Here is a 57,671-nt window from a genome sequence, read left to right as displayed (position 1 = left end):
GGCGTAGGGCAGCTTGAAGCGGTCCATGCGGTGCAGCAGCGGGCCGAGGAACATGATGATCGAGCGGGTGCGGCGGGCCGCCTCCGCGTCGATGGACTCCAGGTCGAGGTCGGCCGGCGGCACGATCTCCAGGTCGACGCCGTTGTTGATCCAGCGGGTGCGCACGCCGATGGAGTTCAGCACCTCCAGCAGGCGGTACACCTCCTCGATCCGGGCCACCCGGCGCAGCACCGTGCGCCCCTGGTTGAGCAGCGAGGCGCACAGCAGGGCGACGCACGCGTTCTTGCTGGTCTTCACATCGATGGCGCCGGACAGCCGGCGGCCGCCCACCACCCTCAGATGCATCGGGCCCGCGTAGCCCAGCGAGACGATTTCGCTGTCCAGGGCCTCGCCGATGCGGGCGATCATCTCAAGGCTGATGTTCTGGTTGCCCCGCTCGATGCGATTCACGGCGCTCTGCGAGGTGCCGAGCGCCTCGGCAAGCTGCGATTGCGTCCAGCCACGGTGCTGCCGGGCGTCACGGATGAGCTTGCCGATGCGTACGAGGTAGTCGTCTGCCATGGGGTTGAGGCTATCTCAGATATGAGATGGCACATCCCCGGGGGGTCCGTTCGGGTGATGGACCGTCAACGACGCTTGGCGGTACGGGTGCGACGCCACCCGAAAGGTCCGGGCAAATCCACCGATGTCGTACGACGTCCGGTGCTGCTGTGCGTATGGCGCGGGCCGTGGGCGCCGCCGGTCGTGATGGACCAGGAGCGCCGGTTGATGTTCAGCCGTACGCCGGGCAGGATCCGAAAACTCTTGCGAAACGTCAGGGGCATGGGTTCCTCCCGTGCGAGCGCGGATGTCTGCCTTTCGGTTACCCCGGTTGGGCCGGTCGATGGCCGCGCGTCGCGGTGTCGGGGCTTACGGCGGCGGGGCAACGGTGAGGGATCGGGCCGCGCGGGTCCGGTGCCGTCGCCGGGTGGCGGGCGAGCGATTCAGGCCGCGGGTGCCTTTCCGGCGGCTCGAAGCTGCGCCTGCCGCGCGTCCTGGTGGGCTTGCGCCCAGCGGACGGCGAGTGGTGCCGCCAGGCCCGTCAGTGCGAACATGGCGCCCACGACATACCACCCGGGGCGGCCCCAGCTGATACAGAGCCAGATGAGCAGTCCTGGTCCGAGGGCCTCGGCCAGTCCGGCGCCGAGGCCGAACACGCCCAGGTACTGCCCCGTTGCGTGTCGTGGAGCGAGGGCGAAGGACACCTCGAAGCCGGCGGCGGAGTGCCACAGCTCGCCGACCGTGTGGATCACCACCGCGGTGATGAGCAGCGTCGCGGCGGCCCAGGCCGGCACCCCCGCGGACAGGGAGATCAGCGCGCACGCGATGAGGAACGCGACGCCTGCCCGGCGGTAGGCGTCTCCGCCGGCTGCGGGGGAATCGACGTGGCGACTGGCGCGTACCTGGAACGCGACGACGATGACGGTGCCGGTGAGCATGGTGCCGGAGATGAGCCAGTGCGGAGCCGCGGTGGCACCGACGATCCAGAGCGGGATGGCGACGGTGAGCACCTTGAACTGGATGGCCATGATGCCGTCGAGAGTGGTGAGCAGCAGGTAGGGCCGGTCTCGCAGGGCGATCCAGCGAGGGCCGCCGGTGGCGGGGAGGGGCGTGACCGGCGGGAGGAGGACCAGGAGCGCCGAGGAGACCGCGAAGGCGATCGCGTTGCCGATGATCATGAGCTGGTAGGCGGTGAGGGTGCCCACCTGAACGACCCATCCCGCTCCCAGGGCGCCGAGGGATATGCCGACGTTGGTCACCGCGCGGAGATAGGCCCGGAACTCCTGTGGCCGGTCCCCTCCGTAGTGCCTGATGAGCGGGGAGCGGGCGGCTGTTCCGGCTGCCTTCGCCCCGGCGGCCGCGCTGACCATGAGGACGAACGGCCAGAAGCTGTCCACCAGCAGGAAGCCGGCCGTGGCCAGGGCCTGGACGACAAGGGTGGCCGCATGGACGCCACGGGCTCCGTACCTGTCCGCGAGGTGGCCGACGGCGATCCCCAGGGCCAGCGAGAAGAATCCGGCGATGCCGAGTCCGAGGCCCACCTGGCCGGCGGGCAGGTGGGCCGCCTGGGTGAAGTAGAGGACGCCTGCGGTCAGGTAGAGGCCGCTGCCGATGGTGTAGACGAAGTTCGACGCGGCCAGGACGCGTTGCGGTCCGGTATCCGGCAGCAATTGGGGCACGGCTGGGCTCCGCATCCAGGGCAGGCGGTAAGGACCCGTCCAGCTTGTTGCTTATTACTTGCAAGAGCAAGAGGTTTGCAGACTTCTGATGGATCTGTCTGTCTGCCGCACCCGGTGGCCAGCTGTATCCAGCCACCGATGTCCCGGAAAGACCGAGACCGCCCCGGTTCGCAGGCAGGGCAAGCGGGGCGGGGCATGACCATCCCGCGCCCATGTACTAGAGTTATCTCGACATCGAGATATCTGCCGAGGCGCACCGCAGCCACCACAGCAGTAAGGTTGACCTAACTTAGCCTTACCTTAGCGGATCGGCCAAGCTCGCGTGGCGGCAGGATGCGGTGGTACGCGCACATCAATGAAGGAGACTGTCGTGTCGGCGAACAGCTTCGACGCCCGCAGCACGCTGCAGGTGGGCGACGAGTCGTACGAGATCTTCCGGCTTGACAAGGTCGAGGGCTCCGCCCGGCTGCCTTACAGCCTGAAGGTCCTGCTGGAGAACCTGCTCCGCACCGAGGACGGCGCGAACATCACCGCCGACCACATCCGCGCCCTCGGCAACTGGGACTCCCAGGCCCAGCCGTCGCAGGAGATCCAGTTCACGCCGGCCCGCGTGATCATGCAGGACTTCACCGGCGTGCCCTGTGTCGTCGACCTCGCCACCATGCGTGAGGCCGTCAAGGAGCTCGGCGGCGACCCGGCGAAGATCAACCCGCTGGCCCCGGCCGAGCTGGTCATCGACCACTCCGTCATCGCCGACAAGTTCGGCACCAACGAGGCGTTCAAGCAGAACGTCGACCTGGAGTACGGCCGCAACAAGGAGCGCTACCAGTTCCTGCGCTGGGGCCAGACCGCCTTCGACGAGTTCAAGGTCGTCCCGCCGGGCACCGGCATCGTCCACCAGGTGAACATCGAGCACCTGGCCCGCGTCGTCATGGTCCGCGACGGCAAGGCGTACCCCGACACCCTGGTCGGCACCGACTCGCACACCACCATGGTCAACGGCCTCGGCGTCCTCGGCTGGGGCGTCGGCGGCATCGAGGCCGAGGCCGCCATGCTCGGCCAGCCGGTCTCCATGCTCATCCCGCGCGTCGTCGGCTTCAAGCTGACCGGCGAGCTGCCCACCGGAACCACCGCCACCGACCTGGTGCTCACCATCACCGAGATGCTGCGCCAGCACGGCGTCGTCGGGAAGTTCGTCGAGTTCTACGGCGAGGGCGTCGCCGCCACCTCCCTGGCCAACCGCGCCACCATCGGCAACATGTCGCCGGAGTTCGGCTCCACCGCCGCGATCTTCCCGATCGACGACGAGACCCTGAACTACCTGCGCCTGACCGGCCGCTCCGAGCAGCAGGTCGCGCTCGTCGAGGCGTACGCCAAGCAGCAGGGCCTGTGGCTTGACCCGGCCGCCGAGCCGGACTTCTCCGAGAAGCTGGAGCTGGACCTCTCCACGGTCGTCCCCTCCATCGCCGGCCCGAAGCGTCCGCAGGACCGCATCGAGCTGTCCAAGGCCGCCGAGCAGTTCGCCAAGGACGTCCTCAACTACGTCGAGGCGCCCGTCGCGCAGCAGCCCGGTGCCGCGGCCTCCCCGGTCGACGAGGCCAGCGCCGAGTCCTTCCCGGCCTCCGACGCCCCGGCCTACGGCAGCCAGGAGAACGGCGCCGGCGCGCCGCAGCACGCCGAGGGCACCGGTGCCGCCGTCCCGTCGAACCCGGTCACCGTCACCGCCCCCGACGGCTCGACCTACACCCTGGACCACGGCGCGGTGACGGTCGCGGCCATCACCTCCTGCACCAACACCTCCAACCCGTACGTCATGGTCGCCGCCGCGTTGGTGGCCAAGAAGGCGGTCGAGAAGGGCCTGACCCGCAAGCCGTGGGTCAAGACCACCCTCGCCCCGGGTTCGAAGGTCGTCACCGACTACTTCGACAAGGCCGGGCTCACCCCGTACCTCGACAAGGTCGGCTTCAACCTGGTCGGTTACGGCTGCACCACCTGCATCGGCAACTCCGGCCCGCTGCCGGAGGAGGTCTCCAAGGCCGTCAACGACCACGACCTCGCGGTCACCTCGGTCCTCTCCGGCAACCGGAACTTCGAGGGCCGCATCAACCCCGACGTCAAGATGAACTACCTGGCGTCCCCGCCGCTGGTCGTCGCCTACGCCATCGCCGGCTCCATGAAGGTCGACATCACCAAGGACGCCCTGGGCACCGACCAGGACGGCAACCCGGTCTACCTGAAGGACATCTGGCCCTCCGAGGCCGAGGTGAACGACGTCGTCGCCAACGCCATCGGCGAGGACATGTTCACCAAGTCCTACCAGGACGTCTTCGCCGGCGACGCCCAGTGGCAGTCGCTCCCGGTCCCGACCGGCGACACCTTCGAGTGGGACCCGGAGTCGACCTACGTCCGCAAGCCCCCGTACTTCGAGGGCATGACGATGGAGACGACCCCGGTCACCGACATCACGGGCGCCCGCGTCCTGGCCAAGCTGGGCGACTCGGTCACCACCGACCACATCTCCCCGGCCGGCGCCATCAAGGCCGACACCCCGGCCGGCAAGTACCTCACGGAGCACGGCGTCGAGCGCCGCGACTTCAACAGCTACGGCTCGCGCCGCGGCAACCACGAGGTCATGATCCGCGGCACGTTCGCCAACATCCGCCTGCGCAACCAGATCGCGCCGGGCACCGAGGGCGGCTACACCCGCGACTTCACGCAGGAGGGCGGCCCGGTCTCCTTCATCTACGACGCCTCGCAGAACTACCAGGCCGCCGGCATCCCGCTGGTCGTCCTGGCCGGCAAGGAGTACGGCTCCGGCTCGTCCCGCGACTGGGCGGCCAAGGGCACCGCGCTCCTCGGCGTCAGGGCCGTCATCGCCGAGTCGTACGAGCGCATCCACCGCTCGAACCTCATCGGCATGGGCGTCCTGCCGCTGCAGTTCCCCGAGGGCCAGTCCGCCGAGTCGCTCGGCCTGACCGGCGAGGAGACCTTCTCCATCACCGGCGTCACCGAGCTGAACGAGGGCCGCACGCCGCGCACGGTGAAGGTCACCACCGACACCGGCGTCGAGTTCGACGCGCTCGTCCGCATCGACACCCCCGGTGAGGCGGACTACTACCGCAACGGCGGCATCATGCAGTACGTGCTGCGCAGCCTGATCCGCAAGTGATCCGCGGGTAATCCGCGAGCAAGCGGAACGACAGGACCGCACAAGGGCCGCACCCCGGCGACGGGGTGCGGCCCTTCGTCATGCCGCACCGGTGGCCAAAAGGGCCGAATCCGTAAGGTCCGGCCCGGATTCGCGGTGCGGGGACCCGCCCCCGCCGGTCAGGACGCCACGGCCTGGGCCGCCCGCCGGTCGTACTCGGCGCGCGCGGCGGCGATCTCGTTCTGGTGCTCCTCGGTCCAGGTCACCAGGTTGCGGATGGTCTCGTGCAGCGTCGCGCCCAGCGGGGTCAACTCGTAGTCCACGCGCGGCGGTACGACCGGGTACACGGTGCGCTTGACCAGGCCGTCCCGCTCCAGCTGGCGCAGGGTGACGGTGAGCATGCGCTGGCTCACCCCGTCGATCTGACGGCGCAGTTCGGAGAAGCGGAGGCTGCGGCGCTCCAGCAGTGCGATCACCAGCAGGGACCACTTGTCCGCCACGCGGTCGAGGATCTGCCGTACCTCACACCCCTGCCGGACGTCCCACTGCAGGACCTCGTACTCATCTTCGGTACCCGCGCAGTGAGTCGGTGACTTCGAAGTGCCTTCTTCCATAGCCGCCGAGCCTGCCCGAGGATTCCTGTGGTTACAAGAGGGAACCGCCCCGGCTCCGGTCCACGCGATGCTTTCGAGCCAGGTCACGGCGGTCGCCCCGATCTGCTCCCGTTCCGTTCCCGCGTCACTTCCGACAAGGAGTCATTTCCGTGACCGCACTGCATTCCCCTCCGGGCGGCGGCACCGACCGCATGAGTGGGCGCGCTTGGGGCGTGCTGTTCGTGCTCTGTGGCGCGATCTTCCTGGAGGGCGTCGACGTGGCTATGCTCAACGTGGCCCTGCCGTCCATCCGGGCCGACCTCGGGCTGTCCACCGGCATGCTCCAGTGGGTCATGAGCGCCTACGTCCTCGGATACGGCGGATTCATGCTGCTCGGCGGGCGCGCCGCCGACCTGTTCGGACGGCGCCGGATGTTCCTGTTCTGGCTGACCGTCTTCCTGCTCTTCTCCGGTCTGGGCGGTCTGGCCACCGAGGGGTGGATGCTGATCGTCGCCCGGTTCGTCACCGGTGTGGCGGCGGCCTTCATGACCCCGGCCGGTCTGTCGATCATCACCACCGGCTTCGCGGAGGGCCCGCAGCGCAACAAGGCCCTGCTGGTCTACTCGGGCACCGCGGCCGGCGGTTTCTCCATCGGCCTGGTGGTCGGTGGTCTGCTCGCCTCGGCCGACTGGCGCTGGGTGTTCTTCGCCCCGGTGATCCTGTCGTTCGTCATCCTGGTCGCCGGTGCGGCCCTCATCCCCGAGCCGGCCCGGCCCGAGCGCGCCGGCCGGAGCGTGGACGCGGCCGGCGCCGTCAGTGTCACGGCGGCCATCCTGCTCCTGGTCTTCGCCATCGAGCGGGCCGGCCACGAGCCGGCGGTCACCACCGCGCTCACCGTGGCCGCCGCCCTGGCGCTGTTCGTGACGTTCGTGCTGATCGAGCGGAAGGCGGCCGCGCCGCTGGTCCGGCTCTCCATCTTCCGCAACGGCGGCCTGGTGCGCTCCAACATCGCCGGACTGCTGTTCGCCGCCGGGTTCTTCGGCTTCCAGTTCATCGTCGTGCTCTACCTGCAGGAGCTGCGCGGCTGGTCCACGCTGGAGACCAGCTTCGCGATGATCGTGATCGGCGTCGACGCGATCCTGTCGCCGACGCTCACTCCGAAGCTGGTGCACCGGTTCGGCAACGCCCGGGTCATCTTCGGCGGTCTGCTGCTGGCGACGCTGTCCTACGCGCTGATGCTGCCGCTTGGCCCGGACTGGACCTACCTGATGATGTTCCCGAGCCTGATCATCCTGGGCCTCGCCTTCTCGCTGGCCTACGGTCCGCTGACCATCGTCGCCACCGAGGGCATCGAGGAGGACGAGCAGGGCGTCGCCGGCGGTCTGCTGTACACCTCCTTCCAGTTCGGCGCGGCGCTCGGTCTCTCGTCCGCCACCACCGTGCTCACCGCGGCGACCGACGGCACCGGCGACGCGGCCGTGCTCGACGGTCACCGCGCGGCGCTGCTCGTCCCGCTGGTGGCCGCCGCGCTCGCCGCCCTGATCAGCGCCTCCGGCCTGCGCGCCAAGCCCGCCGCGGCCCCCGCCGAAGCGGCCCCCGCCACCGCCCCGGTCCCCGAACCGCTCGACACGGTCCGCTGACCCCGAGGCGGCGAAGCCGTCCACGCCGGGTCACCCACCCGGGCCCCGGGCTCCTGCCCGGGTCCCGGGTGGGTGCGCGCCTCAGCCCAGCAGCTCCACCTCCGCCAGCACCGCCTCCTCGCCCAGCACCAGCCGGTAGTGCGCGTACCGCCCCGGTGACGCCACGGAGAACGCGCGGGTCTGGCGGTCCCAGCGGAAGGACTCGTCCGTGCGTTCGTCCAGCGTCCGCCAGGTCGTGCCGTCGGCCGACCCCTGGAGGGTCCAGGAGGAAGGGGCGCGGGTGTGGTCGGCGGGGGAGGTCAGGGTGTACTGCACGGCCTTGGTGCGGCCCGCGACGGGGAGGCCGGCCGTCGTGACGGCCGCCTCGGTCGCCGAGGTGTCGTCGAAGAGCGGCCCGTCACCCTGCAGAGCGTCCGCGCGCGGCACCGGCACCTCGTCGTCCGTCGTGATCGACACGGGCGCCGCGTGCCTGCCCGTGCCCCAGTCCGACGGCCTCGGCCCCATGTCGAACTCGATGACGCCGCCCCGGGCGAGCATCCGGTGGGGCAGTGCGGTGGAGTGCCAGGGACGGCCGTCGACCCGCACCCCCTGCACATAGACGTTCCGCGCGCTGTTGCGCGGCGCCCTGACCACCAGGTCCGCGCCGTTCTCCAGGTGCACCGTGGCCTTGGTGAACAGCGGTGAGCCGATGGCGTACTCGCCGCTGCCCATCACCAGCGGGTAGAAGCCGAGGGCGGAGAACAGGTACCAGGCCGACTGCTCGCCGTTGTCCTCGTCGCCGTGGTAGCCCTGCCCGATCTCGCTGCCGACGTAGAGCCGGGACAGCACCTCCCGCACCTTCTCCTGCGTCTTCCACGGCTGCCCCGCCGCGTCGTACATGTAGATCGCGTGATGGGCCACCTGGTTGGAGTGGCCGTACATGCCCATCCGGACGTCCCGGGCCTCCGTCATCTCGTGGATGACCCCGCCGTACGAGCCCGCGAACTGAGGGGACGCGGTCTCCTGGGTGGCGAAGTACTCGTCCAGCTTCTCGGCCAGGCCCGCCCGGCCGCCGTACAGATTGGCCAGGCCCCGGCTGTCCTGCGGGGCGGTGAAGGCGTAACCCCAGCCGTTGGTCTCGGTGTAGTCGTGGCCCCACACGCGGGGGTCGTACGACTCCGAGGGCACCCGCCAGCCGCCCTTCGCGTCCCGGCCCTGGAAGAAGCCGGCCTTCGCGTCGAAGAGGTTGACGTAGTCGCGGGCGCGGTCGAGGAAGTAGGCGGCCTCCTCCCGGTAGCGGCGCTCGCCGGTCTCCCGGTACAGCGCCCGGCCCATCCTCGCGATGCCGTAGTCGTTGAGGAAGCCCTCCAGCGCCCACGACAGGCCCTCGTGGGTGTCGGTGGACGTGTAGCCGAGGAACGGCGAGGTGGCCATGCCCTTGCGGCCGACGCCCGAGGACGGCGGCACCACCGTCGCGTTCTTCACGGCCGCCTCGTACGCCGCCTCCGCGTCGAAGTCCACGCCCTTGACGTACGCGTCGGCGAAGGCCACGTCCGAGGAGGTGCCGGTCATCAGGTCGGCGTAGCCGGGGGAGGACCAGCGGGAGGTCCAGCCGCCGTCCTTGTAGTGCTGCACGAACCCGTCGGCCAGCTCGCCCGCCCGGGACGGGGTCAGCAGGGAGTACGCCGGCCAGGTCGTCCGGTAGGTGTCCCAGAAGCCGTTGTTGACGTACACCTTCCCCTCGACGATCTTCGCGCCGGTGTGGGTGGGCGTGTCGGGTCCCGGCATGGGGGAGAAGGGCGAGGCGTACTTGTACGTCGAACCCACCTTCTCGTGACCGGAGTTGGGGTACAGGTACAGGCGGTACAGGCTGGAGTACAGCGTGGTCAGCTGGTCCGGGGTCGCGCCCTCCACCTCGACCTTCCCGAGCAGCCGGTCCCACTGGCGCTGGGCGCGCGCCTTCACCGTCTCGAAGGACGTGCCGCCCGGTATCTCCTGGCGCAGGTTGTCCTTCGCCTGGTCGACGCTGATGAGCGAGGTCGCCAGCCGCAGGGTCACCGTGCGGTCGGCGCCCGCGTCGAAGCGCAGATAGCCCTTCACTCCTTGGGCCGCCCCGTCCGTGACGGGCTTGTCGAAGACGCCGTACACGAAGAGGCGGGTGGCGCCGGTGGACAGGCCCGACTTGACGTCCGAGTAGCCCGTGACCGTCCCGGCGGCCGGGTCGAGCGTGAGGCCGGCCTGGTCCGTCACGTTGTCGAACACCACGCTCGCGTCGTCGCCGGGATACGTGAAGCGCAGCATCGCCGCGTGGTCGGTCGGGGTCATCTCGGCCTTGAGACCGTTCTCGAACCGGACGCCGTAGTAGTGCGGCCGGGCGGTCTCGTTCGCGTGCCGGAAGGGCAGCGCGCGGGCCGCGCGTCCGGTGTCGGGGGCGCCGGCGGCCGCCGACGGCATCACCTGGAAGGTCTGCCGGTCGCCCATCCAAGGGCTCGGCTCGTGGCTCGCGCTGAACGCCTGCAGGGTGGGCAGGTTGTCCGCGTTGTTCGCCCGCGCGTAGTCGTACAGCCAGCTCAGCGAACCCGCGTTGGTGACCGGTGTCCAGAAGTTGAAGCCGTGCGGTACGGCGGTCGCGGGGAAGTTGTTGCCGCGCGAGAAGCCGCCGCTGGAGTTGGTGCCGCGGGTGGTCACCGCGTAGTCGGACAGGTGCGCCCGGGGCGGCTCGGGGGGCGCGACGTCCAGGGTCACGTCGTCCACCCAGCCGCGGAACCGCGCCGGGCCCTTCGGCGCGTCGTACGCCACCAGGATCCGGTCGACGGTCTTCCCCGCGGCCACCGAGCCGATCCGCGCCACCACGTTGTTCCACTGGTTGACGTAGAGCACCTTGGCCGCGCCCTGCCCCTGCGGGGAGAGCCGGAAGCCGTGCTGGTCGGTGGCGGCCAGGTCGCTGAGGTAGGTGCCGTCCGTGAAGGCCAGGTCGACGGCGACATGGGTGGCCGCCCAGTCGAGGTCGCCGTCGGCCATCTGCGGGAACACCCGGTAGGCCAGCCGGGTGTCGCGAGTGACGGCCACGTCGACGTCGAAGACCTTGTTGTACGCGTGGCCCCGCCCGTCCGCGGTGTGCCGGCCGGCGTAGCGCAGGGCGCGCCGGCCGGTGAAACCGGCGCCGGCCTTCGCGGTGGGGGAGCCGGCGGGGCCGCGGTCGACCAGGGTGAGCATGTCCTCGGGGACCGGCCCGGCGGCGTCGCCGGTGGAGAACCGCACGTCCGCGAGCTGGAGCAGACCGGCGCCGTGGTTCCTGGTGACGTCCAGCCGGAAATGCCGGAACTCGGCCGGCTCGGCCAGGTCGTACGTCTTCGTCTGGAACCGCTCGGAGAAGGACTCGCCGGTGCGGATGTCGAGGGTCTTCCAGTCCTTGCCGTCCGCCGAGCCCTTCAGCGTCCAGTCGGCCGGGTCGCGGCCGGCGGCGTCGTTCGCGGAGGTGAGCGCGTACGTCACCAGCCGCACCGGCTCGTCCAGGTCGAACTCGGCCCAGCCGGTGGGCTCGAAAACCAGCCACTTGGTGCTCGGCTCGCCGTCGGCCAGGTTCTCCTTCACCTCGCCGGCGCCCGCGTTCTCCCCGCTGGCCCGCACCTCGGTGACGCGCTCGGTGACATCGCCCGGGATGCCGGTGCGGTAGCCGCCGTCGACACCCGAGACGCGCCGGGTGCCGTCCGGGGCGGTCTCCGCGGTGCTCACCCAGTCGGGTGCCGGCTCCCCCGCCTCGAAGGAGGAGGCGAACTCCCGGGCGGCCGGCTCCGGTGCGGCGGGCAGGGCGACCGCCGCGCCCGGCGAGCCCGCGGCCAAAGCGAAGGCGGCCGCCGAGACGACCGCCGTCCTCCATCCGTGCCGACATCCGCGCCGGCCTCTGTGCCGATATCCGTATCGCATACCCGACCACCCTCCCTGCGCCGGGACAACGTTGTCACCTTCGCGGCGCAAGGATCAGTTGTGACTCAAGTGGCGAAGGCTGTCAAGGGTGTTGGCTGCGCCATTCGAACGGCCGGACCCCGATTTTCCCGGCGTCCGGAACGCCGCCGTCCCATATTTCCGCGAGGTCTCAACTCGGAAAAGACAAACGGCGAACCTTGCATTCGATCTTGCTCCCCTGGCGGGAAGTGGACTATACCTGTCGGCGATTCACACGAACCGCAATCCTGTACGACCCTGCTTGACCCCACCGCGGTGCCGGGGAGGATCCGGTTCACCGCCTGAGTCCTGGAAGAAGGCGAGGACTTGAGCATGGGATCCACTTCCGCCGGCGACGGCGCCCGGAACGGTGTCACGAACGGCGGCGCCGACGGCGCCGGGAACACGGTCGCGCACCACGGCACCGACGGCGTCGGCCGCCGCTCGCTGATCAAGCGGTCCGCCGCGCTCGGACTGGTCTCCGTACCCGCCATGGGCTTCCTGTCGGCCTGTGCCAGCGGCGGAGGCGGGGAATCGAACGACGACACCCAGGGCGAGACGTCCAAGGACAACCCCTTCGGCGTGAAGAAGGGCAGCAAGCTCGACGTCGTCATCTTCAAGGGCGGCTACGGCGACGACTACGCCAAGGCCTGGGAGGCGTCCTTCCGGAAGAAGTGGGGGGTGACCTCCACCCACACCGGCACCCAGGAGATCACCGGCAAGCTCCAGCCGCGCTTCAACGCCGGCAACCCGCCGGACATCGTGGACAACTCCGGCGCCCAGAAGATCAAGATCGACGTCCTGTACAAGAACGGCCAGCTCCTCGACCTCGCCGAGGTCCTGGACGCGCCCAGCGTCGACGACCCGTCGAAGAAGGTCCGCGACACCGTCATCCCCGGCACCCTCGACCCGGGCCTGCAGGAGGGCAAGGTCGTCGCCCTCAACTACATCTACACGGTGTGGGGCCTGTGGTACTCCGGCAAGCTCTTCGAGGACAAGGGCTGGGAGGCGCCCAAGACCTGGGACGACTTCCTCGCCATCTGCAAGGACGCCAAGTCCCAGGGCATCGGCGGCCTCGCCCATCAGGGCAAGTACCCGTACTACATCAACGTCGCCATCATGGACCTGATCGCCAAGAAGGGCGGCCTGGACGCCATGAAGGCGATCGACAACCTCGACCCCAAGGCGTTCGTCGGCTCCGACGCCGCGCAGGCCGCCGTCGAGGCGGTCTACGAGGTCGTCGAGAAGGGCTATCTGATGCCCGGCACGAACGGCCTGGACCACACCGAGTCCCAGACCCGCTGGAACCAGTACAAGGCCGCCTTCATCACCTCCGGCTCCTGGCTGGAGAACGAGCAGCTGAAGCAGACGCCGCCGGACTTCGACATGAAGTTCCTGCCGATGCCGCTGCTGGAGGGCAGCGTGATGCCGTTCGAGGCGATCCGGGCCGGCTCCGGAGAGCCCTTCATCATCCCGGCCAAGGCCAAGAACCTGCCCGCGGCCAAGGAGTTCATGCGGATGATGCTCTCCCGCGAGTGGTCCACGCTGTTCGCCAAGGAGGCGAACTCGCTGACCATCCTCAAGGACGGCGTCGACCCCAGCGTGCGGCTGCGGCCGGGCACCCAGTCCACCGTCGAGGCGTCCAAGGCGGCCGGTGACAACACCTTCCGCTACCTGTACACCGAGTGGTACAGCGAGATGGACACCGCCATCCAGAACGCGTCCAACGAGCTGATGGCGCGGCGGATTCAGCCGAAGGAGTGGCTGAAGCGGGCCCAGGCGGCGGTGGACAAGGCCGCGAAGGACCCGGCGTCCAAGAAGAATCGGCGGGAATAGGTCTTTTCCGGATGCGCCGTAGGGGTGCGGTGGTCTGCGGTCCGCCGGTCGGTCGTGGCTGGTCGCGCAGTTCCCCGCGCCCCTTCAGGTGGGGACAGTGGGGCAGGTTTCATGCGTAAGGGGCAGTACCGGTTCGTCGCGGGGTTTCTCCTCGTTCCCGTGGCGCTTTATGTGATCTTTGTGATCTGGCCGTACATCCAGACGTTCGGCTATTCGCTGACCGACTGGAAGGGCCAGTCGCAGACCTTCGGCTTTGTCGGTCTGGACAACTACAAGGCGCTGTTCCAGGACGACATCTTCATGGGCGCCATCTGGCACAACATCCTGTTCCTGGTGTTCATCCCGGTGATCACCATCCTGCTCGCGCTGTTCTTCGCCTTCATGCTGAACGCGGGCGGCCGCGGCCGGGCCGGCGGGGTGGCCGGAGTCGCCGGGTCCCGGTTCTACAAGGTCGTCTACTTCTTCCCGCAGGTGCTGTCGCTGGCGATCCTCGCCGTGCTGTTCCGCGCGGTCTACCGCAGCGACAGCGGCGGCATGCTCAACGGCGCGCTGGTCAAGCTCGGCCTGGTGGACGCGGACCGGCCGGTGGAGTGGCTGAACGAACCGGACTTCGTCCTCTGGGCGCTCATCGTGGTGGTCGTCTGGCACGGCGTCGGCTTCTACCTGGTGCTGTTCTCCGCCGCCATGCAGTCCATCCCGAGGGACATCTACGAGGCCGCGCTCATCGACGGCGCCGGCCGCGCCCAGTCCTTCTTCCGCATCACCCTGCCGCTGCTGTGGGACTCCGTGCAGACGGCCTGGGTCTATCTCGGCATCGCGGCGATGGACATGTTCATCCTCGTCTCGACCATGACCTCCGGTGAGTTCGGCGGCGGCCCCGACCACCACAGCGAGGTCATGGCGACCGTGATGATGCGGAACTTCCTCTACTACGGCAAGAGCGGCTACGCCTGCGCCATGGGCGTGGTCATGCTGCTGCTGACCCTGATCGTGTCCGTGGTCATGCTGCGCGCCACCCGCCGCGAGCGCATCGAGTTCTGAGCGGGAGAGATGACATGAGCGCACCCTTGAAGGAAACCGTCCCGGCCCCCGCCGCCGAGCCGTCCGTGGCGAAGGTCCCGCCGCGGGCCGACGAGCGGCGCGGCGAGGGCGTCACCCTGAACGCCTTCTCGCACGGCTTCCTCGCCCTGTGGGCCCTGATGATCGTCCTGCCGCTGCTGTGGCTGGTCCTCAGCTCCTTCAAGACCGATGCCCAGATCGCCGGGTCGGCCTTCGGCTGGCCGCAGAACTGGACGTTCGACGTCTTCACCCGGGCCTGGGACAAGGGCATCGGCGACTACTTCCTCAACACCGTCATCGTGCTCGCCTTCTCGGTGCCGCTGACGATGCTGTTCGGCTCGATGGCCGCGTACGTCCTGGCCCGCTACCCGTTCCCGGGCAACCGGTTCCTGTACTACTTCTTCGTCGCGGGCGCGATGTTCCCGGTCTTCCTGGCCCTGGTCCCGCTGTTCTTCATGGTCAAACGGCTGGACATGCTCAACACCTACCAGGGCCTGGTCCTGGTGTACGTCGCCTACTCCATGCCGTTCACGGTCTTCTTCATGCACGCCTTCTTCCGGACCCTGCCGACGGCGGTGTTCGAGGCGGCGATCCTGGACGGGGCCTCGCACACCCGGACGTTCTTCCAGGTCATGCTGCCGATGGCGAAGCCCGGCCTGATCAGCGTGGGCATCTTCAACACGCTGGGCCAGTGGAACCAGTTCATCCTGCCGACGGTGCTGATGCAGCCGCAGAGCGGCGACGACCCCGAGCGCTATGTGCTCACCCAGGGCCTGATCCAGCTCCAGCAGCAGCAGGGGTACGCCTCCGACCTGCCCGTGCTCTTCGCGGGCGTCACCATCGCCATGATCCCGATGCTGGTGGTCTACCTGTCCTTCCAGCGCCAGGTGCAGGCGGGCCTGACCTCGGCGACCCTGAAGTGACCCGGGTGGTGCCGGGTCCCGCCCCGGCGGGCCGGACCCGGCACCGCGGCCCGTTCAGGCCAGCGCCGAATCCGGCACCGCGGCCCGTTCAGGCCAGCGCCGAATCCGGCACCGCGCCCGTTCAGGCCAGCGCCGGCATGATCCGCTCGCCGATGAGACGCAGCTGCTCGTCCACGCCCGCCACGCCCTCCAGCTCCCGGCCGGTGAAGGTCCGCACCAGCCGGCGGTCGGTGACGGCGCAGATGAGGTGGTTCACGCCGGTGGGGGCGATCTGGGTGCGGATCTTCTCCAGGCACTCCTCCGGCGTGCCCGCGATGGACAGGCGCTCGGCGACCTCGGGCGGAGTGAGGTCGATGCCCCGCGCGAGGTCGCCCGCGCCGATCGCCTCGATGACCGGCTTCAGCTCGGCCGGGTCGACACCGTTGCGGCGCAGTTGCTCCTCCGGCATGGAGGAGGCGTAGATGCCCACCATGCTGCGGGCCGCCTCCTTCGCCGGCCCGGACTCGGGTCCGGTGGCGAACACCACCCAGGCGCCGATGTCCAGGGAGCGCCAGTCCTTGCCCGCCCGCTCGGCTCCCGCCCTGATGTGGCGGACCGCGTACGCGTACGCCTCCGCGGTGTAGCTGAGCGCGTGATGGCACCCGTCGGACAGCTCACCGGCCGCCTCGAAGGACCGGGGGCCGCGCATGGCGCCGAGTTTCAGGGGCACGCGCCGCTGGACGGGGCGGGCGAAGGTGAACAGCCCGTCGTACCGGTAGAACTCGCCGCGGTGGGTGATGGTGCCCTCGTCCAGCAGCGTCCGCACCACGTGAAGGGCCTCCTTGACGCGGGACAAGGGCCGGGTGCGGGTCCAGTCGATGCCGTACTGGGCGAGGAGGCCGAAGTTGCCGCTGGACAGCACGGCCTCGGCGCGGCCGCCGGAGAGTTCGTCGAGGGTGGCCAGGGACTGCGCGATCAGGGTCGGCTCCCGCAGGGTGACCGGGGAGACGCTCGGTCCGAGGCGGATGTGCCGGGTCTGGCCGGCCGCCACGGCGAACAGCAGCCACATGTCCTTGTGCCAGGTCTCGTCCGCGGCGTAGCAGGCGTGGAAGCCCAGCTCGTCGGCGAGTCTGATGGAGGCCAGCGACTCCTGGAGCGGGTAGTCGGGTAACAGCGCGTAACTGAACCTCATGGGCGGGTCCTCTCCGTCCTCGTCCTGCGGTCGTCCGCCGTCCCAGTGTCCGGTCCGGTGCCCGGGGCGACCAGTAGGCCTCGCAGAAGAGCGGGAGACGCGGGAGAGGGCCCCGGCGCGCGCGGATGTGTGCCTGCTCCCGGAAACTGTTCAACCTCTTGACGGGAGGTGCCCCGGACGGCTCAGCTTAGAGTTCACTAGTTGGACATAGACGGGGCCTCATCGCTGCGGTCCCGCGCGCAGGAGGTCGTCGTGGAGACTCCGGGGTCGCAGTCGTCGCTGCACCGAGCCAACCTGGAGCGGGTCGTACGAGCCGTGCGGCTGGCGGGATCCCTCACCCAGGCGGAGATCGCGAGGACGACGGGCCTGTCCGCGGCGACCGTCTCGAACATCGTGCGGGAGTTGAAGGACGGCGGAACCGTCGAGGTCACGCCGACCTCCGCGGGCGGCCGGCGGGCGCGCAGCGTCAGTCTGAGCGGGGACGCCGGCATCGTGATCGGCGTCGATTTCGGCCACACCCATCTACGGGTGGCGGTGGGCAACCTCGCCCATCAGGTGCTGGCCGAGGAGTCCGAGCCGCTGGACGTCGACGCCTCCGCCGCACAGGGCTTCGACCGGGCGGAAGAGCTGGTCAACCGGCTGATCGCGGCCACGGGAGTGGACCGTACGAAGATCGCCGGGGTGGGTCTCGGCGTGCCCGGCCCGATCGACGTGGAGTCCGGCCAGCTCGGCTCGACCGCCATCCTGCCGGGCTGGACCGGCGCCCGGCCCGCCGAGGAGCTGCGGGGGCGGCTCGGCGTGCCGGTGCACGTGGACAACGACGCCAACCTGGGCGCGCTCGGCGAACTGGTGTGGGGCAGCGGCAAGGGCGTGCGGGACCTGGCGTACATCAAGGTCTCCAGCGGTGTCGGCGCGGGCCTGGTGATCGACGGGAAGATCTACCGGGGTCCCGGCGGCACAGCGGGAGAAATCGGACATATTACACTTGATGAATCCGGCCCCGTCTGCCGCTGCGGAAACCGGGGCTGCCTGGAGACCTTCGCGGCCGCGCGTTATGTGCTGCCGCTGCTCCAGTCCAGTCACGGCACGGATCTGACCATGGAGGGTGTCGTCCGGCTGGCGCGGGACGGAGACCCGGGCTGCCGTCGGGTGATCGCCGACGTCGGCCGCCACATCGGCAGTGGAGTCGCCAACCTCTGCAACCTTCTGAACCCGAGCCGGGTCGTCCTCGGCGGCGATCTCGCCGAGGCCGGAGAGCTGGTTCTCGGGCCGATCAGGGAGTCCGTCGGCCGCTACGCGATCCCCAGCGCGGCGCGCCAACTGTCCGTCCTTCCCGGGGCACTTGGGGGCCGCGCGGAGGTGCTCGGGGCACTCGCTCTCGCCCTCAGCGAGATGGGTGACTCGACCCTTTTGGACGGAAGCGTGTCGGGGGCACTTCCCGCCACCACCCCTGCCTTCACTTAGAGAACGGATGGCACCGTTGCCAACCCGTTAAGGATTTACTTCTTGACGTCGCACGTGTGGCCGAGTTGACTTCCAGCCACCTCGGCCGCAACGACGCGGCCTCGTCAGGGAGGTTTCTGAAGTGAACACGCGTATGCGTCGTGCCGCCGTAGCCATCGCCTCGGGCGCGATGGCGATCTCTCTCGCCGCCTGTGGCAGCGCTGAGGAGGCCGGCGGCGGCAACGACTCCACCGGCTCCGCCCCCGCCAAGGGCGACGACATCAAGATCGGTCTGCTCCTGCCGGAGAACAAGACCGCCCGGTACGAGAAGTTCGACCGGCCCCTGATCGAGAAGAAGATCAAGGAGCTGACGGACAACAAGGCGACCGTCGAGTACAACAACGCCCGGCAGGACGCCAACCTCCAGGCCCAGCAGGTCGACACGATGATCACCAACAAGGTGGACGTGCTGATCCTGGACGCCGTGGACGCCAAGGCGATCAAGAACTCCGTCCAGAAGGCCGTCGACGCCGGCATCAAGGTCGTGGCGTACGACCGCCTCGCCGAGGGCCCGATCAGCGCCTACACCTCCTTCGACAACGTCCAGGTCGGCAAGACCCAGGGCGAGGCCCTGCTGGAGGAGCTCGGCGACAAGGCCAAGGACGGCCAGATCGTCATGATGAACGGCTCCGTCACCGACCCGAACGCCGCCCAGTTCAAGGAGGGCGCGCACTCCGTCCTCGACGGCAAGGTGAAGATCGGCAAGGAGTACGACACCAAGGAGTGGTCGCCGGACAACGCCAACGCCAACATGGAGGCGGCGATCTCGGCGCTCGGCAAGAAGAACATCGTCGGTGTCTACTCCGCCAACGACGGCATGGCCGGCGGCATCATCACCGCCCTGAAGGCCGCCGGCATCAAGGCCCCGGTCACCGGCCAGGACGCCGAGCTGGCCGCCGTGCAGCGCATCGTCGCCGGTGAGCAGTTCATGAGCGTCTACAAGCCGTACGCGCCGGAGGCCGAGGCCGCCGCCGAGATGGCCGTCGCGCTCGCCAAGGGCGAGGACCTCAACTCCATCGCCAAGGACAAGGTCTCCAGCGACAGCGCCAAGGACGTCCCGTCCGTGCTGGTCGACGTCACCTCGCTGACCCAGGAGAACATCAAGGACACCGTCGTCAAGGACGGCGTCTACACGGTCGACGAGATCTGCACCGCCAAGTACAAGGCGGCCTGCGAAAAGATCGGCCTGAACTAAGCGGAACCGGTCCCGCGGGAGTGCGCAGCAGCGACCTCCCGCCGGACGGCCGCGTCACCCAAGGCTCCGCCGGCGCCCCGCGTCATCAAAGCCCCGCAAGCTCGTGCGGGGCGCCGGTCGGAACATCCGGGGCCGGAGAGCGCTCTCCCGGCCCACCCCCCAAACTTCTGCACAACCTCCCGCCGGGTCAGGCGGCGAAGGAGATGGTTCACGTGTCCGCTACGCCCGTGCTGGCGTTGCGCGGGGTCTCCAAGCGGTTCGGTGCCGTCCAGGCGCTCACCGACGTAGAGCTCGAGATCCACGCCGGTGAGGTGGTCGCCCTGGTCGGCGACAACGGCGCCGGAAAGTCCACGCTGGTCAAGACGATCGCCGGCGTGCACCCCATCGATGAGGGCGTCATCGAATGGGAAGGCAAGCCCGTCACGATCAACAAGCCGCACGACGCCCAGGCCCTGGGCATCGCGACCGTCTACCAGGACCTCGCGCTGTGCGACAACATCGACGTGGTCGGCAACCTCTTCCTCGGCCGTGAGCTGAGGAAGTGGGGCGTCCTCGACGAGGTCGAGATGGAGCGCCGCTCCCGCGAACTGCTGAAGACCCTGTCGATCCGCATCCCCAGTGTCCGGATCCCGATCGCCTCGCTCTCCGGCGGCCAGCGCCAGACCGTGGCCATCGCCCGTTCGATGCTCGGCGAGCCCAAGCTGGTCATCCTCGACGAGCCCACCGCCGCCCTCGGCGTGGAGCAGACCGCCCAGGTGCTCGACCTGGTCGAGCGGCTCCGCGAGCGCGGCCACGCCGTCATCCTGATCAGCCACAACATGGCCGACGTCAAGGCCGTCGCCGACAAGGTGGCGGTCCTGCGACTCGGCCGCAACAACGGCGTCTTCGAGGTCAAGACGACCTCGCAGGAGGAGATCATCTCCGCCATCACCGGCGCCACCGACAACGCCGTGACCCGCCGTGCGGCACGCACCAACGGGGAGGTTTCCAAGTGAGCACCGACAAGACCTCCACCACGGCCACGAAGGACGAGCACATCGTGGAGAACCCCGAGGCGGCCGCCGACGCGGTCACCGCGGTCGACCCCCGCCTCCTCGTCCGCGAGGAGGGCCTGCTCGGCTACTGGACCGAGTTCAAGCGCAAGATGCGCGCCGGCGAGCTGGGCTCGATTCCGGTCATCCTCGGCCTGGTCATCATCTGCGTCATCTTCCAGAGCCTGAACGACGCGTTCCTGTCGGCGCAGAACATCAGTGACATCACCGTCACGATGGTCGGCACCGGCATGATCTCCGTCGGCATCGTCTTCGTGCTGCTGCTCGGCGAGATCGACCTGTCGGTCGGCTCGGTCAGCGGCGCCGCCAGCGCCATCGCGGCCGTCCTCGCGGTCAACCAGGGCTGGCCCGAGTGGATCGCCGTCCTGTTCGCCGTCGCCGCGGGCGCGGCCATCGGCGCGGCACACGGCTTCTTCTTCGCCGTGCTCGGCGCGCCCGCCTTCGCGGTCACCCTGGCCGGTCTGCTCTTCTGGCTGGGCTTCATGCTCCAGACGCTGGGCGAGAACGGCACGATCAACCTCGACAGCGACGGCTTCATCGGCAAGCTGACCACGTACTTCTTCACCGACATCGCCGCCGCGTACGGTCTGGCGGCCGTGGTGACCGCGGTCTTCTTCATCACCTCGTTCCTGAGCAACCGGCGCCGCGAGGCCGCGGGCATCCCGTCCCGGCCGCTCAACGAGACGATCCTGCGGACCGCGCTGCTCGCGGTGATCTCCTTCGCCGCGGCCTTCATGTACAACCAGTACAAGGGCCTGCCGCTGGCCACGGTGATCTTCCTGGTGTTCCTGGTGGCGACGGACTTCGTGCTGCGCCGCACCACCTACGGCCGCAAGGTGTTCGCCCTCGGTGGCAGCGTCGAGGCCTCCCGGCGCGCCGGCATCAACGTCACCGCGGTCCGGATCTCGGTCTTCGCGATCTCCGGCGGCTTCGCCGCGATCGGCGGTCTCTTCCTGGCCTCCAAGATCGCCTCGGCGAACCAGAGCGCCGGCACGGGCGACCTGCTGATGAACGCGATCGCCGCGGCGGTGATCGGCGGCACGTCGCTGTTCGGCGGCCGGGGCCGCACCTGGAACGCCCTGCTGGGTGTCCTGGTGATCGTCTCCATCCAGTACGGCCTCCAGCTGGAGTCCATCGCCGAGCCGGTGAAGTACATGATCACCGCGGGTGTGCTGCTCACCACGGTGGTGATCGACTCGATCACCCGCAAGACGCAGAAGACGGCGGGCCGCGCCTAGCGCTCCGCCCGGGGCGTCACGCCCTTGAGGGACGATGCCCGTCTCTCATGTGAACCTGTGCCCGGCACCAATGGCGGTGCCGGGCACAGCCGTGCCGGGGAGAACATTAGACTCGACGAGCCCGGCAACAGCTCAACAGCTCTACTGCAAGGAGGCACGGGTGCCGCTGCTGACCCGCATCAGGGGACCGCGCGATCTGGACCGGCTCAGCCTGGAGGAGCTGGACCAGCTGGCCGGGGAGATCCGGACCTTCCTCGTCGACGCGGTCTCCAAGACCGGCGGCCACCTCGGCCCGAACCTCGGCGTGGTGGAGCTGACCATCGCCCTGCACCGCGTCTTCGACTCGCCGAAGGACAAGGTGCTGTGGGACACCGGCCACCAGTCCTACGTGCACAAGCTGCTCACCGGGCGGCAGGACTTCTCGAAGCTGAAGATGAAGGGCGGCCTGTCCGGCTACCCCTCGCAGGCCGAGTCCGAGCACGACGTCATCGAGAACAGCCACGCCTCCACGGTGCTCGGCTGGGCCGACGGCCTCGCCAAGGCGAACGAGCTGCTCCAACGGGACAGCCACGTCGTCGCCGTGATCGGTGACGGCGCGCTCACCGGCGGCATGGCCTGGGAGGCGCTGAACAACATCGCCGACGCCAAGGACCGCCCGCTCGTCATCGTCGTCAACGACAACGAGCGCTCCTACGCCCCGACCATCGGCGGCCTCGCCAACCACCTCGCCACCCTGCGCACCACCGACGGCTACGAGCGCTTCCTGGCCCGCACCAAGGAGGTGCTGGAGCGCACCCCGGTCGTCGGCAAGCCGCTCTACGACACCCTGCACGGCGCCAAGAAGGGCCTGAAGGACTTCATCGCCCCGCAGGGCCTCTTCGAGGACCTGGGCCTGAAGTACGTCGGCCCGATCGACGGCCACGACATCGAGGCCCTGGAGTCCGCGCTGGCCCGCGCCAAGCGGTTCGGCGGCCCGGTCATCGTGCACTGCCTCACCGAGAAGGGCCGCGGCTACCAGCCCGCCCTGGCGGACGAGGCCGACCGCTTCCACGCCGTCGGCAAGATCCACCCCGACACGGGCCTGCCCATCGCCACCTCCGGCGCCGACTGGACCTCCGTCTTCGGCGACGAGATGGTGAAGCTGGGCGAGGAGCGCGAGGACATCGTCGCCATCACCGCCGCCATGCTCCAGCCGGTCGGCCTCGACAAGTTCGCCAAGCGCTTCCCGGAGCGGGTCTACGACGTCGGCATCGCCGAGCAGCACGGCGCCGTCTCCGCCGCGGGCCTGGCCACCGGCGGACTGCACCCCGTCTTCGCCGTCTACGCCACCTTCCTCAACCGCGCCTTCGACCAGGTGCTGATGGACGTGGCCCTGCACAAGTGCGGGGTGACCTTCGTCCTGGACCGGGCCGGCATCACCGGCACCGACGGCGCCTCCCACAACGGCATGTGGGACATGTCGATCCTCCAGGTCGTCCCGGGCCTCAGACTCGCCGCGCCGCGCGACGCCGACCAGGTCCGCGCCCAGCTGCGCGAGGCCGTCGAGGTCACGGACGCGCCGACCGTGGTCCGCTTCTCCAAGGGCGCCGTCGGCCCCGCCGTACCGGCCGTGGGCAAGGTCGGCGGCATGGACGTGCTGCGCGAGCCCGGCACCGACCGCCCGGACGTGCTCCTGGTCTCCGTCGGCGCGCTCGCGCCGATGTGCCTGGAGGTCGCGAGCCTGCTCGACCGGCAGGGCATCTCCACCACCGTCGTCGACCCGCGCTGGGTCAAGCCGGTCGACGAGGCCCTGGCCCCGCTCGCCGAGCGGCACCGGGTCGTCGTCACCGTCGAGGACAACTCCCGCGTCGGCGGCGTCGGCTCCGCGATCGCCCAGGCGCTGCGCGACGCGGGCGTCGACGTCCCGCTGCGCGACTTCGGCATCCCGCCGCGCTTCCTCGACCACGCCTCGCGCGCCGAGGTGATGGCGGAGATCGGCCTGACCGCCCCGGACATCGCCCGCCAGGTCACCGGTCTGGTGTCCAAGCTGGACGGGAAGTACGAGCGGGCCGCGGCCGACGAGATCGAGGCCGCCCGCGACTGACACCGCGTACCGCCGAACGGGCCGATTTCACCACTGCCAAGGGTGGTGGAATCGGCCCGTTCGCGTGATACGGCCCGCGTCGGGACATACGTACCACGCCCCCTCTCGATCATGTCGAGGACGACAAGCGTGGGAGGTACCCCCGTGAGCAGCACCCTCTTCCGGACGAAGAAGGTCGAACAGTCCATCCTCGACACCGAGGAGCCGGAGCACGCACTCAAGAAATCCCTGTCGGCCCTGGACCTGACGGTCTTCGGTGTCGGTGTCATCATCGGCACCGGCATCTTCGTGCTGACCGGCACGGTCGCCAAGAACAACGCCGGCCCCGCCGTGGCCCTGGCGTTCGTCGCGGCCGGCGTCGCCTGCGCGCTCGCCGCGCTCTGCTACGCCGAGTTCGCCTCCACGGTCCCGGTCGCCGGGTCCGCCTACACCTTCTCGTACGCCTCCCTCGGCGAGCTGCCCGCCTGGATCATCGGCTGGGACCTCGTCCTGGAGTTCGCGCTCGGCACGGCGGTGGTGGCCGTCGGCTGGTCCGGCTACATCCAGTCGCTGATGGCGAACGCCGGCTGGGTGATGCCCGCGGCGCTCGGCAGCCGGGAGGGCGCCGACGGCTTCGGCTTCGACATCCTCGCCGCGGTGCTGGTGCTGCTGCTCACCGCCATCCTCGTGGTCGGCGTGAAGCTGTCGGCGCGGGTCACCTCCATCGTCGTCGCCATCAAGGTGACCGTCGTCCTCGTCGTGATCATCGCGGGCGCCTTCTTCATCAAGGGCTCCAACTACGACCCGTTCGTCCCCAAGGCGCAGCCGGTGCCCGCCGGGGACAGCCTGCAGTCGCCGCTGATCCAGCTCATGTTCGGCTGGGCGCCCTCCAACTTCGGCGTGATGGGCATCTTCACCGCCGCCTCCGTCGTGTTCTTCGCCTTCATCGGCTTCGACGTGGTGGCGACCGCCGCCGAGGAGACCCGCAACCCGCAGCGCGACATGCCGCGCGGCATCCTCGGCTCACTGGCCATCTGCACCGCGCTGTACGTCGCCGTGTCCATCGTCGTCACCGGTATGCAGCACTACAGCCAGCTGTCCGTGGACGCCCCGCTCGCCGACGCCTTCAAGGCCACCGGACACCCGTGGTACGCGGGCTTCATCAGCTTCGGCGCGGCCGTCGGCCTGACCACCGTCTGCATGATCCTGCTGCTCGGCCAGACCCGCGTGTTCTTCGCGATGAGCCGGGACGGACTGCTGCCCCGCTTCTTCTCCCGCGTCCACCCCAAGTTCCGCACCCCGCACCGCCCGACCATCCTGCTCGGCGTGGTCATCGCGATCCTCGCCGGCTTCACCCCGCTCACCGAACTGGCGGCCCTGGTCAACATCGGCACCCTGTTCGCCTTCGTGGTGGTGGCCATCGGCGTGATCATCCTCCGCCGCACCCGGCCCGACCTGCACCGCTCCTTCCGCACCCCGTGGGTGCCGGTGGTCCCGATCCTGTCCGTGGGCGCCTCGCTGTGGCTGATGCTGAACCTGCCCGCCGAGACCTGGGTGCGCTTCGGCATCTGGATGGCGGCCGGCTTCGTCCTGTACTTCCTCTACGGCCGCACCCACAGCCGGCTCGGCCGGCACCAGGAGACCACGGTGCGGGACGTCACCGAGGGCCACCCCCACGAGGACCGCTAGCCGGACTCCCGTCACGGCGCGTCACCGAGCCGCCCGCCCTTCGGCCCCGTATGTCCCGCTTCGGCGGGAAGTGCGGGGCCGGATAGCGTACGGCGCATGCCCGCCCAGCTCCTCGCCCCCGCACCCGCCGTCACCCCGCCGCGCGCGGGCCACGGCTACTGGCGGCGGCTGCTGCCCGCGCTCGCGGTGCTCGCCTGCCTCACCCGCGTGCCCTCCTTCGCCCGGCCGCTGTGGAACCCCGACGAGGGCTATCTCGCCGTCCAGGCACGGATACTCGCCCACGGCGGGCAGCTGTACGAAACGGTCGTCGACCGCAAACCCCCGCTCGTGCCCTGGCTGTACGAGGCGGCCTTCGCGCTCACCGGCTCCGGATCGCTCACCTCCGTCCGGGTGCTCGCGATCCTCGCCCAACTGCTCACCGCCGCCCTGCTGGCCTCGCTGGCCCGCCGCCGCTGGGGCGACCGCGCGGGCCGCACCGCCGGAGTGCTCTATCTGCTGGTGTCCGTCGGACTCAACCCCGAGGACGCGCAGGCCGCCGGCTTCGAGGTGTTCATACTGCCGGGCACCGCCGCCGCCATGTGGTGCGCCGACCGGCGCCGCTGGACGGCGGCCGGCGTGGCCGTCGGCTGCGCCGTCCTCGCCAAGCAGACCGGCGGAGCGGTGCTGCTCCCCGTCCTCTGGCTGTGCGTCACCTCGGGCGCCGCCCGCACCGCGGCGCCCCGCCTGGCCGCCGGGGCGGCCCTGCCCGTCCTCGGCGCCGCCCTGCTCACCGACCCGGCCGGATTCCTCTTCTGGACGGTCACCGGCTCCACCGCCTACGCCGCCTTCTCCGGCTCCCCGCTGCACGCCCTGACCCGCGCCCTCGGCAACGCGGGCCTCCTCGCGGCGGCCTGCGCGGGCCTGCTCGCCGCCGTCGCGCGGGCCCCGCGCGCCGCCTCCGCCGACCTGTGGCTGTGGCTGGCCGCGTCGGCCGGCGCGGTGCTGACCGGCTTCCACTTCTTCGGCCACTACTACCTGCAACTCCTGCCCCCGCTCGCCCTGCTGGCCACCGCGGCGCTGCACACCAGACCCCTGGCGCGCCACCGGACCGCCGTCCTCGTCTCCGCCTGCGGGTGCGCCGTCTTCCTCGCCTGGGGCCTGACCGCACCGCGCGCCGAACTCACCCACGCCCAGCGGGTCGCCGAGGCCGCCGCCCGCCGCACCGGCCCCGGCGACCCCGTGCTGATCTGGGGCATGCACCCGGAGACGTACTGGCTCGCCGGACGCGCCCCCGCCAGCCGCTATCTCACCGCCGGACTGCTCACCAACTACAGCGGCGGACGCGACGGCGCCCGCGTCGGCGAGCGGTACGCCGTCGACGGTGCCTGGCCTGTGTTCCGCCGCGAGATGACGGCCCGCGCCCCCGCCCTGATCGTCGACGACTCCCGAGGCAAGCCCTACGCCCCCGCGCAGGTACCCACCCTGCGACGGCTGCTGACGGACCGTTACCGGGTGGTGGGCACGGTGGACGGGGCGGTGCTGTACGCACGGGCGTCCTGAGCGCCGGGACAGCCGTACCGGCCGGTCAGGACGTACCGGGGCACGGGCTGAGGCCCGCCGCGCGCCCGCGTCAACGGCGACGGGTCCGGGGCATGCCATAGGAGGAGCCGATCAACCGTCCAGCGGATATTTCACCTCGGCGAAGCCCATCCCGGTGACCCACTGCGTCGTTACGTCAGTGACCGGACCGGACGGCCGGAAGTGCTCCAACGAAAGGAAACCAAGACAGATGTACGGCGCACGGCGTATCGCGGTGGTGGCTTCGATGGTGGGCCTGCTGATGGCGGTCCCCGCCGGACTGGCCACGGCCCATGACGGTGACGGTGACGGAGGGGCCGGCGGTGTGCTGTCCAACCTCTCGGGCCGCAACTCGTCCGGCCACGCCAACCTCTGCGGCACGGGCAAGCTGGCGCTGCTGAAGGAGCGCACCTGCGTGGCCGAGGACAACGGCACGGGCGGCGGCGACCAGGTGGGCCCCAGCGGCGGCATCCTGTCCAACCTCCTGTTCGCCCGCAACGCCTCGGGCCACAGCAACAACTGCGGCAACGAAACGGTCGCGGTGCTCACCCGCACCACCTGCGTCACCGTGGACAACTCCGGCCGCTGACGACCGCAGCACGCCATTCCCCGACGCCGCGGCACCGCGGGCAGGACGCCGCCCGCGGTGCCGCGGTCCCGCCGGTTCGCAGCCCCTAGCCGCGGACCGTGCGCGGCCCGGTGACCTCCGCCCCCAGGTCCGTCACCCGGCGGCGCAGTTCGCGGTCGGCCGTGACGACCAGGCAGGGGCGGTCGCCCGCCTCGGCGACCAGCTCCACCATGCGGTCGTCGCCGCTGCCGGGCGCCGCCTCGACGCGGACACCGGGCACCGATTCCACGCCGCGCGCCGCGCCCTCCACCACCAGTACGATCTCGGTGGGCTCCGGACGGCCCGGGATGCCGTCCGCCGCCAGCCGGTCCCGCAGCCGCCGCGCCGCCCCGAGCCGGTCCCGCCACCACCCGTCGGGCACCGACCCGACGACGTTCGCGGCGTCCACGATGACCAGCAGCGGGGTACTCATGCCCCCCAGGGTCGCACGGGCCTGTCCGCGGGCCCAGCCCGGCCGGGAGACGGCACCGGGCACCCGATTAGAGTGGGGCCGTGTCAACGGTCCGTACAGTGAACGGCGACTGGCTCATACGCGGCCGCGACGGCCGGCTCGGCGTCTACACCACGCGCGACGACTCCGTGTGGTGCCGGGCGGAGCGCCACCCGGGCGGCGACTGGCTGCCGTGGCGCAAGGTGGGCGGCGACCAGCGCCTGCATCCCGTCCTCGCCGTCGGCCGGGGCGCCGACCGCTACGCGCACCTGGTGGCCTGGCGGCCCACCACCGGCGACGAGGCCGGTCTGGTGCACTCCACCCACTTCCGCGCGCACCTCGCCGCCCTCGACTGGCTCCCCATCGGCCACCCGGACAAGAAGGGCCCGCGCACCGGCCGGCCCGCGGTCGCCGTCGACGCCGAGGGACGCGCGTACGTCTTCGTCGGCAACCGCGGCAAGGGCGTCCACACCGTCAACCAGAAGGTGCGCGGCGGCTGGAACGCGTGGCACGACCTGAAGGGCTCCAAGGTGCACGAGGAACTCGTCGCCGTCACCGGGGAGTCGGGGTTCGTCGAGCTGTACGGCACGAGCCCCGCCGGCATCGTGCGCTGGCTCCAGGAGGAGTCGGGCGCTCGTCCGGTGATGGCCGACCCGCTGCCGGTGCGGGTCGAGCCCGGCACCCTGGCCGCCCTGCCCACCTCCAAGGAACACACCACCCTCTTCTACGCCGACCCCGAGGGCATGCTGTACGCCTGGCGCCCGGACGGCGACCCGGTCGCCCTGCTCGCCGCCGCGGGGCCCGGCCCGGTGTCGGCCGTGCGCTGCGTCCTCGACGGCCACGACTGCACCCTCCTCGCCCAGCGCTCCGCCTCCGGCCGGGTCGCCTTCGCCGCCTACCCGACCGAGCGGGAGTCCGCGGGCCTGTGGTGGACCGAGTCCGGCCCGCGGCTGCCCGCCGGCACCCGCGTCGCCGTCACGGAGGACGCCGAGGGCCGCGTGGTGGCCGCGACACTCACCCCCGACGGCGAACTGCGCGTCGCCCGCCAGAAGGACGAGCCGGGCCTGGCCCTGTCGGCGTGGCAGACGGTGTGACCCGCGCGGACCCGAGTCCGCACCGGTCCGCACGAGTCAGTGGGCCCGCCCGAGTCGGCGCCGGCCCGCCGGACGTCAGCCCGGTGTCAGCCGCCACAGCGAGGTGATCTCCGCGCTCCGCGCGGCGTGCAGGGGATCGGTGGTGTCCCCGGCCCGGGGATGCCGGGGCCGGGTGTCCAGCCGGCCGGCGACACGCAGTCCCGACGACGCGATGAGGCGCGCGAGTTCGCCGGGCGGCCGCAGGCCGAGGCGCTCGGCGAGGTCCGAGAGGATCAACCAGCCCTCTCCGCCCCGTTCCAGACGGCCCGTCAGCTCGGCGAGGAAACCGCGCAGCATGGCGCTGTCCGGGTCGTACACGCCCTGCTCCAGGGCGGAGGACGGGCGGGCCGGGATCCAGGGCGGGTTGCAGACGACGAGGCTCGCCCGGCCCTCCGGATACAGACAGGGGCCGGTGATCCGCACCCGCCCGTCCAGGCCCAGCCGGCGGACGTTGTCGCGGGCGCAGGCGAGGGCGCGCGGGCCGACGTCGGTGGCCACCACGCGGCCGACGCCCCGGCGGGCCAGCAGCGCCGCGAGCACTCCGGTGCCCGTGCCGAGGTCGAACGCGGTGCGGCGGTGCGCCGACGGGGGCAGCGGGGCGCGCGCGACGAGATCGACGTACTCGCCTCTGACCGGCGAGAACACGCCGTAGTGCGGGTGGATCCGGGCGCCGAGCGCCGGCACGTCGACGCCCTTCTCCCGCCACTGCCACGCGCCGACGACGCCCAGCAGCTCGGTCAGGGAGACCACCAGGGGGCCGCGCGGCGGGCCGTACGCCTCGGCGCAGGCCCGGCGGACGTCGGGGGCCCGGCGCAGCCGCAGTGTGTAGTCGTCCTCCAGCCGCACCAGCAGCCTGCCGAGCACGCGCGCCCGGTGGCCGCGGGCCCTGCGGAGCAGGTGGAAGGTCTCGGCCGGGCTGTTCCCCGGGCGGGGTGGCTTGCGGTCGATCCGGCCGCCCATCGCGGTCAGCAGCCGGCGCGCGTGCGGGTAGTCGCCCCGCCACAGCAGCGCCGTGCCCTCGCAGGCCAGCCGGTGGGCGGTGGCGGCGCTCATCCGGTCGTCGGCGACGACGACCCGGCCAGGTGGGGGAGCGGCGCTCTCGGAGTGCCAGCGGGCACGGTGATCGGTGTGGGACTCGGTCCAGTGGATCGTGGCGGACACCACGTACTCCTCGTGTGCGAACGTGCGGGGGCACGGAGAGCACTTCGACGAGGAGCGGGAGACGGAGGCGAGAAGGAGACGGCCCTGGGCTATCGCTCCCGCGTCGAAGCGCGCGAGGAGACGTCACCGAGCACCATGCCGAGCATCATGCCGCGCGCCATGACCGGCCCTTTCCACGAGGAGCCACCAGAAGGGACGACAAGAGGCTCGCACAGCCGCCGCGGCCACGGCGAACCGGTGCCCCGCACACCAAGTGGCGTGCGGGGCACCGGGGATGAGGCGCGCGAAGGGGTTTACGCCGGGACGCTCGCCACGCCCTGCGGGAGGAACCGCTTGCCGTTCACCCGCTCGGACACGCCCTCACGGTCCAGGTACGGCGTGATGCCGCCCAGGTGGAAGGGCCAGCCGGCGCCGGTGATCAGGCACAGGTCGATGTCCTGGGCCTCGGCGACGACGCCCTCGTCGAGCATGAGCCCGATCTCCTGGGCCACCGCCTCCAGGACGCGCTCGCGGACCTGCTCCTCGGTGAGGACGGTGTCGCCCTGCTTCAGCAGCGCGGCGACCTCCGGGTCCAGCTCGGGCTTGCCGCTGTCGTAGACGTAGAAGCCGCGCTTGCCGGCCTCGACGACCGCCTTCAGGTTCGGGGAGACCGTGAAGCGGTCCGGGAACGCCTTGTTGAGCGTCTCGGAGACGTGCAGGCCGATCGCCGGGCCGACCAGTTCCAGCAGGACGAGCGGGGACATGGGCAGGCCCAGCGGCTCGACCGCCTTCTCCGCGACGTCGACCGGGGTGCCCTCGTCGATGACGTTCTGGATCTCGCCCATGAAGCGGGTCAGGATGCGGTTGACGACGAACGCCGGGGCGTCCTTCACCAGCACCGCGGTCTTCTTCAGCTTCTTGGCGACGGCGAACGCGGTCGCGAGCGAGGCGTCGTCCGTCTGCTCGCCGCGGACGATCTCCAGCAGCGGCAGCACGGCGACCGGGTTGAAGAAGTGGAAGCCGACGACCCGCTCGGGGTGCTTCAGCTTCGACGCCATCTCCGACACCGACAGCGAGGAGGTGTTGGTGGCGAGGATCGCGTGCGCCGGGGCGACCGCCTCGACCTCCGCGAACACCGTCTGCTTGACGCCCATCTCCTCGAACACGGCCTCGATGATGAAGTCCGCGTCCGCGAAGCCCTCGGCCTTGTCCAGGACACCGGTGACCAGCGCCTTGAGGCGGTTGGCCTTGTCCTGGTTGATCCGGCCCTTGCCGAGCAGCTTGTCGATCTCGGCGTGGACGTAGCCCACGCCCTTGTCGACGCGCTCCTGGTCGATGTCGGTCAGGACGACCGGGACCTCCAGGCGGCGCAGGAAGAGCAGGGCGAGCTGCGAGGCCATCAGGCCCGCGCCCACGACGCCCACCTTCGTCACCGGACGCGCCAGGTTCTTGTCGGGCGCGCCGGCCGGACGCTTGCCGCGCTTCTGCACCAGGTTGAAGGCGTAGATGCCGGCGCGCAGCTCCCCGCCCATGATCAGGTCGGCGAGCGCCTTGTCCTCGGCGTCGTAGCCCTGCTGCAGGTCGCCGTTCTTGGCGGCGGCGATGATGTCCAGGGCGCGGTAGGCGGCCGGGGCGGCGCCGTGCACCTTGGAGTCCGCGATGAAGCGGCCCTTGGCGACGGCCTGGTCCCAGGCCTCGCCGCGGTCGATCACCGGGCGGTCGACGACGATCTCGCCCTTGAGGACGGACGCCGTCCAGATGAGGGACTGCTCCAGGAAGTCCGCGCCCTCGAAGAGCGCGTCGGCGATGCCCAGCTCGTAGACCTGCCGGCCCTTGAGCTGCCGGTTCTGGTTGAGGCTGTTCTCGATGATCACCGAGACGGCCTTCTCCGCGCCGATCAGGTTCGGCAGCAGGGTGCAGCCGCCCCAGCCGGGGACCAGGCCGAGGAAGACCTCGGGGAGGGAGAACGCGGGGACGGCCGCGGACACCGTGCGGTAGGTGCAGTGCAGGCCGACCTCGACGCCGCCGCCCATCGCGGCGCCGTTGTAGTAGGCGAACGTCGGCACGGCGAGGCCGGACAGGCGCTTGAAGACGTCGTGGCCGCCCTTGCCGATGGCGTAGGCGTGGTCCCACTCCTTCAGCAGCTCGACGCCCTTGAGGTCGGCGCCGACGGCGAAGATGAACGGCTTGCCGGTGATGCCGACACCGACGATCGCGCCGTCCGCGGCCTCCTTCTCGACCTGGTCGATGGCGGTGTTCAGGTTCGCCAGCGACTGGGGGCCGAAGGTGGTCGGCTTGGTGTGGTCGTGCCCGTTGTCGAGGGTGATCAGGGCGAACCGCCCGACGCCCAGGGGCAGGTCGAAGTGGCGTACGTGCGCCTGCGTGACGACCTCGTCCGGGAACAGCTCGGCCGCACCCTTCAGCAGCTCAGCGGTGGTGCTCACTTGTCCCCCTCGAAGTGCGGGTTCTCCCAGATGACCGTCGCGCCCATGCCGAAGCCGACGCACATGGTGGTCAGGCCGTAGCGGACGTGCGGCTGCTCCTCGAACTGGCGGGCCAGCTGCGTCATCAGGCGGACGCCGGAGGAGGCCAGCGGGTGGCCGAAGGCGATGGCGCCGCCGTACTGGTTGACGCGCGCGTCGTCGTCGGCGATGCCGTAGTGCTCCAGGAAGGCCAGGACCTGGACGGCGAAGGCCTCGTTGATCTCGAACAGGCCGATGTCGGAGATCGTCAGACCCGCCTTGGCGAGGGCCTTCTCGGTGGCCGGGATCGGGCCGTAGCCCATGACCTCCGGCTCCACGCCCGCGAAGGCGTAGGAGACCAGGCGCATCTTGACCGGCAGGCCGTTCTCGCGCGCGAAGTCCTCGGAGGCGATGATCGAGGCGGTCGCGCCGTCGTTTAGACCGGCCGCGTTGCCGGCGGTGACCCGGCCGTGCACGCGGAACGGCGTCTTCAGGCCCTGGAGGTTCTCCAGCGTGGTGCCCGGGCGCATCGGCTCGTCGGCGGTGACCAGACCCCAGCCGGTCTCGCCGCCCTGCGGGTTGGTGCGGCGCACCGAGATCGGGACCAGGTCGGCCTGGATCTTGCCGTTGGCGTACGCCTTGGCGGCCTTCTCCTGGGAGCGGACCGCGTACTCGTCGGCGCGCAGCTTGGTGATCTGCGGGTAGCGGTCGTGCAGGTTCTCCGCCGTCATGCCCATGAACAGGGCGGACTCGTCGACCAGCTTCTCGGAGACGAACCGCGGGTTCGGGTCGACGCCCTCGCCCATCGGGTGGCGGCCCATGTGCTCGACACCGCCCGCGATGACGGCGTCGTAGGCGCCGAAGGCGATGGAGCCGGCGGTCGTCGTCACGGCCGTCAGGGCGCCCGCGCACATCCGGTCGATGGAGTAGCCGGGGACCGACTGCGGCAGACCGGCGAGGATGCCGGCCGTGCGGCCGAGGGTCAGGCCCTGGTCACCGATCTGCGTGGTCGCGGCGATGGCGACCTCGTCGATCTTCTTCGGGTCCAGGCCGGGGTTGCGGCGCAGCAGCTCCCGGATCGCCTTCACGACAAGGTCGTCGGCGCGGGTCTCGTGGTAGATGCCCTTCGGGCCCGCCTTGCCGAACGGGGTGCGGACGCCGTCGACGAAGACGACGTCCCTGACGGTACGAGGCACGATGGCTCTCCTCCAGGGTGTGCGGGGTGGCACTGCTGCGGCACGCATGCACTGAGCGCGCGCTCAGCCCCATGCTACTTGTGGGTAACGTAGCTGCACAGTCCCCCCACCCGGAGCGGTGAAGGTCACACCCGGAAGGCGGCCGGAAGGCCGCTGCTCACCGGGACGGCGGCGCCGTCGACCCGCGCGGCGTGAGGACGGGCGTCGGCACCGGATGCGACCCCGGACCGTCCCCGGTGATCACCCCGAACAGCGTCCGGGCCACCTCCGCGCCGAACCCGTGCACATCGTGACTCATCGCGGACAGCGTCGGATGTGTCAGCCGGCACAGCTGCGAGTCGTCCCACGCCAGCAGCGACACGTCCTCCGGCACCCGCAGGCCCATCTCCGCCGCCACCGACAGCCCGGCCACCGCCATGATGTCGTTGTCGTACACGATCGCCGTCGGCCGGTCCGGCGGGGCCGCGGTCAGCAGCGACCGCGTCGCCCGCGCCCCCGCCTCGCCCGAGAAGTCGGTCGCCACCTGCCACGCCCCGGCCAGGCCCAGCTCCCGCGCCACCGAGTCGAAGGCGGCCGTGCGCAGCGCCGTGTGCCCGAGGGCCGCCGCGCCGCCGACCCGGGCGATCCGCCGGTGCCCGAGCGCGGCGAGATACCGCACCGCCTCACCCACCGCGGTCGTGTCGTCCGTCCACACCGAGGTCAGCGAACCGGTCAGCGACGGATGCCCGACGGCGACCACCGGCAGCCCGAGCCGTTCGGCGACCGGCACCCGCGGATCATCCGCGCGGAAGTCCACCAGGATCGAACCGCCGATCTGCCGCCCCTTCCACCAGGACTCCAGCAGCCCGGCCTCCTCCTCCACGCTCTTCACCAGGCGCAGCAGCAGGGAGCAGGAGTGCTCGGTCAGCACGCTCTCCACGCCGGAGACGAACTCCATGTAGAACGGCTCCAGGCCCAGCAACCGCGCCGGCCGGCAGATCGCCAGTCCCACCACGTCCACCCGTGACCCGGCCAGCGACCGCGCGGTCAGGTTCGGCTCCCAGCCCAGCTCCCGGGCGGCGCGGAAGATCCGCTCCCGGGTGGCCTGCGACAGGCCCGGCTTGTGGTTGAAGGCCAGCGAGACGGCACCCTTGGAGACACCGGCGCGCGCGGCGACGTCCTTGATGGTGACGCGAGGACCAGGAACGGCGGTCATCGAGAGGGCTCCATGCAGTACAGGGCGGCCCGGGCGGCGGCCGCGTCGGGATTCGCCCAGCCCCGCACGCCGATGGTCACCCGCTCCCCGGGAAGCAGGCTCACGAGCCCCCGGTCGGCGCGCGCCGCCGGGTGCAGCCGGTCGGCCTGGAGCAGCAGGTCCCGCACCAGCGTCCGGGCCGTCACCTCGATGCCGCCCGGCACCAGCGCCACCTCGAACCGGGGCCGCGGGTAGGGGATCTCCCGGTCCGGCGCGGGAAAGCGCAGCGCGCGTGAGGCACCGTCCGCCTCCGCCACCAGGAACTCCTTCGGCCCGCCCGGCTGCAGCTCGCGCGGCACCGGCACCGCCTCGACCGCGCGCCGTCCCGCCGTGAAGCCCACCTCCGCCGCGCCCAGCACCTCTCCCTCGACGTTCATCCGGCGCAGCCGCAGCGCACCCGGCCACACCTCGCCGGACTGGTTGACGACGGCGACCACGAGCCCGCCGTCCCGCTCCTCCCGCACGGTCAGCAGCCGGTCGGCGTAGACCCGGCGCAGTTCGTGGTAGAGGGGTTTCTCGCGGCCGTCGCCGTCGATGGCGGCCCAGGAGGTGACGGGCCAGCAGTCGTTGAGCTGCCAGACGACGGTGCCCGCGCACACCGGCCAGTGCGAGCGCCAGTGCTCGATCCCGGCGGCGACCGCGCGGGCCTGGTTGACCTGGGTCAGGTAGTGCCAGCGGTCGAAGTCGCCCTCCGGGAGGGCGAAATGGCGCTCCAGGCCGCGGTTCAGCTTGCCGTTGCCGTCCTCGGCCTTCTGGTGGTGCAGCATCCCCGGCGAGTCGGGGGCGAGTTCCTCGCCGGGCAGCGCGCGGCGCAGCGTGGCGTACGCGGGCGGTGCCTGCCAGCCGAACTCGGCGACGAACCGCGGCACGCTCGCCCGGTACTCGGCGTAGTCCTGCCGGTTCCACACCTCCCAGGAGTGGTGGGTGCCGTGCGCCGGGTCGTTGGGGTGACGGTCCCAGGAGCCGGACCAGGGGCTGCCCGCGGTGTACGGCCGGGTGGGGTCCAGCTCGGCGACGATCCGCGGCAGCAACCCCAGGTAGTAGCCCTCACCCCAGGAGTCCCCGGCCAACGGGCCCTCCCACTCCCAGTCCCTAAACCCCCACAGGTTCTCGTTGTTGCCGTTCCACAGCACCAGCGACGGATGCGGCATCAACCGGACAACGTTCTCCCGCGCCTCCGCCTCCACCTCGCCCCGCAGCGGCTGCTCCTCGGGATAGGCGGCACAGGCGAAGAGGAAGTCCTGCCAGACCATGAGCCCGAGTTCGTCGCAGACGTCGTAGAAGGCGTCGTCCTCGTAGATGCCGCCGCCCCACACCCGCACCAGGTCCACGCCTGCGTCCGCCGCCTGCCGCAGCCGCCGCTCGTACCGCGCGCGCGTCACCCGGGACGGGAACACGTCGTCCGGGATCCAGTTCACGCCCCGCGCGAACAGGCGCTCGCCGTTGACGACGAGGGTGAACCCGGTGCCGTGCTCGTCGGCCGAGCGGTCCAGCTCCACGGTGCGGAAGCCCACCCGCCGCCGCCACACGTCCAGCCGGTCGGTGCCGTGCAGCAGCGTCAGCTCCACGTCGTACAGCGGCTGTGCGCCGTAGCCGCGCGGCCACCACAGCGCCACGTCCGGCACCCGCAGCCGTACGACCCCTGTCGTGCCGTCGACCGCGGCGCGCGCCACCGTCCCGCCCACCCGGGCCTCCACGGTGAGGTCCGCCTCGACGCGGGTGCGTTCCACGTCGAGGCGCAGCTCGAGCACGCCGGTGCCGTCCTCGACGGTGACCAGCGGGCGGACGCGGGCGATCCGGGCCGTCGACCAGTGCTCCAGCCGCACCGGCCGCCAGATGCCGGCGGTCACCAGCGTGGGCCCCCAGTCCCAGCCGAAGGAGCAGGCCATCTTGCGCACGTACTGGTACGGCTCGGCGTAGGCGCCGGGGCGCTCGCCCAGTTCGCCCCGGACGGCCTCGGCCTCGGTGTACGCGGAGGCGAACCGGACCGTGAGCCGCCCCGCCAGACCGGTGACGTCGAACCGGTACGAGCGGTGCATGTTCCGCACCCGGCCCAGGAGCCGGCCGTCGAGCCGGATCTCGGCGACCGTGTCCAGGCCGTCGAAGACGAGGTCGGTCTGCTCGTGCGGGGCACCCGAGACGTCCAGGTCGCGCTCGTACGTCCACTCCCGGCGGCCCACCCAGGCGACCTCCGGCTCGTTCCGGCCGAGGAACGGGTCCGGGATCACCCCGGCGGCCAGCAGATCGGTGTGCACGCACCCCGGCACGGCCGCCGGGAGCGAGGCCCCCTCGTGGAGCAGGACCCAGCCCTCGTCGAGCGGTGTGGCCTCCACCATGCGCACTCCCTTAACCGGTCCAAGACGACGACGGGAAAGTCTTTCGCAAACTCTTACGCAACCTTGGCGAGATAGAGACTTTACCGGTTCAGAAAGCGCTGTCAGAGTGCCGAAACCAGCCAACCCGCACGTGCTCGTCCGTCCCGTGAACGGAGCTGACGCACATGAACCGCCGCACCGACCACCGCATCAACGGACCCGCGCCCCGCTGCACCGACCACCGCATCAACGGACCCGCGACCCGCCGTGCCGATCGTCGCGTCAACGGTCCCGCGACCCGCCGCGCCACCCTCGCCCTCGCCGCGGCCGCCCTGCTCCTCGCCGCGTGCACCGGCACCGGAGGCAGCACCGAGGGCGCGGACGCGAAGGCCCCCGACGACCCGTCCCGGGTGAGCGGAACCATCACCGTCCTGACCGTCCGCACCGACCTCGTGCAGGACGGCACGATGGACCGCTACGCCGCCGCGTTCAACAAGACCCATCCCAAGGTCAAGGTCGAGTTCCAGGCCCTCACGAACTACGAGTCCGAGATCAAGATCCGGATGAACACGGAGAACTACGGCGACGTCCTGCTGATCCCCGCGGTGATCGAGAAGGACGACTACCCGAAGTTCTTCGCCTCGCTCGGCAGCCAGGAGGAACGCCGCGAGAAGTACCGCTTCACCGACTTCACCACCGTGGACGGCAAGGTCTACGGGCAGAGCCCGGTCGGCGTGGCCCCCGGCTTCGTCTACAACAAACGGGTGTGGAAGGAGGCCGGGATCACCGAGTGGCCCACCACCCCGGAGGAGTTCCTCGCCGCCCTGAAGGCCGTGAAGTCCCGGACCGACGCGATCCCCTACTACACCAACTTCGCCGCCCAGTGGCCGCTGACCTCCTGGACGTACGTCAACGGCTCCGTCAGCTGCGACACCGCCGCCACCACGAAGCTCGCCGAGGGCAACCCGTGGGCCGAGGGCGCCGATCTGCGCGTCGCGGACACCCTGCTGCACGGCATCGTCGCGCAGGGCCTCGCCGAGAAGGACCCGACCACCACCAACTGGGAGGCCTCCAAGACCCGGCTGGCCAAGGGCGAGATCGCCACCCAGTGGCTCGGCACCTGGGCGGTCGTCCAGTTCCGGGACGCCGCCCGCAAGGCCGGCGTGAACCCCGACGACATCGGCTTCATGCCCTTCCCGGCCCAGGTGGACGGCAGGTTCTGCGCGGTCGTCGCCCCCGACTACCACCAGGCCGTCAACATCCACTCCGACCACAAGGAGGCGGCCCGCGCCTGGATCGACTGGTTCACCGACAAGTCCGGCTACGTCGAGGACAACCTCGCCATCTCGCCCCTCCAGGACGCGCCGCTGCCCGAGGTGCTGAAGCCCTACGAGGAGCAAGGCGTCGAGCTCATCGAGGTCGACGACGCCCGGGGCGCCGAGGTCAAGCGGATCGACAACGAGTCCGAGGTCGGCATCTACAAGCCCGACTACCGCCAGGACCTCGTCGACCTGGCCCGCGGCGCCCGCGACGGCGATCTGGACGGCTTCCTCGACGACCTCGGCAGGCGCTGGACCGAGGCCCGGAAGTCCCTGGGGTCCTGATGGCGCACCTCACCGAGAAGGCCCGGGGCACGGCACCGGCCGCACCCGCCCCGCCCCGGCCGGCCCCGGCACCCCGCCGGGCCCGCCTGCGGCGGGGCGTCACCCCCTGGCTGTTCCTGCTGGCCCCGCTCGCGCTGCTGGTCACCTTCACGTACGCGCCGATCGTCAACATGATCGCGTACAGCTTCACCGACTGGGACGGCGTAAGCCCCGAGCTGCGCTTCACGGGGCCCGGCAACTACGCGGAGATCTTCACCCGCGAGGACCTGTTCCAGGTCTTCTTCGTCTCCGGCTACTACCTCGCCGCCTCCGCGGTGCAGATCGTCGCCGCGCTCTACTTCGCCACGATCCTCAGCTTCGACGTCCGCTTCCGGAACTTCTTCAAGGGCGTGCTGTTCTTCCCGTACCTGATCAACGGGGTGGCGATCGGCTTCGTCTTCCTCTACTTCTTCCAGGACGGCGGCACCCTCGACTCGGTGCTCGGCCTGTTCGGCGCGGACCCCGACCACGCCTGGCTGGGCGACCCCGTCTCGGCGAACACGTCCCTCGCGGGCGTGTCCGTCTGGCGCTATCTCGGCCTGAACTTCGTCCTGTTCCTCGGCGCGATCCAGTCCATCCCCGGCGAGCTGTACGAGGCGGCCGAGCTGGACGGGGCGAACCGCTGGCAGCAGTTCCGGCACATCATCGCGCCCGGCATCAAACCGGTGCTCACCCTGACCGTGATCCTGTCGGTCTCCGGCTCGCTGTCCGCCTTCGAGATCCCGTACATCATGACCGGCGGCGCGACCGGCACCGAGACCTTCGTGATCCAGACCGTGAAGCTGGCGTTCCAGTTCAACAAGACGGGGCTCGCCTCGGCGGCGGCCGTCGTGCTGCTGCTGATCATCCTGCTGGTGACCTGGGTGCAGCGCCGCCTCGTTCCCGACGAGAGGGTGGACCTCGTATGACCCGCCGCGTGCCGGCCCGCACCCTGGTGTACCTGTCGCTGGCCCTGGCGACGGTGGTCGTCCTGCTCCCGCTGACGGTGGTCGTGCTGACCTCGCTCAAGACCGAGCGGGAGATGGCGGACGACGGCGGCGCGCTGTCCCCGCCGGAGAACCCGCTGAACTTCGCCAACTACGTGACGGCGTTCCAGGACGGCCGGATGCTCTCCGCGTTCGGCAACACGGCCTTCGTCCTGCTGTTCGCGGTCGGCGGCACCGTGCTGATCGGCTCCATGACGGCGTACGCGATCGACCGGTTCCGGTTCCGCTTCCGCAAGCCGGTCCTGGCGGCCTTCCTGGTCGCCGCGCTGGTCCCCGGGGTCACCACCCAGGTCGCGACCTTCCAGATCGTCACGAGCCTCGGCATGTTCGACTCGCTGTGGGCGCCGATCGCTCTCTACATGGGTACCGACATCGTCTCGATCTACATCTTCCTGCAGTTCGTCCGGTCCATCCCGGTCTCCCTGGACGAGGCCGCCCGCCTCGACGGCGCCGGCGCCTTCACCATCTACCGCAAGATCATCTTCCCGCTGCTGAAACCGGCGATCGCCACGGTCGTCATCGTGAAGGGGATCACCGTCTACAACGACTTCTACATCCCCTTCCTCTACATGCCCTCCGAAGACCTTGGCGTGATCTCGACGTCGCTTTTCCGCTTCCGCGGCCCCTTCGGCGCGCACTGGGAGACCATCTCGGCAGGAGCCGTGCTGGTCATCCTGCCCACACTGATCGTCTTCCTGGCCCTCCAGAAGTTCATCTACAACGGCTTCACCAAGGGAGCGACCAGATAACCCCACAGAGGGCACACCCCTCAGGGGCGCGAGGAACTGCGCGCCCAACCACAACGAACCCGCACCCGCCCCCCGCCAGAACCCCTACGGCCCTCAGGGGCGCGGGGAACTGCGCGACCAGCCACACACGACCCGCACACGCCTCCCGGCAAAACCCCCTACCCCGGCTTCGCCGCCAACGCCTCCACCAACACCGGCGTCACCAACTCCACCTGCCACGCCCGAGCCCCGTACGCCCCCAACGCCTCCGCAACACCTACGGAGTCCACCCGCTGCGGCGGCTCCCAGCACAGACGCCGCACGGCATCCGGCGCGACCAGATTCTCCTGCGGCAGATTCAGCTCCTCGGCCAGCGCGGTGACCCCCGCGCGGGCCGCGGACAGCCGGGCGGCGGCCGCCGGATCCTTGTCGGCCCACGCCCGCGGCGGCGGCGGCCCGGCGACGGGCTGCCCCGGCTGCGGCAGCTGCGACTCGGGCAGCGCCTTCGCCCGGTCGACGGCCGCCTGCCACTGCTCCAGCTGCCGCCGCCCCATCCGGTGCCCGAACCCGTTCAGCGCGGAGAGGGCGTGCACATTGCCCGGAAGGGCGAGCGCGGCCTCCACGATGGCCGCGTCCGACAGCACCTTGCCCGGCGACACATCGCGCCGCTGCGCGATGGCGTCCCGGGTCTGCCACAGCTCGCGCACCACGGCGAGCTGGCGCCGGCGCCGCACCTTGTGCATGCCGGACGTCCGCCGCCAGGGGTCCTTGCGGGGCTCCGGCGGCGGCGCCGACGCGATCGCGTCGAACTCCTGCCGGGCCCACTCCAGCTTGCCCTGCCGGTCCAGCTCCTTCTCCAGCGCGTCGCGCAGGTCGACCAGCAGCTCGACGTCGAGGGCGGCGTAGCGCAGCCAGGGCTCGGGCAGCGGGCGGGTGGACCAGTCGACGGCGGAGTGGCCCTTCTCCAGGACGTAGCCGAGTACGTTCTCGACCATGGCGCCGAGGCCGACGCGCGGGAACCCGGCGAGCCGCCCGGCCAGCTCGGTGTCGAACAGCCGGGTGGGCACCATGCCTATCTCGCGCAGGCACGGCAGGTCCTGGGTGGCGGCGTGCAGCACCCACTCGGTGTCGGACAGCGCCTCGCCGAGGGCGGACAGGTCGGGGCAGGCGACCGGGTCGATCAGCGCGGTGCCCGCGCCCTCGCGGCGCAGCTGCACCAGGTAGGCGCGCTGGCCGTAGCGGTAGCCGGAGGCGCGCTCGGCGTCGACGGCGACGGGGCCCGAGCCGTCGGCGAAGGCGGCGATCACCCGGGCGAGAGCGGCCTCGTCCGCGATCACGGGCGGGATGCCCTCACGCGGCTCCAGCAAGGGGATCGGCGCCTCCGTAGCAGAAGATCCGCCGTCGTCCGGAGGGGCGCCTCCGGTGGTTCGCAGTGAACTGTCTGCTGCGGTGTCGTGGGCGTCGGTCACCTGTCAAGGGTATCCGTACAGGCGAATGGCTGACCTGTCCCTCCGCACACGAGCGAGGCTGACCAGCGAAAACAAGCCTCGCCGCTGCGCGTCGCCGCGCAGGGTTTCACCGCCGTCCGCCCTGGTCGCACCATCTCACCCGCCCCAGAGGACGAAAGCCCCCGGAGAAGAAAGAGGGGGCGCGGACGCGCGATGCCCGCCGGCGGAACGTTCCGCCGACGGGCACCGGAGGGTCGTGAACCGGTCAGTTCGGGGGATCACGGGGTGCGGGCAGGGGTCGGTGGATTCAGTGGATGATGCCGGTGCGCAGGGCCACGGCGACCATGCCGGCCCGGTCACCGGTGCCCAGCTTGCGGGCGATGCGGGCGAGGTGGCTCTTGACAGTCAGGGCGGACAGGCCCATCGAGACGCCGATGGCCTTGTTGGACTGGCCCTCGGCGACCAGCCGCAGCACCTCCACCTCGCGGCCGGACAGCTCGCGGTAGCCGCCCGGGTGGCTCGGGGCACCCGGGGGGCGGCGGTGCAGGCGGGCGGCGGCGGCGCCGATGGGGGCGGCGCCGGGCCGGGTGGGGAGCCCGACGTTGGTGCGGGTGCCGGTGACGACGTAGCCCTTCACACCGCCCGCGAGGGCGTTGCGGACGGCGCCGATGTCGTCGGCGGCGGACAGGGCGAGCCCGTTGGGCCAGCCCGCGGCGCGCGTCTCCGACAGGAGGGTCAGGCCGGAGCCGTCGGGCAGGTGGACGTCGGCGACGCAGATGTCGCGGGGGTTGCCGATGCGGGGACGAGCCTCGGCGATGGACGACGCCTCGATGACGTCGCGCACACCGAGCGCCCACAGATGGCGGGTGACGGTGGAGCGGACGCGTGGATCGGCGACGACGACCATGGCGGTGGGCTTGTTCGGGCGGTAGGCGACCAGGCTTGCGGGCTGCTCGAGGAGAACGGACACCAGGCCTCCTGGGGTGCGGGACGGCTTTGAAGGTCACAGTCGTCTTCGGCACCAAACCTGCGGGGCTTTAGGGAATGATCACGATCTAGTGAGTAGCAATCGGTGCAATTCGGACACCCTGTCGATCGTTCGGTGAACGAATCGGTTCGTTCGAGTGACTACTCCTGATTGAAAGTGGCCGTATCGACAAAACGACGGTCGGTCGGCCGCTGGTCAGCGTGACTGCGGCCCGCGCCGCTGCGGCAACGTCACCACCGAAGCGTCACCCGGACCGGCGGGCGGCAGCCCGGCCACCTGAGCCAGCAGATCGCACCAGGCCGCCAGATGCCCCGCCGTGTCCGGCACCCCGCCCAGCCCCTCCCGCGGCGTCCACGAGGCACGGATCTCGATCTGCGAGGCAGCCGGGCGCTCCGACAGCCCGCCGAAGTAGTGGGAGCTGGCCCGGGTCACCGTGCCGCTCGGCTCGCCGTACGTCAGCCCGCGCGCCTGCAGCGCCCCGGTCAGCCACGACCAGCACACGTCCGGCAGCAGCGGATCGGCCGCCATCTCCGGCTCCAGCTCCGCGCGCACCAGCGTCACCAGCCGGAACGTGCCCCGCCAGGCCTCGTGCCCGGCCGGATCGTGCAGCAGCACCAGCCGGCCGTCGGCCAGGTCCTGCTCGCCGTCGACCACCGTCGCCTCCAGGGCGTACGCGTACGGCGCGAGCCGCTGCGGGGCCCGCGTGGCCTCGACCTCCAGCTGCGGGCGCAGCCGCGCCGACCTCAGGGCGTCGACGGCGGCCCGGAAGACCGGCGGAGCCGCCTCACCCGCATGCAGACCCCTCTCCTTCGGGTCGTCCATTCCGCCAGCGTCGTCCGACAGTCGTCCCTGAGCCGCAGCCATGCGGGGAAGATTAAGCGGAACGGGCGCCCGGCGCAGGGAGAGACACCCCGCCGGTCGTACCGGTGTGCGCAGGGCCCGGCCGGGGCCGTCGGCGTGCCGTGCGAAACTTGCCCCGTGAGTGCCAACCAGACGCAGCCTTCCGCGACGTACGACTCCGCCTTCCTCAAGGCGTGCAGGCGCGAACCCGTGCCGCACACGCCCGTGTGGTTCATGCGGCAGGCCGGGCGCTCGCTGCCCGAGTACCGCAAGGTCCGCGAGGGCATCCCCATGTTGGAGTCCTGCATGCGGCCCGAGCTGGTCACCGAGATCACCCTCCAGCCGGTGCGGCGGCACGGCGTGGACGCGGCGATCTTCTTCAGCGACATCGTCGTCCCGCTCAAGGCCATCGGCGTCGACCTCGACATCAAGCCCGGCGTCGGCCCGGTCGTCGAGCGCCCGGTCCGCTCCCGCGCGGACCTCGACCGGCTCCGGGACCTCACCCCCGAGGACGTCCCCTACGTCACCGAGGCCATCGGGATGCTCACCCGCGAGCTGGGCTCCACCCCGCTCATCGGCTTCGCCGGCGCCCCCTTCACCCTCGCGAGCTACCTCGTCGAGGGCGGCCCCTCGCGGACGTACGAGAACGCCAAGGCGATGATGTACGGCGACCCCGAGCTGTGGGCCGACCTGCTGGACCGCCTCGCGGACATCACGGCCGGGTTCCTGAAGGTCCAGATCGAAGCGGGCGTCTCGGCGGTCCAGCTGTTCGACTCCTGGGCCGGCGCGCTCGCCCCCGTCGACTACCGGCGCTCCGTCCTGCCCGCCTCGGCGAAGGTCTTCCAGGCCGTCGCCGGCTACGGCGTCCCGCGCATCCACTTCGGCGTCGGCACCGGCGAGCTGCTGGGTCTGATGGGCGAGGCGGGCGCAGACGTCGTCGGCGTCGACTGGCGCGTCCCGCTGGACGAGGCCGCCCGCCGGGTCGGCCCCGGCAAGGCGCTCCAGGGCAACCTCGACCCGACCGTCCTGTTCGCCTCCACCGAGGCCGTCGAGGCCAAGACCCGCGAGGTGCTGGACGCGGCGGCCGGCCTGGAGGGCCACGTCTTCAACCTCGGCCACGGTGTCATGCCGGCCACCGACCCGGACGCGCTGACCCGCCTGGTCGACTACGTCCACACGCGGACCGCCCGCTGAGCCGAAGCCTCACCAGGTGTGCCGGGGCCGGGCCTGCCTGCCGAAGGGCAGGCCGCGCGGCTCCGGCGGCGGTGGCGTGCCCGGCTTGAGCGGCCAGGCGAGCAGCATCCCGGCGAGGAAGCCGACGATGTGCGCCGCGTACGCCACGGTGCCGGCGTCCGAGACGCCCTCGCCGGAGGAGTACACCGCCTGGAGCCCGAACCAGAAGCCCAGCACCAGCCAGGCCGGCAGCCTCAGCGGCAGGAAGATCAGGAACGGCACCAGCACCCACACCCGGGCCTTCGGATACAGCACCAGATAGGCGCCGAGGACCCCGGCGATCGCCCCGGACGCGCCGATCAGCGGCTCGCCCGAGCCGGCGTTGAGGAGCGCGAAGCCGTACGTCGCCGCGTAGCCGCACACCAGGTAGAACAGCGCGAAGCGGACGTGGCCCATGCGGTCCTCGATGTTGTTGCCGAAGATCAGCAGGAACAGCATGTTGCCGAGCAGGTGCAGCCAGCCGCCGTGCAGGAACATCGCGCTGAGCACGCTCAGCTCCGGTGACTTGCCGTAGTCCGGCGGCGCCACGACACAGCCCGGTCCCTGCGGGCCCACCGCCGTCTCGCCGGTCGGCACCAGCCGCGGCATCCGGTGGTGGATCAGCTCCTGCGGCACCGCCGCGTACTGGTCCAGGAACGCGTGCAGATGGCACTGCTGGGCGAGGGCCGTGTCCCCGGCCACGGTGCCGGCCAGGCCGGGCATGAACAGGAACGCCAGCACGTTGGCGGCGATGAGCGCGTACGTCACCCAGGGCGTACGGCGCGCCGGGTTCACGTCATGGACGGGGATGACCACAAGGGAGTAGTGCCCGGGATGCGCGCGGCGAATACGCCTGAACGGCGCGGTTCAGGCGTACGTATGTTCCGGCGACCGCCTCTGCCGCGACGACGTGAGGAACAGCCGATGAGCGACCGTGTGACCCCTCCGATGCACGCCCTGCCCGACGGCGAGGCGGAACTCGCCCTCGTCGTCCGGCTGCCCTGGGAGGACGTGGCCCGGCTGGGCCAGGAGGCCGGGCGGCTGGCCGCGCAGATGCAGCGGCCGGTGACGCTGGACGAGGCGGTGAGCCACCGGCTGCGCTCCGCGCGGGTCGCTGCGCATGCCAGGCCGGGGACGACTGAGGCGGTTGCCGCTTCCGGGGCGTCCGTGGCGTCCTTGCCGCGGGTCAACGGGACGGCTTAGCCGATACGCGGGCTGCGGGCCGGCGGGGGCCGTTCGCGCAGTTCCCCGCGCCCCTGGTGGGTCCACTGGTCCTACCGGAAAGGGGCGCGGGGAACTGCGCGACCAGCCGCCCACGACCCGCACCCGGCGACGCGACCGCACCCTCGCGGCGCCGCTACGGCGCTTCCCGCACCGCCACCGCGGCCTTGCGCGCGGCGACCTGCACCGGGTCCCACACGGGGGAGAACGGCGGCGCGTACCCGAGGTCCAGGTGGGCCACCTGCTCCACGGTCAGCCCGGCGGTCAGCGCCACCGCGGCGATGTCGACCCGCTTGCCCGCCCCCTCCCGCCCGACGATCTGGACGCCGAGGAGGCGGCCGGTGCGGCGCTCGGCGAGCATCTTCACGGTCATGGGGGAGGCGCCGGGGTAGTACCCCGCGCGGCTCGTGGACTCGATCGTGACCGCCACGTACTGCAGGCCCGCGCGGTGCGCGTCCTTCTCGCGCAGACCGGTGCGGGCGATCTCCAGGTCGCACACCTTGCTGACCGCGGTGCCGACCACACCGGGGAACGTGGCGTACCCGCCGCCGATGTTGGTGCCGATGACCTGGCCGTGCTTGTTGGCGTGGGTGCCCAGCGCGATGTGCCGCTCGCGGCCGGAGACCAGGTCCAGCACCTCCACGCAGTCGCCGCCGGCCCAGATGTTCTCGTGACCGTGCACCCGCATCGCGAGATCGGTCAGCAGACCGCCGTGCGCGCCGAGCGGCAGGCCCGCCGCGCCGGCCAGCGTGGTCTCCGGGCGCACCCCGATCCCGAGGACGACCACGTCCGCCGGGTACTCGCCGTCCTCGGTGGCCACCGCGCGGACCCGCCCGTCGTCCCCGGTGAGCACCTTGGTGACCTCGGCGTCGTCCACCATGGTGATGCCCATCCCCGTCATCGCCTCGCGCACCAGCCGGCCCATGTCGGGGTCGAGCGTGGACATCGGCTGGCTGCTCCGGTTGACGACCGTCACCTCGAAGCCGCGGCGGAGCAGTGCCTCGGCCATCTCCACGCCGATGTACCCGGCCCCGACGACCACCGCGCGGCGGCCCTCCACGGTGGTGAGGGTGTCCAGCAGGGCCTGTCCGTCGTCGAGGGTCTGCACCCCGTGCACGCCGGGCGCGTCCACACCGGGCAGGTCCGGCCGCACGGGCCGCGCCCCGGTGGCGATCACGAGATGGTCGTACGGCGTCCACGACTCGGCACCGGAGGCGAGGTCCCGCGCGCGGACCCGCTGCCCGTCGACGTCGATCTCCGTGACCTCCGTGCGCAGCCGCAGGTCGATGCCGCGCTCCCGGTGCTCCTCGGGGGTGCGGGCGATCAGCCGGTCGCGGTCGTCGACGTCACCGCCCACCCAGTAGGGGATGCCGCACGCCGAGTACGAGGTGAAGTGGCCCCGCTCGAACGCCGTGATCTCCAGTTCGCCGGGGCCCTTCAGGCGGCGGGCCTGGGACGCCGCGGACATTCCCGCGGCGTCCCCGCCGATCACCACCAGACGCTGCCGGGCACCCTTCGGACGGTTCGTACGGCTCATGTTCATGCGAACACGCTACGGGGGCCCGGGATTTCAGTCGCGCGGCCCTTCCGGTTCCGCGCGCCGCGTGCCCTGGCTCCCCGCGGACGCGTGGGCCTCCTCCCCCGACCCGCCGGTCCCACCGGTCCCGCCGGTCCCGCCGGGCTCGCCTCCGTGCGCGGGCAGCGGGCCGAGCGCCGTCACCGCGGCCGGCTCCGCCGCGCGGTGCGCCCGCCGGGGCCGGACGAGCCGCAGCCACGCCAGCACCAGCAGGGCCGCCAGCGCGGCGAAGGGCAGCACCGCGGCGAGCGCCACGACGATCCAGCGCAGCATCCCGAGGAACGCCGCCCAGCCGCCGCCGAGCGCGTCCGCGACGCCCGGGTCGTCGTCCCCGGTGTCCTTCACCGCCGGCGTCTCGTTCAGCGACACGGTGATCGTCGCCAGACTCGTCCGGTCCTTCAGCGACGCCTGCCGGGCGAGCAGTGACTCCAGGTCGGCCTGCCGGCTGCTCAGCTCGCCCTCCAGGGTCACCACGTCGCCGAGCTTGGTCGCCTCCTCCATCAGCTTGCGGATCCGCTCCACGCTGGCCCGCTGGGTGCGGATCCGGCTCTCCACGTCGACGACCTGCTCGGTGACGTCCTGCGCCTTCGCGGTGCGCTCCAGCAGCCGGCCCGTGCCCTCCAGGTCCTCCAGCACCTCCTCGTACGGGTCGACCGGCACCCGCAGCACCAGCTCGGTGTACTCCTCGTCGTCGTTGCGGTGGGTGGTCTCCCGGCCGACGTGGCCGCCCGCGCCCTCGGCGATCGCGCGGGTCTCGGCGAGCGCCCGGGGCACGTCCTTCACCTGCACGGTCAGGGACGCGGTGCGGATGATGTGGCTCGCGGCGGGCTTCGGCGCCTTGTCCTGCGCGGTCCGGTGCCGGCTGCCGGAGGAGCCCTCCGCGTAGCCCGCCCCCGCGTCGGCGGCCTTGGCCCCCTTGTCGGCGGCCCCGGACGCGTCGCCCTCGCCGCTGCATCCGGTGGCCGCGAGGGCGGTGGCCAGCAGCAGCCCGGCGAGATACCGGACGGGTCGTCGGGCGGAGTGTCGAGTGCGCATACGGGTGTACCCCCCGGGTTTCGGTGCGACGGACATTCCTGTGACGCGCGGACGGCGGCGAACGTTTGGCGGGCCAGGCCTCGAACCGGTCACGGTCGGGCCTCGGCCGGGACACGGCCCGCGGGCGGCACTGTCAGTGGTGTCTGAGAGGGTGGGGGCATGAGCGGAGTACGGAACGGCGACGGCGGACGGGTCGTCGTCATCGGAGCGGGGATCGCCGGGCTGGCCGCCGCCCACCGGCTGCTGGAGCGCGGGGCGCGGGTGACCGTGCTGGAGGCGTCCGACCGGGTCGGCGGCAAGCTGCTGCCCGGCGAGATCGCGGGCGTACGGGTCGACCTCGGTGCCGAGTCCCTGCTGGCCCGCCGCCCCGAGGCGATCGGCCTCGCCCGCGAGGTGGGCCTCGCCGGCCGGCTCCAGCCGCCCGCCACCAGCACCGCCGCGCTGTGGACCCGCGGCGCCCTGCGCCCCATGCCCAAGGGGCACGTCATGGGCGTCCCCGGCACCGCCGAAGCCCTGTCCGGCGTCCTCTCCGAGGAGGGCGTGCGCCGCATCGAGCGGGACGCCGAACTGCCCCGCACCGAGGTCGGCGACGATATCGCGGTGGGGGAGTACGTGGCGGCCAGACTGGGCCGCGAGGTCGTCGACCGCCTGGTCGAACCCCTGCTGGGCGGGGTCTACGCGGGCGACGCCTACCGTCTCTCGCTGCGCTCCGCCGTCCCCCAGCTCTTCGAGGCCGCCCGCACCCACACCTCGCTCACCGAGGCCGTCCGGGAGATCCAGGCCAAGGCGGCGGCGAACCCGCGGACCGGCCCCGTCTTCATGGGCCTGGAGGGCGGCGTCGGCACCCTGCCGCTCGCCGTCGCCGACTCGGTGCGCTCCCGCGGCGGCGAGATCCTGACCCGGACGCCGGCGACCGAGCTGCGGCGGGACACCGGCACGGGCTGGCGGATCACCGCGGGCGGCCGCACGCTGCACGCGGACGCCGTGGTCGTCGCCGTCCCCGCGCCGGCCGCCGCCGTCCTGCTGCGCGCCGAGGCCCCCGCGGCCGCGGCCGAGCTGGCGGCCGTGGAGTACGCGTCGATGGCGCTGATCACCCTCGCCTACCGCCGCGCCGACGTCCGCCTCCCCGAGGGCAGCGGCTTCCTGGTCCCCCCGGTCGACGGCCGCACCGTCAAGGCGGCCACGTTCGCCTCCCACAAGTGGGCCTGGATCGCCGAGGAGGACCCGGAGACGGTGGTCCTGCGCACCTCGGTCGGACGCTACGGCGAGACGGAGATCCTCGGCCGCGACGACGCCGGCCTGGTCGCCGTCTCCCGCCACGACCTCGCGGCGGCCACCGGCCTCGACGCCGCCCCCGTCGCCACCCGCGTCACCCGCTGGGACGACGGCCTGCCGCAGTACCCGGTCGGCCACCACGCGCGCGTGGCCCGCGTCCGCGGCCACCTCGCCGGCCTGCCCGGCCTCGCCGTCTGCGGCGCGGCCTACGACGGGGTCGGCGTCCCCGCGTGCGTCGCGAGCGCGTACGCCGCGGTGGACCAGCTGGCCGGTGACCTGCGCGGTGTGGAGCAGCTCACCGCCCACCCGGTGCAGAGCCTGCACGGCGGAGCGGGAGAATGAGGGACATGAGTGACGACGCCACCACCACCGGCCGGATCCCGAACAAGGGCAAGCTGGCCAAGGACCTCAACGAGGTCATCCGCTACACCCTGTGGTCCGTGTTCAAGCTGAAGGACGTCCTCCCCGAGGACCGCGCGGGATACGCCGAAGAGGTGCAGGAGCTGTTCGACCAGCTCGCCGCGAAGGACGTGACGATCCGCGGCACCTACGACGTCTCGGGTCTGCGCGCCGACGCCGACCTGATGATCTGGTGGCACGCCGAGACCAGCGACCAGCTGCAGGAGGCCTACAACCTCTTCCGCCGCACCCGCCTGGGCCGCGCGCTGACGCCGGTGTGGTCCAACATGGCGCTGCACCGCCCGGCCGAGTTCAACCGCTCGCACATCCCGGCGTTCCTCGCCGACGAGACGCCCCGCGATTACGTCAGCGTCTACCCCTTCGTGCGCTCCTACGACTGGTACCTGCTGCCGGAGGAGGACCGCCGCCGCATGCTCGCCGACCACGGCAAGATGGCCCGCGGCTACCCGGACGTCCGCGCCAACACCGTCGCCTCCTTCTCCCTCGGCGACTACGAGTGGATCCTCGCCTTCGAGGCCGACGAGCTGTACCGCATCGTCGACCTCATGCGCCACCTGCGCGCCTCCGAGGCCCGCCTGCACGTCCGCGAGGAAGTCCCCTTCTTCACCGGCCGCCGCAAGTCCGTGGCCGACCTGGTGGCCGGACTCGCCTGACGGGCCGTCACCGCGCGGCGCGCGGTTCCGGCTCCGGGTGCGGCGCGCACGCGGCGCGCCGCCCCGGCACCCGGCCCTCCAGCAGATACGCCTCGACGTGCCCGTTCACACACGCGTTGGGGCCGCCCACGACGCCGTGCGTCCCGGCGTCCCGCTCGGTGACCAGCACCGACCCCGACAGCCGCCGGTGCAGCTCCAGCGCCCCCTCGTACGGTGCCGCGGCATCCCGCTCCGCCGCCAGGATCAGGGTCGGCGGCAGCTCGCCGGGCCCGGTCCGCACGTCCAGCGGCTGCTGGCGCGGCGCGGTCCAGTACGCGCAGGGCAGGTTCATCCAGACGTTGTCCCACGTCTCGAACGGCGCCACCCGCGCCAGCCGCGTGTTGTCCCGGTCCCACACCTCCCACTCGGTCGGCCACGGGGCGTCGTTGCACTCCACGGCCGTGTAGACCGCGCTCGCGTTCTCCGCCTCGGCCGCCGCCTCCCGGCGCGGCGCGGCCAGGTCGACCAGCGGCTGCGGATCGCCGTTCAGATACGCCGACAGCGCGTGCGCCCGCCCCGGCCAGTAGTCGTCGTAGTACCCGGCCTGGAGGAACAGGTTCTGCAGCTGCCCCGGCCCGACCTTCCCGCCGGCCGGCTCCGCGGCCAGCCGCGCCCGCGCCCGGTCGTAGCTGCGCTGCACGGCCTGTTCGGTCTCGCCCAGCCCGTACACGCCGTGGTGCCGGGCGATCCACTCCTTCACATCCGCCCAGCGCTCCTCGAACGCCGCCGACTGGGCGAGGTTGTTGCGGTACCAGATCCGCGCCGGGTCCGGGTTCACCGCCGAGTCGAACACCATCCGCCGTACGTGCGAGGGGAACAGGGTGGCGTACAGCGCCCCGAAGTAGGTGCCGTACGAGGACCCGAGGAACGTCAGTCTCTCCTCGCCCAGCGCGGCGCGCAGCACGTCGAGGTCGCGGGCGTTGTTGAGGGAGTGGTAGTGGCGCAGCGCGTCACCGGACCGCTCGGCGCAGCCGCGCGCGTACGCCTTGGCCTGCGCGATGCGTTCACGCTTGTACGACTCCGTGGGGTGGGTGGGCGCCTGGGTGGGGCCCTTGAAGACGTCCTTCGGGTCGCGGCAGGACAGCGGGGCGGACCGCCCGACGCCGCGCGGCGCGTAGCCGACCAGGTCGTAGGCGGCGGCGATGCGCTTCCACTCGGGGAGCATGCCGACCAGCGGGAAGTGGAAGCCGGAGGCGCCGGGGCCGCCGGGGTTGAAGACGAGGGCGCCCTGCCGGGGCACCTTGCGCTTGCTGTTGCCCGGGTCGCGCTGGGTGGCCCGGATCCGGCTGACGGCCAGCTCGATCTGCCGGCCGCCCGGCCGCGCGTAGTTGAGCGGGACCCGTACCGTGCCGCATTCCATCCGGCCCGGCAGGTCCTGGCCGGCGCCGTCGCACGGGCCGAACTCGACGCCCTGCACGGCCGCCCGGGCGACGGCCACCGCGGTGCCGCTCGCCTCCGGGGGCGCCGGGGTGCGGGGAGCGCTGCCGGCGGGGGCGGCGGCGAGGGTGGTCAGCAGCAGGGACCCGGCGGCCGTGTAGAGGGCGGCAGCTCTCATCGCGTACTCCCTTTCGGTGCGCGGCAGCGACAAAAGGGATGTTTCGTTCGCGTGTCACCGAAGGCAAGCACCGGGGGTCCGGTGTCGCCGCCCGTGCTTCCGCACCCCCCCGAACAGGTGTCGCCGGGATTCGGGGCGGGGCGGGGCCGGCGGAGGGACCGGCGCCGGGTCAGTGCCGGCGGTCGAACGCCGCCCGCAGTTCCGGTTCGCCGACGGCGCGGACGCCGTGGACGGCGACCGCGGTGAGGTACGCGCGGTCGTCGGTGTGGTCGCCGTGGTGCCGGGGCAGCGCGGCCAGCAGCCGCTGCCCGGCCGGGGAGGCCCACCGCGAGTACGGGTGCGCCTCGATGCGCGCGAGGGCCAGGCAGCTCAGGGCGAGGACGAGCGGCAGCGCGAACCAGCAGGCGATCAGGGGCCGCTCCAGCCCCGGTTCGCCGGGCAGCAGCAGCGCGGTGACGCCCAGCACGACCACGGCGGCGGCCGCGGCGCGCACCCGCCGCACACCGGCCGCGACCGTCGTCCGGGCCCCGGCCGGCACGGCCAGACCCGCGCGGACCAGCCGGTCGGCGAGCCCGCGCACCGCGTCGGTGGTCGCGGCGGCGGCCCGGACCGGAGCTATGGGGGACTGCCCGCGCGGGCCGATCGCTCCTATCACCGAGCGCTCGATGTCGTCCCGCCCGCGCGGGTCGACGACGGTTGCCCAGCCGGTGTGCGCGAGCAGCAGGCGGCGCTGACGGGCCATCGAGAGCAGCGCGAGATCGGCGACCCGCACGGGACCGCCGGACAGGAACGCGGCCTCGTAGAGCGTCAGTTCGTGTGCTCGGTCCGTGTCCGCCGCGGCCGTGCGTACGGCGGCGAGGCACAGGGAGGCGCACGCCGCACCGGCGGCGGACCAGGCGAGGAGCAGGAGCGGGACCCAGAACATGCCGTGTTTCTATGCCGTCGGTCCGTGGAATGCCATGCCCCGTTCAGGATCCGGACGGGGCGTTGCCGGAATGTGAGGGTCTGTTCCGTGGCCGTCGGGCGTGGTCCGGCCGGCCGGGAGGCGACCGGCCGGGAGGCGGCCGGGTCAGCGCCGCAGCAGGACCCGTCGGGCGCCGCGGGCGAGCCGTACGGCCGGACGCGCCGAGTACGGCACCGGGCCGGACCGCTCCCGCCACCACGCCCGCACCTCGCGCCGCACCCGCGCCTCCAGGCGGCCGGAGCGCAGCAGGTGCTCGGCGAAGTCCAGGGCGTCGCGCCGGTAGCCGCCGGTCATCGGGCGGCCGTGCGCGTAGGCGAGGAACTCCGTCCGGTACGCGTCCCCCAGCAGCGCGGGCAGCTCCGGCGCCACCTTCGCCACGACACCGGCCCGCTTCCCGGCGAGCGCCCGCGCCTGCACGCCCAGCCGGGCCCGGTCGAACCCCTCCGGCACGGGTGTCCCGGCGACGAGCGCGGAGAGCAGGGCGGTCTGGGCGAGGGCGAGCCGTTCCCGGGCGGGAGCTGTGGCGGGAGCGGAGGCTTCCGGGGCATCGGCGGGTGCCTCCGGAGCGGCGGAGGCGGTCGGGGCGGCGGCGGAGGCTTGCGGCGTGGGGGCCGAGGCCTTCGTGGCGCCGGCGGAGGCGGTCGGGGCGCTCGCCGGGGCGCTCGCCGGGGCGCCCGCCGCCCGCGCCCTCGCGCGGCCCTCCGCCAGGGCTGCGCGGATCGTCCGCAGCTCGCCCCTCAGCTCCTCCGCCTCCGGGAAGTTCTCGTCCCGCTCCAGCAGCACTCCGGGCGGTGACACCCGGGAGGCGAGGTCGGTGAGGATGTCGAGAACCGGACGCGGGACGGGGTGGGCGTGGCTGTCGTGCCAGACCCCGTCGCGCTCGAAGCCGCCCGCGACATGGACGTACGCGAGGGCCTCCAGGGGCAGTTCGGCGAGCGCCTTGGCGGGGTCCTCGCCGCGGTTGACGTGGTTGGTGTGCAGATTCGCCACGTCGATCAGCAGCCGCACGCCCGTGCGGTCCGCGAGGTCGTACAGGAACTGGCCCTCCGTCATCTCCTCGCCCGGCCAGGAGATCAGCGCGGCGATGTTCTCCACCGCGAGCGGCACGGGCAGCGCGTCCTGGGCGATCCGTACGTTCTCGCACAGCACGTCCAGCGCGTCGCGGGTGCGCGGCACCGGCAGCAGATGTCCCGCCTCCAGCCGCGGTGAGGCGGTCAGCGGGCCGCCCGCGCGGACGAACGCGATGTGCTCGGTGACCAGCGGCGAGCCCAGCGCCTCGGCCCGCTCGGCCAGCGCCGTGAGCCGGCCCGCATCCGGTCGGTCCGCGCCGCCGAGCCCGAGGGAGACCCCGTGCGGTACGACGGTCACGCCGCGCTCGCGCAGCCGCCGCAGCGAGTCGGGCAGATGGCCGGGGCAGACGTTCTCGGCGACGACCTCCACCCAGTCGACGCCCGGCATCGCCTCGACGGCGTCCGCGATCTCCGGCCGCCACCCGATGCCCGTTCCCAGTCGCCGCATGGTCCCCCACCTCCGCGCTCTCCAGCAGGCGTGAGGGGGGTATGGCCCCGGCCCCGGGCGCCGAACCCTGTCGCATCCACCTTCAGAGCAACATTTGAGGTTCGGTCCGCACGGGGCCGGGGAACGGGGTCGGGTCGGGGGTTCGCTCAGACCCTGCGGTAGCGGGCCATCGCGATCGAGAACAGGCCGAAGACGGCCAGGCCGAGCGCCACCAGACCGAGCAGCCAGGGCCCGGCCGGGGTGTCGGCGAAGGAGCGCAGCGTGCCGTCCAGGCCCTTGGCCTTCCCGGGGTCGAACTGCACCGCGGCGGTGACCACGAAGACGCCGGCCGCCGCGTAGACCAGGCCGCGCGCCACGCCGCCGGTGACGCCGAGGACGTCCACGACGCGCCGGGCCCGCCGGGACATCCGCGCCCTGTTGAGGTGCTTGTGGAAGGTGCGCCGGGCCGCGCGGACGCCGATCCCGACGCCGACGCCGAGGATGACGAGTCCCGCGAGGCCCACCAGCCAGCGTCCCAGGGGGAGTTCGAGGGCCCGGGCGGTGAGGTCCCGCGAGGTCGCGTCGCTGCCCTCGCTGTTCTTGGAGGAGGTGACGAACGTCAGCACGGAGAACGCCACGAAACCGTAGAAGACACAGCGGCTGGCGTTCAGTGCGCGCTTGGAGGCCTTGTCGCCGTCCGGGCCGGACGCTCCGAAGACGGCTTCGGTCAGCCGCCACAGGGCCATGCCGACCAGGCCGATGCCGATGGCCCACACCAGCGTCTCGCCGAACGGCTGCCGGGCCAGCTCCTGGACGGCTCCGCTGCTGTCCGCCTGCCGGGAGCCGCCGCTGCCGTCGGCGATGCGCAGCGCCAGCACGCCGATCAGCAGATAGATCGTGCCGCGCGCCACCAGTCCCCAGCGGGCCGCGGCGTCGACGACGGAACCGTTCGCCGCCCGGCGGGCGCGGGCGGCACCCGCGCCGCGCCCCGGCCGGAGTCGGGCCCGCAGGCCCCCTTGTGTCACGGACGATCCCGTCGCCATGGCCGCTGCCCTCCCGTCGTCGACCCGCCCCGGCGGTGTGTTCGATACCGGCAGGAGCCCGGATGCCCCCGCCGGGGCGGGATATGCGCCCGCCGCCGCCCGCACCCGGGGGTGCGGCCGGGGCACGGGCCGGTGGTCACCGGCGGCGCAGCTTGCCGAGGAGCGTGCGGGCCCGCGCGCGGTTGCGGGGATCCGACGCCGCCCGCCGCGCCGAGGCGACGGTCCGCCGGCCCTGGGGGGTGCGGCTGTAGCGCTTGATGCGGTCGAGTATGCCGGGCATGACAACCTCCGTGAGTCGTGTGTGCCGGACGTGTGTGCCGGACGGAGCGCTCGGCTCCTTTCCGTCCGTCTACCCGCGCTACGCGGTCGAACGCAGCCGTCGTGGTCGGACGCCTGTCGTGGCCGGACGCGGCCGTCGTGGTCGGACGCCTGTCGTGGCCGGACGCGGCCGTCGTGGTCGGACGCCTGTCGTGGCGGACGCAGCCGTCGTGGCCGGCCGCTGCTCTCGTCGCCGTCGTGGCCGGACGCGGCCGTCGTAGCCGAAGCCAGCCGTCGTCGCCGCACCCCGCCGGGACGGCCGCGTTTGCCCGCGGCGGATGCGGTAACGCGCTCTCCATGGCCAACTCACAGGAGCAGGAAGGCAAGACGGCGCGCGCCGCCCGTACGACGAAGGCGGTCGCGACCAAGGCAGCCGAGAAGACCGAGAAGACCGGGAAGGCAGCGTCGTCGACCGCGGCGGCGGGCGGCAGAACCGCGACGAAGGCGGCGGACAAGGCGGCGTCGCCGGGTGCCACCGCCGCGCGGGCGGCCCGGTCGGCGTCCGCCGGGGCGTCCCGGGCGGTGTCCTCCGCGAGCAGCGCGCTCGCGGGCACCCGGGAGACCGTCGTATCGGCCGCCGGCCAGGTCGCCTCGGTCGCCGGCACCGCGTGGACCGTCGTCAAGAACCGCAAGCTCATCGCCGCCGGAACCGCGACGGGCGTGACGGCCCTGGCCACGGCGTCCTTCGTGGCGGGCCGCCTCGTCGAGCGCAGCGGCCAGGGGCCGATCACCCGCCTGACCGGAGGCCGCATCTGACCGCCCGGACACCACGGCCCTCACACCCCCTGAAGGGCTGCCGGCGGACGCACCGCCCGTTCCCTCACCGCACGACAAGGCGGCAGCGGCCCGCCCGGACCACTCGCTGACGCGTGGTCCGGGCGGG

At 71.8% G+C, this 57,671-nt stretch carries 45 protein-coding genes (1 of these 45 running past the window's edge); 22 read left to right on the top strand and 23 right to left on the bottom strand.

Going from position 1 to position 57,671, the window contains the following annotated elements:
• From AB0K92_RS21950 to AB0K92_RS21940, 3 genes are all read right to left on the bottom strand, one after another.
• On the bottom strand, window positions 1–561 hold the 5' end (the start) of the coding sequence (locus tag AB0K92_RS21950; RefSeq protein ID WP_365925290.1) for a UDP-N-acetylglucosamine 1-carboxyvinyltransferase. It extends 969 nt beyond the left edge of the window; the window shows 561 of its 1,530 coding nt (coding positions 1–561); it begins with the start codon at window positions 559–561; the stop codon falls past the left edge of the window.
• Window positions 562–626: 65 nt separating this feature from the next.
• The gene (locus tag AB0K92_RS21945) at window positions 627–824 is read right to left on the bottom strand and encodes a DUF4236 domain-containing protein (protein ID WP_365925288.1); all 198 of its coding nucleotides are present in this window, start codon (window positions 822–824) and stop codon (window positions 627–629) included.
• Between the two features lie 159 nt (window positions 825–983).
• Entirely contained in the window at window positions 984–2,219 is a 1,236-nt protein-coding gene (locus AB0K92_RS21940) for an MFS transporter (RefSeq protein WP_365925286.1), read from the bottom strand.
• A 370-nt stretch (window positions 2,220–2,589) separates the two neighbouring features.
• On the opposite strand from AB0K92_RS21940, the gene AB0K92_RS21935 reads away from it, so the two are divergent.
• Window positions 2,590–5,388: an aconitate hydratase gene (locus AB0K92_RS21935; RefSeq protein WP_365925283.1), complete on the top strand. Its 2,799-nt coding sequence runs from the start codon at window positions 2,590–2,592 to the stop codon at window positions 5,386–5,388.
• 158 nt (window positions 5,389–5,546) lie between these two features.
• On the opposite strand, the gene AB0K92_RS21930 is transcribed toward AB0K92_RS21935, so the two are convergent.
• Window positions 5,547–5,981 (bottom strand): helix-turn-helix domain-containing protein, encoded by a 435-nt coding sequence (locus tag AB0K92_RS21930; protein ID WP_365925280.1) that lies wholly within the window; start codon window positions 5,979–5,981, stop codon window positions 5,547–5,549.
• 191 nt (window positions 5,982–6,172) lie between these two features.
• On the opposite strand from AB0K92_RS21930, the gene AB0K92_RS21925 reads away from it, so the two are divergent.
• On the top strand, window positions 6,173–7,600 hold the full coding sequence (locus AB0K92_RS21925; RefSeq protein WP_365925350.1) for an MFS transporter: 1,428 nt from the start codon (window positions 6,173–6,175) through the stop codon (window positions 7,598–7,600).
• An 81-nt stretch (window positions 7,601–7,681) separates the two neighbouring features.
• Here the strand turns inward: AB0K92_RS21925 and AB0K92_RS21920 are convergent, their stop codons facing one another.
• Window positions 7,682–11,506, bottom strand: coding sequence for a GH92 family glycosyl hydrolase (locus tag AB0K92_RS21920; RefSeq protein WP_365925278.1), 3,825 nt, complete (start codon window positions 11,504–11,506; stop codon window positions 7,682–7,684).
• Window positions 11,507–11,857: 351 nt separating this feature from the next.
• Between AB0K92_RS21920 and ngcE the strand changes: the two genes are divergently transcribed.
• The 3 genes from ngcE to AB0K92_RS21905 all read left to right on the top strand — a co-directional run bounded on the left by ngcE (window position 11,858) and on the right by AB0K92_RS21905 (window position 15,342).
• Window positions 11,858–13,360, top strand: coding sequence for an N-acetylglucosamine/diacetylchitobiose ABC transporter substrate-binding protein (ngcE, locus tag AB0K92_RS21915; protein WP_365925276.1), 1,503 nt, complete (start codon window positions 11,858–11,860; stop codon window positions 13,358–13,360).
• Between the two features lie 111 nt (window positions 13,361–13,471).
• A complete protein-coding gene (locus AB0K92_RS21910; RefSeq protein ID WP_365925274.1) occupies window positions 13,472–14,401 on the top strand; it encodes a sugar ABC transporter permease in 930 nt (309 codons plus the stop codon).
• Between the two features lie 14 nt (window positions 14,402–14,415).
• The gene (locus AB0K92_RS21905) at window positions 14,416–15,342 is read left to right on the top strand and encodes a carbohydrate ABC transporter permease (protein WP_365925272.1); all 927 of its coding nucleotides are present in this window, start codon (window positions 14,416–14,418) and stop codon (window positions 15,340–15,342) included.
• A gap of 121 nt (window positions 15,343–15,463) precedes the next feature.
• Here the strand turns inward: AB0K92_RS21905 and AB0K92_RS21900 are convergent, their stop codons facing one another.
• On the bottom strand, window positions 15,464–16,513 hold the full coding sequence (locus AB0K92_RS21900; RefSeq protein ID WP_365925270.1) for an LLM class flavin-dependent oxidoreductase: 1,050 nt from the start codon (window positions 16,511–16,513) through the stop codon (window positions 15,464–15,466).
• A gap of 252 nt (window positions 16,514–16,765) precedes the next feature.
• On the opposite strand from AB0K92_RS21900, the gene AB0K92_RS21895 reads away from it, so the two are divergent.
• The 8 genes from AB0K92_RS21895 (at window position 16,766) to AB0K92_RS21860 (ending at window position 27,398) form a co-directional block, all read left to right on the top strand.
• Window positions 16,766–17,977: an ROK family transcriptional regulator gene (locus AB0K92_RS21895; protein WP_365925348.1), complete on the top strand. Its 1,212-nt coding sequence runs from the start codon at window positions 16,766–16,768 to the stop codon at window positions 17,975–17,977.
• Between the two features lie 133 nt (window positions 17,978–18,110).
• Window positions 18,111–19,211, top strand: a complete 1,101-nt coding sequence (locus tag AB0K92_RS21890; RefSeq protein ID WP_365925345.1) for a substrate-binding domain-containing protein — start codon at window positions 18,111–18,113, stop codon at window positions 19,209–19,211.
• Between the two features lie 203 nt (window positions 19,212–19,414).
• A complete protein-coding gene (locus AB0K92_RS21885) occupies window positions 19,415–20,206 on the top strand; it encodes an ATP-binding cassette domain-containing protein (protein ID WP_166002814.1) in 792 nt (263 codons plus the stop codon).
• Window positions 20,203–21,501 (top strand): sugar ABC transporter permease, encoded by a 1,299-nt coding sequence (locus AB0K92_RS21880; RefSeq protein ID WP_365925268.1) that lies wholly within the window; start codon window positions 20,203–20,205, stop codon window positions 21,499–21,501. Before AB0K92_RS21885 ends, AB0K92_RS21880 begins: the two co-directional genes overlap by 4 nt.
• Window positions 21,502–21,661: 160 nt before the next feature.
• A complete protein-coding gene (gene dxs / locus AB0K92_RS21875) occupies window positions 21,662–23,584 on the top strand; it encodes a 1-deoxy-D-xylulose-5-phosphate synthase (protein ID WP_365925266.1) in 1,923 nt (640 codons plus the stop codon).
• Between the two features lie 144 nt (window positions 23,585–23,728).
• Window positions 23,729–25,252, top strand: a complete 1,524-nt coding sequence (locus AB0K92_RS21870) for an amino acid permease (RefSeq protein WP_365925264.1) — start codon at window positions 23,729–23,731, stop codon at window positions 25,250–25,252.
• Window positions 25,253–25,348: 96 nt separating this feature from the next.
• Window positions 25,349–26,791: a glycosyltransferase family 39 protein gene (locus tag AB0K92_RS21865; RefSeq protein ID WP_365925262.1), complete on the top strand. Its 1,443-nt coding sequence runs from the start codon at window positions 25,349–25,351 to the stop codon at window positions 26,789–26,791.
• A gap of 229 nt (window positions 26,792–27,020) precedes the next feature.
• Complete coding sequence (locus AB0K92_RS21860; protein WP_365925260.1) at window positions 27,021–27,398, top strand: hypothetical protein; 378 nt, start codon at window positions 27,021–27,023, stop codon at window positions 27,396–27,398.
• 85 nt (window positions 27,399–27,483) lie between these two features.
• On the opposite strand, the gene AB0K92_RS21855 is transcribed toward AB0K92_RS21860, so the two are convergent.
• Window positions 27,484–27,849 (bottom strand): NYN domain-containing protein, encoded by a 366-nt coding sequence (locus tag AB0K92_RS21855; protein ID WP_166002820.1) that lies wholly within the window; start codon window positions 27,847–27,849, stop codon window positions 27,484–27,486.
• A gap of 98 nt (window positions 27,850–27,947) precedes the next feature.
• On the opposite strand from AB0K92_RS21855, the gene AB0K92_RS21850 reads away from it, so the two are divergent.
• The gene (locus tag AB0K92_RS21850; RefSeq protein ID WP_365925343.1) at window positions 27,948–28,961 is read left to right on the top strand and encodes a hypothetical protein; all 1,014 of its coding nucleotides are present in this window, start codon (window positions 27,948–27,950) and stop codon (window positions 28,959–28,961) included.
• Window positions 28,962–29,036: 75 nt separating this feature from the next.
• Here AB0K92_RS21850 and AB0K92_RS21845 read toward each other — a convergent pair whose 3' ends face one another.
• The 5 genes from AB0K92_RS21845 to AB0K92_RS21825 all read right to left on the bottom strand — a co-directional run bounded on the left by AB0K92_RS21845 (window position 29,037) and on the right by AB0K92_RS21825 (window position 37,368).
• Entirely contained in the window at window positions 29,037–30,161 is a 1,125-nt protein-coding gene (locus tag AB0K92_RS21845) for a class I SAM-dependent methyltransferase (protein ID WP_365925258.1), read from the bottom strand.
• Between the two features lie 293 nt (window positions 30,162–30,454).
• Window positions 30,455–32,584, bottom strand: coding sequence for a 3-hydroxyacyl-CoA dehydrogenase NAD-binding domain-containing protein (locus tag AB0K92_RS21840; protein WP_365925256.1), 2,130 nt, complete (start codon window positions 32,582–32,584; stop codon window positions 30,455–30,457).
• Window positions 32,581–33,798: an acetyl-CoA C-acyltransferase gene (locus AB0K92_RS21835; RefSeq protein ID WP_365925254.1), complete on the bottom strand. Its 1,218-nt coding sequence runs from the start codon at window positions 33,796–33,798 to the stop codon at window positions 32,581–32,583. Before AB0K92_RS21835 ends, AB0K92_RS21840 begins: the two co-directional genes overlap by 4 nt.
• 157 nt (window positions 33,799–33,955) lie before the next feature.
• On the bottom strand, window positions 33,956–34,993 hold the full coding sequence (locus AB0K92_RS21830; protein WP_365925252.1) for a LacI family DNA-binding transcriptional regulator: 1,038 nt from the start codon (window positions 34,991–34,993) through the stop codon (window positions 33,956–33,958).
• Window positions 34,990–37,368 (bottom strand): glycoside hydrolase family 2 protein, encoded by a 2,379-nt coding sequence (locus tag AB0K92_RS21825; RefSeq protein WP_365925250.1) that lies wholly within the window; start codon window positions 37,366–37,368, stop codon window positions 34,990–34,992. Before AB0K92_RS21825 ends, AB0K92_RS21830 begins: the two co-directional genes overlap by 4 nt.
• A 164-nt stretch (window positions 37,369–37,532) precedes the next feature.
• Here AB0K92_RS21825 and AB0K92_RS21820 point away from each other — a divergent pair, with 164 nt between their 5' ends.
• Genes AB0K92_RS21820 through AB0K92_RS21810 form a run of 3 tightly spaced genes read left to right on the top strand, consistent with a single transcriptional unit; the run spans window position 37,533 to window position 40,725 of the window.
• Window positions 37,533–38,951 carry an ABC transporter substrate-binding protein gene (locus AB0K92_RS21820; protein ID WP_365925248.1) on the top strand — a complete coding sequence of 473 codons (1,419 nt, stop codon included), beginning with the start codon at window positions 37,533–37,535 and terminating at the stop codon, window positions 38,949–38,951.
• The gene (locus tag AB0K92_RS21815; protein ID WP_365925245.1) at window positions 38,951–39,898 is read left to right on the top strand and encodes a sugar ABC transporter permease; all 948 of its coding nucleotides are present in this window, start codon (window positions 38,951–38,953) and stop codon (window positions 39,896–39,898) included. The genes AB0K92_RS21820 and AB0K92_RS21815 overlap by 1 nt, the downstream gene beginning before the upstream one ends.
• The gene (locus tag AB0K92_RS21810; RefSeq protein ID WP_365925243.1) at window positions 39,895–40,725 is read left to right on the top strand and encodes a carbohydrate ABC transporter permease; all 831 of its coding nucleotides are present in this window, start codon (window positions 39,895–39,897) and stop codon (window positions 40,723–40,725) included. Before AB0K92_RS21815 ends, AB0K92_RS21810 begins: the two co-directional genes overlap by 4 nt.
• A 158-nt stretch (window positions 40,726–40,883) precedes the next feature.
• Here AB0K92_RS21810 and AB0K92_RS21805 read toward each other — a convergent pair whose 3' ends face one another.
• The 3 genes from AB0K92_RS21805 to AB0K92_RS21795 form a co-directional block, all read right to left on the bottom strand.
• Window positions 40,884–42,173 carry a ribonuclease D gene (locus tag AB0K92_RS21805; RefSeq protein WP_365925241.1) on the bottom strand — a complete coding sequence of 430 codons (1,290 nt, stop codon included), beginning with the start codon at window positions 42,171–42,173 and terminating at the stop codon, window positions 40,884–40,886.
• Between the two features lie 286 nt (window positions 42,174–42,459).
• Window positions 42,460–43,122 carry a response regulator transcription factor gene (locus AB0K92_RS21800; protein WP_003993737.1) on the bottom strand — a complete coding sequence of 221 codons (663 nt, stop codon included), beginning with the start codon at window positions 43,120–43,122 and terminating at the stop codon, window positions 42,460–42,462.
• A gap of 213 nt (window positions 43,123–43,335) precedes the next feature.
• Entirely contained in the window at window positions 43,336–43,962 is a 627-nt protein-coding gene (locus tag AB0K92_RS21795) for a DUF3000 domain-containing protein (protein WP_365925239.1), read from the bottom strand.
• A gap of 156 nt (window positions 43,963–44,118) precedes the next feature.
• On the opposite strand from AB0K92_RS21795, the gene hemE reads away from it, so the two are divergent.
• The gene (gene hemE, locus AB0K92_RS21790) at window positions 44,119–45,174 is read left to right on the top strand and encodes a uroporphyrinogen decarboxylase (protein ID WP_365925237.1); all 1,056 of its coding nucleotides are present in this window, start codon (window positions 44,119–44,121) and stop codon (window positions 45,172–45,174) included.
• A gap of 9 nt (window positions 45,175–45,183) precedes the next feature.
• On the opposite strand, the gene AB0K92_RS21785 is transcribed toward hemE, so the two are convergent.
• Window positions 45,184–46,008, bottom strand: coding sequence for a rhomboid family intramembrane serine protease (locus AB0K92_RS21785; protein WP_365925235.1), 825 nt, complete (start codon window positions 46,006–46,008; stop codon window positions 45,184–45,186).
• A gap of 108 nt (window positions 46,009–46,116) precedes the next feature.
• Between AB0K92_RS21785 and AB0K92_RS21780 the strand changes: the two genes are divergently transcribed.
• Window positions 46,117–46,395 carry a hypothetical protein gene (locus AB0K92_RS21780; protein WP_365925233.1) on the top strand — a complete coding sequence of 93 codons (279 nt, stop codon included), beginning with the start codon at window positions 46,117–46,119 and terminating at the stop codon, window positions 46,393–46,395.
• Between the two features lie 154 nt (window positions 46,396–46,549).
• On the opposite strand, the gene AB0K92_RS21775 is transcribed toward AB0K92_RS21780, so the two are convergent.
• Complete coding sequence (locus AB0K92_RS21775) at window positions 46,550–47,956, bottom strand: FAD-dependent oxidoreductase (RefSeq protein WP_365925232.1); 1,407 nt, start codon at window positions 47,954–47,956, stop codon at window positions 46,550–46,552.
• Window positions 47,957–47,983: 27 nt separating this feature from the next.
• Window positions 47,984–49,024, bottom strand: coding sequence for a DUF4349 domain-containing protein (locus AB0K92_RS21770; protein ID WP_365925229.1), 1,041 nt, complete (start codon window positions 49,022–49,024; stop codon window positions 47,984–47,986).
• Window positions 49,025–49,183: 159 nt separating this feature from the next.
• Between AB0K92_RS21770 and hemG the strand changes: the two genes are divergently transcribed.
• Together hemG and hemQ are read left to right on the top strand one after the other, a co-directional pair.
• On the top strand, window positions 49,184–50,641 hold the full coding sequence (hemG, locus tag AB0K92_RS21765; protein ID WP_365925227.1) for a protoporphyrinogen oxidase: 1,458 nt from the start codon (window positions 49,184–49,186) through the stop codon (window positions 50,639–50,641).
• 5 nt (window positions 50,642–50,646) lie between these two features.
• Window positions 50,647–51,372: a hydrogen peroxide-dependent heme synthase gene (gene hemQ / locus AB0K92_RS21760; protein WP_365925225.1), complete on the top strand. Its 726-nt coding sequence runs from the start codon at window positions 50,647–50,649 to the stop codon at window positions 51,370–51,372.
• Between the two features lie 7 nt (window positions 51,373–51,379).
• Here hemQ and AB0K92_RS21755 read toward each other — a convergent pair whose 3' ends face one another.
• The 5 genes from AB0K92_RS21755 to AB0K92_RS21735 all read right to left on the bottom strand — a co-directional run bounded on the left by AB0K92_RS21755 (window position 51,380) and on the right by AB0K92_RS21735 (window position 56,750).
• Window positions 51,380–52,966 carry an alpha/beta hydrolase gene (locus AB0K92_RS21755; RefSeq protein ID WP_365925223.1) on the bottom strand — a complete coding sequence of 529 codons (1,587 nt, stop codon included), beginning with the start codon at window positions 52,964–52,966 and terminating at the stop codon, window positions 51,380–51,382.
• A 169-nt stretch (window positions 52,967–53,135) separates the two neighbouring features.
• Window positions 53,136–53,891, bottom strand: coding sequence for a TIGR04222 domain-containing membrane protein (locus tag AB0K92_RS21750; protein ID WP_365925221.1), 756 nt, complete (start codon window positions 53,889–53,891; stop codon window positions 53,136–53,138).
• Between the two features lie 144 nt (window positions 53,892–54,035).
• Window positions 54,036–55,448, bottom strand: coding sequence for a DUF692 domain-containing protein (locus AB0K92_RS21745; RefSeq protein ID WP_365925219.1), 1,413 nt, complete (start codon window positions 55,446–55,448; stop codon window positions 54,036–54,038).
• 146 nt (window positions 55,449–55,594) lie between these two features.
• Entirely contained in the window at window positions 55,595–56,470 is an 876-nt protein-coding gene (locus AB0K92_RS21740) for a DUF1206 domain-containing protein (RefSeq protein ID WP_365925217.1), read from the bottom strand.
• 136 nt (window positions 56,471–56,606) lie between these two features.
• Window positions 56,607–56,750: a hypothetical protein gene (locus AB0K92_RS21735; RefSeq protein ID WP_365925215.1), complete on the bottom strand. Its 144-nt coding sequence runs from the start codon at window positions 56,748–56,750 to the stop codon at window positions 56,607–56,609.
• Between the two features lie 335 nt (window positions 56,751–57,085).
• On the opposite strand from AB0K92_RS21735, the gene AB0K92_RS21730 reads away from it, so the two are divergent.
• Window positions 57,086–57,544, top strand: a complete 459-nt coding sequence (locus AB0K92_RS21730) for a hypothetical protein (RefSeq protein ID WP_365925213.1) — start codon at window positions 57,086–57,088, stop codon at window positions 57,542–57,544.
• The last annotated feature ends 127 nt before the right edge of the window (window positions 57,545–57,671 follow it).

Origin of the sequence: Streptomyces sp. NPDC052687, assembly GCF_040678395.1 — a bacterium.
Classification (GTDB): Bacteria; Actinomycetota; Actinomycetes; order Streptomycetales; family Streptomycetaceae; genus Streptomyces.
This window is presented reverse-complemented; position numbering and strand designations above follow the sequence as displayed.

Excerpts from the sequence above, each read along its gene's own strand:
- AB0K92_RS21775 (WP_365925232.1), bottom strand. The coding sequence starts at position 47,956 with ATGAACATGAGCCGTACGAACCGTCCGAAGGGTGCCCGGCAGCGTCTG.
- AB0K92_RS21820 (WP_365925248.1), top strand. The coding sequence starts at position 37,533 with ATGAACCGCCGCACCGACCACCGCATCAACGGACCCGCGCCCCGCTGC.
- AB0K92_RS21920 (WP_365925278.1), bottom strand. The coding sequence starts at position 11,506 with ATGCGATACGGATATCGGCACAGAGGCCGGCGCGGATGTCGGCACGGA.
- AB0K92_RS21885 (WP_166002814.1), top strand. The coding sequence starts at position 19,415 with ATGGTTCACGTGTCCGCTACGCCCGTGCTGGCGTTGCGCGGGGTCTCC.
- AB0K92_RS21810 (WP_365925243.1), top strand. The coding sequence starts at position 39,895 with ATGACCCGCCGCGTGCCGGCCCGCACCCTGGTGTACCTGTCGCTGGCC.
- AB0K92_RS21925 (WP_365925350.1), top strand. The coding sequence starts at position 6,173 with ATGAGTGGGCGCGCTTGGGGCGTGCTGTTCGTGCTCTGTGGCGCGATC.
- AB0K92_RS21815 (WP_365925245.1), top strand. The coding sequence starts at position 38,951 with ATGGCGCACCTCACCGAGAAGGCCCGGGGCACGGCACCGGCCGCACCC.
- AB0K92_RS21830 (WP_365925252.1), bottom strand. The coding sequence starts at position 34,993 with ATGACCGCCGTTCCTGGTCCTCGCGTCACCATCAAGGACGTCGCCGCG.
- AB0K92_RS21750 (WP_365925221.1), bottom strand. The coding sequence starts at position 53,891 with ATGTTCTGGGTCCCGCTCCTGCTCCTCGCCTGGTCCGCCGCCGGTGCG.
- AB0K92_RS21770 (WP_365925229.1), bottom strand. The coding sequence starts at position 49,024 with ATGCGCACTCGACACTCCGCCCGACGACCCGTCCGGTATCTCGCCGGG.
- AB0K92_RS21740 (WP_365925217.1), bottom strand. The coding sequence starts at position 56,470 with ATGGCGACGGGATCGTCCGTGACACAAGGGGGCCTGCGGGCCCGACTC.
- AB0K92_RS21890 (WP_365925345.1), top strand. The coding sequence starts at position 18,111 with ATGCGTCGTGCCGCCGTAGCCATCGCCTCGGGCGCGATGGCGATCTCT.
- AB0K92_RS21900 (WP_365925270.1), bottom strand. The coding sequence starts at position 16,513 with ATGAGGTTCAGTTACGCGCTGTTACCCGACTACCCGCTCCAGGAGTCG.
- AB0K92_RS21905 (WP_365925272.1), top strand. The coding sequence starts at position 14,416 with ATGAGCGCACCCTTGAAGGAAACCGTCCCGGCCCCCGCCGCCGAGCCG.
- hemQ (WP_365925225.1), top strand. The coding sequence starts at position 50,647 with ATGAGTGACGACGCCACCACCACCGGCCGGATCCCGAACAAGGGCAAG.
- hemG (WP_365925227.1), top strand. The coding sequence starts at position 49,184 with ATGAGCGGAGTACGGAACGGCGACGGCGGACGGGTCGTCGTCATCGGA.
- AB0K92_RS21825 (WP_365925250.1), bottom strand. The coding sequence starts at position 37,368 with ATGGTGGAGGCCACACCGCTCGACGAGGGCTGGGTCCTGCTCCACGAG.
- AB0K92_RS21735 (WP_365925215.1), bottom strand. The coding sequence starts at position 56,750 with ATGCCCGGCATACTCGACCGCATCAAGCGCTACAGCCGCACCCCCCAG.
- AB0K92_RS21745 (WP_365925219.1), bottom strand. The coding sequence starts at position 55,448 with ATGCGGCGACTGGGAACGGGCATCGGGTGGCGGCCGGAGATCGCGGAC.
- AB0K92_RS21730 (WP_365925213.1), top strand. The coding sequence starts at position 57,086 with ATGGCCAACTCACAGGAGCAGGAAGGCAAGACGGCGCGCGCCGCCCGT.
- AB0K92_RS21930 (WP_365925280.1), bottom strand. The coding sequence starts at position 5,981 with ATGGAAGAAGGCACTTCGAAGTCACCGACTCACTGCGCGGGTACCGAA.
- ngcE (WP_365925276.1), top strand. The coding sequence starts at position 11,858 with ATGGGATCCACTTCCGCCGGCGACGGCGCCCGGAACGGTGTCACGAAC.
- AB0K92_RS21780 (WP_365925233.1), top strand. The coding sequence starts at position 46,117 with ATGAGCGACCGTGTGACCCCTCCGATGCACGCCCTGCCCGACGGCGAG.
- AB0K92_RS21910 (WP_365925274.1), top strand. The coding sequence starts at position 13,472 with ATGCGTAAGGGGCAGTACCGGTTCGTCGCGGGGTTTCTCCTCGTTCCC.
- AB0K92_RS21860 (WP_365925260.1), top strand. The coding sequence starts at position 27,021 with ATGTACGGCGCACGGCGTATCGCGGTGGTGGCTTCGATGGTGGGCCTG.
- AB0K92_RS21795 (WP_365925239.1), bottom strand. The coding sequence starts at position 43,962 with ATGGACGACCCGAAGGAGAGGGGTCTGCATGCGGGTGAGGCGGCTCCG.
- AB0K92_RS21855 (WP_166002820.1), bottom strand. The coding sequence starts at position 27,849 with ATGAGTACCCCGCTGCTGGTCATCGTGGACGCCGCGAACGTCGTCGGG.
- AB0K92_RS21945 (WP_365925288.1), bottom strand. The coding sequence starts at position 824 with ATGCCCCTGACGTTTCGCAAGAGTTTTCGGATCCTGCCCGGCGTACGG.
- AB0K92_RS21755 (WP_365925223.1), bottom strand. The coding sequence starts at position 52,966 with ATGAGAGCTGCCGCCCTCTACACGGCCGCCGGGTCCCTGCTGCTGACC.
- AB0K92_RS21865 (WP_365925262.1), top strand. The coding sequence starts at position 25,349 with ATGCCCGCCCAGCTCCTCGCCCCCGCACCCGCCGTCACCCCGCCGCGC.